Here is a 56384-nt window from a genome sequence, read left to right as displayed (position 1 = left end):
CGGTCTGCGACTATCGCCAGCCGGAACAGGTCCTTTATCACGAGGGGCTGATGCGGTTCAGCGACGCGAGCGAGGCGCTGGCGCCCGACGTCGTGTTTCCGGCGCTGGAGCGAACCGGCCTCGCATCGACGTTCGACTGGCTGATGGTGGCGCATGTCATCAGTGAACTGGAATTCGATCCGAAGGCGACGCTGGGCGTGAATATCTCGGCGACCTCCGCGCATCTCCATGGCTGGTGGGGGAGTGTGCTGGACGATCTCACGCGGCGCCCGGCGATCGCCGGGCGGCTGGTCGTGGAGATCACCGAAACCGAGCCGCTGACCCATATCGACGACACCGCAGCATTTGCGCGACGCCTGCGAGCCTGCGGCGCGGCGTTGGCACTCGACGACTTCGGATCGGGCTATACGTCGATCCGGAACCTCATGCAGTTGATGCCGGCCTTTGTGAAAACGGACGGTTCGTTCGTGAACAAGGTAAGCAGCGAGCACCTGCCCTGCTATGCGCTGCCGCACCTGATCGGCCTGATCAAGGCGTTGGGGGGCACCGTGATCGTCGAGGGGGTGGAGACCCCCGGCATGGCGGATCTGGCCTATGTTAGCGGCGGGGTTTGGCAGCAGGGTTATTACCATGGACGTCCGGGCCTGGTGCGCAGGGGCACCAGTTGTGCGTTGCCCCGGGCGCACTTCCAGGAAAAGGAAGAACCTTTCCGAAAATGGACGAATTAATCTCCATCAACTAATCTCTAAATATTGTACAAGTTATTGGTGAATATCGGCTTTTCAGGAACAGGGGATGCGGCCGCCGCGTTGGGGCGTCCCATGTTAGAAACTGCCAGCAGATTATTTCCCGCCCACGATCCCAGTGAGCCGGAATCCGCCGCGATGCTTCGCGATCATATCGCCGAGGCCGGTTTCCCTTGCGTCGGTGCCAAGGCCGCTATGGCACGCGGAACGCTCGAAATCCTGGGCGCGCGCAACATTGCCAGCGCCTGGGACGACCTGCGCATCCATGACTCGCTGCGCCGCTTCGCCCAGCGTTACCGGGCCGAGCCGCAACTCTTTCGCAGTCTGGCGGTCGTATTCGGGGGGCCGGACACGCTGGACGAACCCGCGTTCGAACGCGCGGTCTGGGCGCGGATCCAGTCGCTGTCCGACAAGGATGTGTGGCTGGGGCAGGATTGGGACAGCCGGGTCAGTACGGACCCGGACGATCCGCATTTCTCGCTGTCCTTTGGCGGCGAGGCGTTCTTCGTCGTCGGGCTCCATCCCAATGCCAGCCGACCCGCGCGCCGCTTTCCGCGCCCGGCGATGATCTTCAACCTGCACGACCAGTTCGAGATCCTGCGCGCGCAGGGCAAGTATGAGACGATGCGCGAGAAGATCCTGACCCGCGACGAAGCCCTGGCCGGTTCGCGCAACCCGATGCTGGCCCGCCACGGCGAGATGAGCGAGGCCCGGCAGTATAGCGGTCGGGTGGTCGAGGATGGCTGGCGCTGTCCCTTCCATTATGCGGGCGCGGGCAGCGAGGCCAAGCCGTGAGCGGGGAAACGATCGAGATCCCGCCCCGCAGCGGCGATGCGTTCCGCATGGCCAAGGGCGACAGCCTGACCGTGATCGACCCGCGCGGGCGGCAGGTGGCCGATCTGCTGGCATTCAACGCCGATGATCTGGACGAGGTGATATCTTCGGGCCGCACGCTAGATTATGCCGAGACGATCCGGCTGACCAAGGGGCACGAGCTCTATTCCAACCGCTCGCGGGTGATGCTGGATATCGTCGAGGATACGGTCGGGATGCACGATTTCCTGCTGACGCCGTGTTCGGTCGACACGTTCGACCATTTCTATCCCGATTTGCCGCGCCACCGGGGGTGCTTCGGCAACCTCGCGGCGGCGCTGGAGCCTTATGGGGTGACGCCGGACCGCATTCCCGTGGCGTTCAACTGCTTCATGAATGTGCCGGTCGACGCAAAGACCGGCAAGCTCGAGGTATTACCGCCGCTCAGCGGGCCGGGGGACCATATCCGCTTCGTGGCGCGGATGGACCTGGTGATCGGGCTGACCGCCTGTTCGGCGCCTGCGTCCAATGGGGGCAGCTTCAAGCCGATCGAGTATCGGGTGGAGCGGGCCCCGGACATTCCTCCCCTGTAAGGGGAGGTGGCAGCCCTAAGGGCTGACGGAGGGGTGTCACGGCCAGCGGTGACACCCCTCCACCACGGCTTCGCCGCGGTCCCCCTCCCCTTACAGGGGAGGAATAACAGTTTACCGCTTACACGTATCCGCCGCACCCGGATCGAGGTCCAGGCAGCGCCCGTCGACACCCGGCATCGGCAGCCCGATCGTCGCGGCCAGCGTCGGCGCGATATCGACCGTTTCCACCGACAGCGGCTGTTCGAACCCGGCCATGCCCTTGCGCCAGAACAGGATCGGCACGCGGCGGTCATAGTCCCAGGGCGAGCCATGCGTCTCGACATAGCCCGGAGCAGGCTCTTCGATCGTCGTCACGCGCGGCTTGAGCAGGATCAGCAGGTCGCCCGAGCGCGTCGGGTCATAGGAGGAGCGCGCCTTTTCCTTCAGCGTCCAGGTTTCCGGCGGCGTGGTGGGCCAGGGTGTCGCGGCGATCTCGTCGCGGGTCAGCGCGGCGGCAACCTGGGGCAGCGCCTCGTAGCGGCGCTTGGCCTCGGCCAGCACCTTCGCGCGGGTGGCGGCGGGCAGGGCGCTGTTGATATAGATGTCACCCTCGGCGCTCATCATGATCGGCGGATCGTTGGGCAGGCCCATGGCCTTGGCGATCGCGGCCGACATCGCCTTGGTCTTGGCCTCGGGCGCGATATGGCTTTCCATCGGCATGGCGCGGATCTGCTGGCGCTCGGTCATGTCGTGCGCGCCGTGGTCGGCGGTCAGCATGACCTCGTAATCGACACCCGTGGCGTCCAGCACGTCGAAGAACCCGGCCAGCGAGCGATCGAGCTCGGCCATCTGGATGCACATCTCTGCACCCTGGGTGCCCAGCGCATGGCCGATATAGTCGGTCGCCGACAGCCCGACCGACAGGATATCGGTCTGCGGCCCCTGGCCCAGCTTCATGTCCTGGACGAAGCCCGCCGCCATCGCCAGCACCGCCGCGTCGGACGCCGGAGAGACGCGAAACGCCTTCAGGTCGCCCGCCGCACGCTGGAACCGGCCGGTGCCCAGCGTCTGGCCGCCGACGGTGATCGGCCGGTCGAGCGACTTGCAGAAGCCGGGCAGCGGCATCGGCTCTTGCGGCCGGGCGATCAGGTCGGCCACGGCCTTGCGGGTGCGCTCCACGACCGGCGGCACGGGCCGTCCGGCATAGGAGACATAGGTCTTGCCATCCCACCACCAGAGTTCGTCGACCTTGTGGCCGCCCATCATCACGGCGGCGCGGTCCTTGCCCGCGACCGAGACGGTGCGGACGCGGGGATCGGCATTCTTCATCCGCTCACCCAGCGTCGGCACCTTCAGATGCTTGTCCGACACGGTGTAGCTGTTGTGATCCATGCCCGCGACGCTTTCGTCTTCCGAGCAATAGACGATCTTGTCCGCGCGCTTCACCGACTGGTCGACCCAGTTGTTGGCGATGATGCCGGTATGGGCGGGGCGATAACCGGTCAGGATGGTCGAGTGGCCGGGACACGTCTCGGTCGCGGCATGGCTCTGATAGCCGGAGGGAAAGACCGCGCCGGTCAGCAGGCGCGCCATGCCGCCGGTGAAGTGGTTGCGATATTGCTGGAACAGGTCGGCCGAGAACTGGTCGACAGAAATCGCCACGATCAGCTTGGGCGGCGTCGTGGGGAAGGGGGGCTGCGGCGTCCCCGGCAGGGTGGTCACGGGCGCTGGCGCGCTGCCGGGGGCGGGGCTGGCGGTCTGGGCATAAGCGGCGGGCGCGGTGAAGAGCGCGGCGGAGGCCAGGAGCGCGGCAGTCAGGGAGTTCATGGGCAACCTTGATGCAAAGCGGGGACAGGGGCGCTATGGAACGGCAAAGCGGTTTAGGGCAAGGTGTCGATGCGCGGTTGGTTTTACATCCTGATGACGGCGCTGTTCATGCTGGTGGCGACAAGCCCTGGCATGGCGGAGAGCGCACCCGCGCCCGGCGCGATCCATCTGGCCATGCGCCTGGTGGCGGAGAGCGAGAGCCCGGCGGCGGGCGGCAAGACGACGCTGGCCATCGTCGCGACGCCGGAGAAGGGCTGGCACGGATATTGGAAGAATGGCGGCGATGCGGGCCTGCCGACCGAGGCGCACTGGACGCTGCCCAAGGGGGTGAGCGCGGGCGCGCTTCGCTATCCCGTGCCGGGGCGGCTGAAGATCGCCGGGCTGATGAACTATGTCTATGAGCGGCCTTTCGCGCTGCTCGTCGATCTGGCCGTGCCCGCTGGCCTGGCCAAGGGCACGCCGCTGCCCGTCACGGTCAAGCTCGACTATCTGGTCTGCACCGACACGATCTGCGTGCCGGAGAGCCAGACGCTGTCGACGAAGCTGACGGTCGGCGTCGGCGCGATCGACCCCGCCACCCGGACCGAGTTCGACCGCTGGCGCGCGGCGCTTCCCAAGCCGCTGGGCGGCGAAGGCGTGATCGAGACGCAGGGCAAGAACGTGCGCATCGCCGTGCCGCTGCCCGCCTCGGTCGCGGTTGAGGACGCCTATTTCTTCCCGGATCGCAGCGGCATCATCGACCATGCGGCGGCGCAAGCGATGACCCGCAAGGGCGACCAGCTGATCCTGACCATGCCCGTCGCCGCCGTGGCGACGCCCGGTCCCGTATCGGGCGTGCTGTCGATCGGTGCGGGGCAGGGTCTGGCCTTTGCCGCCAAGCCCGGTGCGATTGCGGGCGCTGGCGGCGGGGCGGATACCGGCTTCGGCGCGGTGGCTTTGGCATTCCTGGGTGCGGTGCTGGGCGGGTTGCTGCTCAACATCATGCCCTGCGTCTTCCCGATCCTGAGCCTGAAGGCGCTGAGCCTGGCCAAGGGCGGCGGTGACGAACGGCACGCGCGGACCGAGGCGCTGGCCTATACGGCGGGCGTGGTGCTGGTGTGCGTGGGGCTGGGCGTCGTGCTGCTGGCGCTTCGGGCGGGCGGCCAGAGCGCGGGCTGGGCGTTCCAGCTTCAGGACCCGCGCGTGATCGGCGTGCTGTTGCTGCTGGTCGCGGGGATCGCCTTCAATCTGGCCGGGCTGTTCGAACTGCCGACGCCGGCCTTTGCGGGCCGCTCGGGCGCGATGGGATCGTTCGCGACCGGCGCGCTGGCGGCGTTCGTCGCCACACCCTGTTCGGGGCCGTTCATGGCGGGAGCGCTGGGCGCGGCGTTGGTGCTGCCTGCCGCCGCTGCGCTGGCGGTGTTCGCGGGGCTGGGCATCGGCATCGCCCTGCCGTTCATTGCCATCGGCTTCGTCCCGGCACTGCGGCGGCGACTGCCCAAGCCGGGCATGTGGATGGTGCGGCTGCGCCATATCCTGTCGGTGCCGATGTTCCTGACCGCGCTCGCGCTGGCGTGGATCCTGGGGCAGGAGGCGGGGGTGACCGGCATGACGCTGGGGCTGGCGGCGGCGCTGATCGCTTCGCTAGGCTTCTGGTGGACCGGCCTTCGCCAGCATGGCGGCAAGGGGCGCGCGGGCTGGCCCGCCATCGTCGCGCTGGTGCTGGCGGTCGGCATCGTCGTGACGGTCAAGCCCGCCGCCGCCGCCGCCAAGGCCACCGCCGACACCGCGTTCACCGAGGCCAAGCTGGACGACCTGCGCAGGCAGAACCGCCCGGTCTTCGCCTATTTTACCGCCGATTGGTGCCTGAGCTGCAAGGTGAACGAGGCCGCCGCGATCGAGCGCAACTCGGTCCGCGATGCGTTCCAGCGCAACAAGGTGGCGGTGCTGGTCGGAGACTGGACCGATGGCGATCCGGTATTGGGACGTTTTATCGAGCGGCATAACCGGGCGGGCGTGCCGCTCTACCTCTATTATGCGCCCGGCGCGAAGGAACCGCAGGTCCTGCCGCAGGTGCTGACCCCGTCGATGCTGGAGAGACTGGGGGCGTAAAATCCTCCCCGGCACGGGGAGGGGGACCAGCCGCAGGCTGGTGGAGAGGGCTCTCCACGAAACGAGGTGCTGGCGGCGATCCCCCTCCACCACCGCTTCGCGGCGGTCCCCCTCCCCGTGCCGGGGAGGAACAATATCTTCCCTTGCACGCCCCAATCATGCGGTGCAGCATGGAACCTAGACATATCGGGGAGCGTAACGACCGGATGGGGACTATCGCCGCGTTCGACGAAATCATGGGGGCCGTTGGCAAGGACACGCCACGGCCCGAACTTTCTGCCTTGCAGCGATGGCTTGATAACACCCCCGACAGCGAACTGCGCCGCCGTCAGCAGGCCGCGGAGGCGACCTTCCGCCAGTTGGGTATCACCTTTGCCGTCTATGGCGAGAGCGACGCGGCGGAGCGGATCATCCCCTTCGACATCGTGCCGCGCGTGTTCCTGCCCGACGAATGGGCACGCCTGTCCGAGGGGCTGGTGCAGCGGGTCGAGGCGATCAACGCCTTTCTCGACGATATCTATGGCGAGCGGAAGATCCTGCGCGACGGCATCCTGCCGCCCGACCTGATCTTCGGCAATCCACAGTTCCGCCCCGAAATCGCCGGGATGCGCCCGCCGCACGGCGTCTGGGCGCATATCTGCGGCATCGACCTGGTGCGTACCGGGCCGGACGATTTCTTCGTGCTGGAGGACAATGCCCGCACGCCCTCTGGCGTCAGCTACATGCTGGAGAACCGCGAGGCGATGCTGCGCCTGTGTCCCGAACTGTTTCGCCAGTTCCGGGTCGCCGCCGTCGACAGCTATCCCGACCGCCTGCTCGCCACGATGAAGTCGGTCGCACCGCACGGCGTGGCCGAGCCGACCTGCGTCGTGCTGACGCCCGGCCATTTCAACTCCGCCTATTACGAACACAGCTTCCTGGCCGATTCGATGGGGATCGAACTGGTCGAGGCGGCCGATCTGGTGGTCGACGACGATATTGTCTGGATGCGCACCATCGCGGGGCGGGTGAAGGTCGATGTCATCTATCGCCGGGTCGATGACGATTTCCTCGATCCGCTGGTCTTCCGCCCCGATTCGATGCTGGGCGTGCCCGGTCTGATCGCGGCCTATGCCGCCGGGAACGTCGCCATCCTCAATGCGCCGGGCAACGGCATCGCCGACGACAAGGCGATCTACAGCTACATGCCCGACATCGTCCGCTATTATTCGGGTGGCGAGCCCAAGCTGAAGAATGTCGAGACCTGGCGGTGCCGCGAGCCGGAGGCGTTGTCCTACGTCCTCGATCACCTCGACGAACTGGTGGTCAAGCTGGTCGACGGATCGGGCGGATACGGGATGCTGGTTGGCCCGACCGCAAGCAAGGCGGAGATCGAGCAGTTCCGCGCCGTGCTCCTCGCCGAGCCGCATCGTTATATCGCGCAACCGACGCTGGCGCTGTCGACCGTGCCGACACTGGTCGAACGCGGCGTCGCCCCGCGCCATGTCGATTTCCGCCCCTTCGTCCTGACCGGGCGTAACGGCGTCGAGGTCACGCCGGGCGGGCTGACCCGCGTCGCGCTTCGCGAAGGGTCGCTGGTCGTCAATTCCAGCCAGGGCGGCGGCACCAAGGACAGTTTCGTCCTGATGGCGCCCGAACCCGATCGCTGGGTGCAGGTGCAGGGCCAGCAGTCGCAGATCCAGACGCAGGGAGTGCACTGATGCTCTCGCGGACCGCATCCTCGCTCTACTGGCTGGGGCGTTATTTCGAACGGGCCGACTTCATCGCCCGCTTGGTCGAGGCGACCGTCCGGCTCGACGTGCTGTCGCCGCGCTCGGCGGGGCTGGCCGCTTGGGGCTCGGCGCTGGCCGTCACCGATACCGCCAGCGCCTTTGCCGAGGGCGGGCGTGAGTTGCGGCGGCGCGAGGTCGCGCGCTTCCTGACGGTCGAGGGCTGCCACCCCGGCTCGATCGTCCGCTGCGTCGATATGGCGCGGACCAACGCCCGCGCGGTGCGCACCGCGCTGACCCGTGAGGCGTGGAGCGCGATCAACCGCGCCTGGCTGAATTTCGAGGCCAAGCCCGCCGCCGATGATCCCACCGCCGTTCTGGGCCTGGTCGAGGCGGTGAAGAACGAGACGCGCGGGTTCGAGGGTGCGGTGCACCGGATGCTGCGCAACCAGACGACGTGGTTCATCCGGCTGGGCCAGGCGGTCGAGCGCGCGGACAACACCGCGCGGCTGCTCGACGTGAAATATCACATTCTGCTGCCGGCGGGCGAGCGGATCGGCGGCGTCGTCGATCGCGACCAGTGGACGACGATTCTCCAGACCGTCTCCGCCGTCACCGCCTATCGCTGGCTCTATTCGGACGGGCTGAAGCCCGCCAACGTCATCGACCTGCTGATCGCGCGCGCCGAATTGCCGCGCAGCCTGGCGGCGTCGGTCGAGGAAACGGTGGACGTGCTGGGGCAGCTTGCCCGGCGAACGGGGCAGCATGGGGAGGCGGATCGCATGGCAAGGTTGCGGGCAAACCGGATGACGAAGACTCGCTCGGGCGACGTCATCGCGGGCGGGCTTCACCAGTATCTCGAGGCCTTTATCCAGGAGAATGCCCTGCTGCACGCCGCGATCGGCCGTCAGTTCAAGTTCGCCTGATGCGCATCGCGATCGAGCACCAGATCGTCCACCGTCCGCGCGCCGGACGGCCGACGACGGTCCAGATGCTGCGTCTGACGCCGGAGAATTTCGACGATCAGACGGTGGCGCATTGGCAGATCGACGTCGACTGCGACGCCCGTTTTCGGCGGGGACATGACGGTTTCGGCAATGCCGTCACCATGTTGTACATCGAAGGCGCGCCCGAGGTGGTGACGATCACCGCGACCGGTGAGGTGTTGACCAGCGACGCGCACGGGCTGATCCACGGCGCGACGGAGACGCTTCCGCCCGCGCTGTTCCTGCGGGCGACGCCGGTCACCCCCGGCGACGATGCGATCGCGGCCTTTGCGGCCCAGGCGGCGGACGGCACGGAGGGGCCGCTGGCGGCGCTGCACGCGATGAATTTGGCGCTGCATCGGCGCTTCGCGATCGACCGCGACGCGGCGCCCACTGGCATCGACGCGGGACAGGCATTCGCCCTGGAGCGGGTGACGCCGTGCGACCTTGCGCATATCTTCTGCGTCGGGGCACGGTCGCTGGGCATTCCCGCGCGCTATGTCTCGGGCTTCGCTGCCCGAAACGGCGACGCGCGGGGGCAGGCGCATTGCTGGGCCGAAGCGCATGTCGAGGGGCTGGGGTGGATCGGTTTCGATCCATGCACCGGCCTCAGCCCGCAGGACACCCATGTGCGGATCGCGGTCGCGCTCGACGCGACCGGAGCGGCATCGCTGGCGGGCGAGCCCTGGGGACAGGCGGCGGGCAACGGTGTGTCATGATGTTCCCTCTCCTGTCATGGGAGGGGCATCACATTGACGCCCGGAGAGGCCAGCACTCCTCGGTAGCATTTGAAATTCATCGTCATCGCTTTCTTCCCTCGCCCCTCTTTGAGGGGAGCTGGGTGAGGGGTGGGCGCTCATTTTAACGAGCACGCGAGCCGCAGGCTCGCTCGACCCCTCACCCAAGCTGCGCTAGCCAGACAAGCTGGCAAGCTCCGCTAACCCTCTCCCCTTTCCAGGGGCGAGGGCAAGAAGGAGGCGAAGGAAGTCAATCTGTCGTAAGGCAGAAATGGCCAGCCCTATACCAACGCTTCGACCGGTGGCGGGGCGGTGGGGGCGGACTGTTCGTCGGCCATCAGCACCCAGCCACGCGGGCCGAGCGCCTCCAGCGGCTGATACCGCGTCTTGTACGTCATGCGCGGCGACCCCTTCACCCAATAGCCGAGATAGACATAGGGCAGGTCGCCTGCGCGGGCGCGCAGGATGTGGTCCATGATGATGAAGTTGCCCAGGCCTTGGCGGTTCGGGTCCTGGGTCTCGAAAAAGCTGTAGATCATCGACAGCCCGTCGCCCTGGCGATCGGTCAGGCAGCATCCGACCAGCCGCCCGCGCTCGCCGTTCGGGCCCGTCGGCTCGCGATATTCGACCAGCACCGACTGGACCGGCGACAGCTCGACCATGTCGGCATAGTCGCTTTCATCCATCGCGGTCATGCCGCCGCCGGGATGCCGTCTGCCCAGATAGCGGCGCAGCAGGTCGAACTGTTCGGCGGTCGCCCAGGGCTGGCAGGCGGTGATCTCCAGGTCGGCGTGACGGCGCAGCAGCTTGCGCTGGGTGGCGTTGGGGCGAAAGCCGCCCGCCACGACACGGACCGAGATGCACGCGCTGCACCCCGCGCAGGAGGGGCGATAGGCCACCCCCTGGCTGCGCCGAAAGCCGATTCGGCTCAGCGCCTCGTTCAACTCACCGGCATGGTCGCCGGTCAGCTCGGTGAACACCTTGCGCTCGTCACGCCCCGGCAGATAGGGGCAGGGCGCAGGGCTGGTGACGAAGAAGCGCGGGAAACGAAAAGGCGCGGTCACCGCCGGGCAGTTCCTTAAACTGGGTTGTTATCCGCATCATAGCGGCTTTCCGATGCGAAGCGACCGGCGCGTCCGAAACGATGGCGCGGCATCGTTCGGAAACGGGACGTCGGTCAGCCGATCGGGCGTCAGGCCAGCTCGACCTGGCTCGTCTCATAGCCCGCGGCGCGCAGCGCCTCGATCAGCCGGTGCAGGTGCAGCGCATCGCGCGTCTCGCACTCGATATCGGTGATCAGGCCCTTGGCGGGCAGGGTGGTGAAGACGCGCTGGTGATAGACTTCGATGATGTTCACCCGTTCGCGGTCGAAGATCCGCGCGACGTTGAACAAAGCGCCCGGCTGGTCCTGCAACCGGATGCGCAGGCGGGCCAAGCGACCCGAACGCGCCAGGTCGCGCAGCAGGACGTTGGCGAGCAGGCGGGTGTCGATATTGCCGCCGCACAGCACGATGCCCACCGTCTTGCCCCGGAACCGCTCGGGGTGCGAGGTCAGCGCGGCGAGCCCGGCCGCACCGGCCCCCTCGACCACCGTCTTTTCGATCTGGAGCAGGGCGCTGACCGCTTCCTCCAGATGGCGTTCGTCGACCAGCACGATCTCGCGCACCAGCTGCGCCACCATCTGCGACGTCAGGCCGCCCGGCACCTTGACCGCGATGCCTTCGGCCAGCGTATCGCCCGCGCAGGGCAGGTCGGTGCCGTTCAGCTTGTTGTACATGGACGGGAACAGTTCGGCCTGGACGCCGACCACGTCGACCGGGCGCGGCATCGCGGCCGCAACGGTCGCCATGCCCGAGATCAGCCCGCCGCCCCCGATCGGCACGATCAGCGTGTCGATGTCGGGCGCGTCCTCCAGCATCTCGAGCGCGACGGTGCCCTGGCCTGCGATCACCCGCGCATCGTCGAACGGATGGACGAAGGTATAGCCGCGCTCTGCCTCCAGCACCCGCGCATGGGCATAGGCGGCGTCGAAATTGTCGCCCTCCAGCACCACGGTCGCGCCGTGGCCCTCGGTCTGGACGATCTTCACGATCGGCGTGGTGCGCGGCATCACGATCGTCGCAGGGATGCCCAGCCGGTTGGCGTGATAGGCCAGCCCCTGCGCATGATTGCCCGCCGAGGCGGCGATCACGCCCTTCGACCGTGCCTCGTCTGACAGTTGGAGCAGCGTGTTGAGCGCACCGCGCTCCTTATAGGCCGCCGTGAACTGGAGATTTTCGAACTTGAGATAGACGGTCGCCCCGGTCAGCTTCGACAGTGTGCGACTGATCAGGGTGGGCGTGCGGATGATCCGGTCCGCGATGCGCGCATGGGCGGCGCGGACATCGTCGATGGTGACGATGGGCGTGACGGGCGGGTGGAGTTCCGATGCGGCCCCTGGGGCGGTACGACTAGCCATGGATCAGGCCGTAGCCGATCGCGAGCGAGAGGTGAACCGTCTCGGGCGGGGAAGTTGGGGTTTGGGGGGGCAGCGGGGGCATGGCCCGTGGCTGTCCCTCCCCCATCCCCTCCCGCCTGCGGGAGGGGCGTGCCTAGGGCTGACGACGCGCGCCGTCGCGGGCAGTGTCCGGGCGTCGCCACACGCTGCTCCCCTCCCGCAGGCGGGAGGGGCTGGGGGAGGGCAAGGGTGTCTCACTGAGACCGGTCTTCTCAAAGAAAACCCGACCACTGTTGCATCACAGCATCGCCGCAGTCCCGAAATCGTGCGCGGATGCAACAAGCACACAGGCCCTGCGTTGCTGGCCCTTTGGGGCCATGCTAGGGCGGCGCGATGATCACAGGGTTGCCACGGACGTCGCCGATGATCCTTTCCATCGCCGGCACGATCCCCCCCGTAACGAGCGTCCTGCCATGAGCGTGTCGCCGACCGGAATCGCCACCACCGCGAACGAGGATAGCCACCCCCATCCGCCGCAGGGCATGGCCCGGCTGGCGCTGGGTGCGATCGGTGTCGTGTTCGGCGATATCGGCACCAGCCCGCTCTATGCCTTTCGCGAAACCTTCGCGAACCCGCATCACCCGCTGCCGCTCGACAATGCGCATATCCTGGGCGTCATCAGCCTGATCTTCTGGTCGATGATGATCGTCGTGTCGGTCAAATATGTCGCGATCATCATGCGCGCCGACAACAAGGGCGAGGGTGGCAGCCTGGCGCTGCTGGCGCTGGTGTCGGGGCAGACCAAGACGCGGCGCTGGTCGCGCGGCATCGTCCTGCTCGGGGTGTTCGCCACCGCGCTATTCTATGGCGACAGCATGATCACGCCCGCCGTCACCGTGCTGAGCGCGGTCGAGGGTCTGGCGGTCGCCGCACCCGCCTTTGGCGGCTTTGTGCTGCCGATCGCGATCACCATCCTGATCGTGTTGTTCAAGATCCAGCGATCGGGGACCGAGCGGGTCGGCCTGTTCTTCGGGCCCGTCATGCTCGTCTATTTCACCGCCATCGCGGTGCTGGGCATCATGAGCTTCGTCCAGACGCCAGAGGTCTTGGTCGCGCTGTCGCCCCATTACGCGGTCCAGTTCTTCTTCATCGACCCGTTGCGTGGTTTCCTGGCGCTGGGCTCGGTGGTGCTGGCGGTTACGGGGGCCGAGGCGCTCTATGCCGACATGGGCCATTTCGGACGGCGGCCGATCGGCCTGTCCTGGCTGGTGTTCGTGCTGCCCGCGCTGATGCTCAACTATATGGGGCAGGGTGCCTTGCTGTTCCGAGAAGGTGCCGCAGCCCTGGAGAGCCCGTTCTACATGCTGGCGCCCGAGGGGTTGCAGTTGCCGCTCGTCATCCTGGCGACCGCCGCCGCGGTCATCGCCAGCCAGGCGGTCATCACCGGCGCCTTCTCGGTCACGCAACAGGCGATCCAGCTGGGCTTCATGCCGCGTCTGCGCATCGAGCATACGTCGGCCGCGACCGCCGGACAGATCTACATCCCGCTCATCAACTGGCTGTTGATGGTGATGGTGATCCTGCTCGTCCTGTTCTTCCGCTCGTCGTCCAACCTGACCTCGGCTTACGGCATCGCGGTGACGGGGGCGATGCTGATCGACACCTGCCTGCTGGGCGTCGCGCTGACCCGGTTGTGGAAGTGGCCGCTCTATGCCGCGCTGCCGCTGCTCGGTTTGTTCTTCCTGGTCGACGGTGCCTATTTCCTCGCCAACCTGACGAAGGTCCCGTCGGGCGGCTGGGTGCCGCTGTTGATCGGCTTCATCATCTTCACCTTCCTCACCACCTGGTCGACGGGGCGCAAGCTGATGATCGAGCGGTTGCGCGAAGGAACGATGCCGATTCACATCTTCATCGATTCGGCGGCGGGCGCGGCCAGCCGGGTGCCGGGCACCGCGATCTTCATGACCTCCTCGCCCGAGGGGGTGCCGCATGCGCTGCTCCACAACCTCAAGCACAACAAGGTGCTGCACGAGCGGATCATCCTGCTGACCGTGAAGATCGTCAGCCAGCCCTATTGGCCGGATGGCGACCGGGCCAAGCTGGACGATCTGGGGCACGGCTTCCACCGCCTAGTCCTGCGCTTCGGTTTCATGGAGGAGGCGGATGTTCCGGCGGCGCTCAAGCGCGTCGAGATGGTCGGCGGTGCGTTCAAGATGATGGACACCAGCTTCTTCCTGTCGCGCCAGACGCTGCTTCCGGCCGAGCATCCGGGCATGTCGATGTGGCGTGAAAAGCTGTTCTCGTGGATGCTGCGCAACGCCGAGAGCGCGATGGAATTCTTCCGTCTGCCGACCAATCGCGTGGTCGAGCTGGGCAGTCAGGTGGAAATCTGAGCCCGTCCATGCCTGGCTTGGGGCCTAGTTCGGGGCCCGGTTCGGTGCCCGCCCCGATCATCGTCACCGCGCTGTTTGGCCGCCCCGACCAGAGCTGGTTCGATGGCTTGCGTCGCCAGCATTTTCCCCCCGAGCGCAACGTGCTCGACGCGCATTGCACGCTGTTCCACCACCTGCCGCCCTCGGTCGAGGCCGAGTTGAAGCACCGGCTGAACGGCATGACGCGCGGGGTGCGGGCACCCGATGCGCGGGCGAGCGGGTTGATGTCGCTGGGCCGGGGCGTGGCGATCCGTATCGAATCGCCCGGCCTGGTGGCGATCCGTCACGAGCTGGTCGATGCCTTTGCCGGGATGCTCACGCCGCAGGATGCGGGCGGCTGGCGCGCGCATGTGACGATCCAGAACAAGGTGACGCCCTCCACCGCCAAGCTGCTCCTTCAGCAGATGGAGCGCGATTTCCGACCCCGGCCGGTCGAGCTGATCGGGCTCGGCGCGTGGTGGTATCGCGGCGGTCCCTGGGAATTGCTGTCGCGTCATTTGTTCGCTTGACGCCCGAAAACAGCCTGTCTATAGGCGCGCCTCCACCGGGTGGAACGCCAAACATGGCGAAGTAGCTCAGCTGGTTAGAGCGGCGGAATCATAATCCGTAGGTCGGGGGTTCAAGTCCCTCCTTCGCTACCACCCGGTGTATTTCCCCTTATTTCGACGACGATGCCGCAAGGCCTGCATCGTCCTGCATGGCGAAGCGGATCGGTCCGTTCGGGACCATCAGGACCGGCACCGGCTTGCCCGCCGTGACCAGCACCTGGTCCAGCGGCACGGCATCCTCGGGTGCGCCGGCGGCAAAGGCCTGGATCAGGCGGGCGCCTTGCTTGGGCAGCAGCGCGGGCGGAATGGCGCGTGGTCGCCCGCCAAGGCTTGCCAGCCAGGCGGGGCGGCCCTGGACGTAATGGCGGGCCGGGTGGACGACCTGAAGATCGACGCGGTCGGCGACGCGTCCCATGATCAGCGGCTTGCCGTATTCGAGGAAGACCGCCGGCTTGTCGTTCATCCGCGACTGGGCGGCGCGAAGGGCCGGGCGGGCATTGGCCGCAAGGTCAGTGAGTGTGGTCTGGTCGATCGTCAACGGGTCTATGCCAGACATCTGCCTCAGCCGCTGCGCCATCATCGCATATTCGGGCTTCGTGGCCCCGCCTTCCAGGACATGGCCGTGTCCGACATGGATCAGCAGCTTCGCGGCGGGGTGGGCGCGCAAATACGCCATGAGGTTGTCGGCCTGCGCCTGCTCGCGTTCGGGCACACCGCTCTCGGGTGTCCGCTGCGACGAGGTCTGTTCGTAACCGATCGGCCGATACCCCAGCTTCAGGGCGTTGCGCACATAGTTCGCGAAGACGGGATCGAGCGTGTACATGCCGGTCGAGCGGCGCACGACCCCGTCCTGCTCCAATCGTTCCGCCGGGGTGGGACCACCGGAGCTTTCGGGATTGTTGCCGAACGCCTCCGCTGCCAGCACGTCATAGCCGAGCGGCCGGAGCGCGCGAGCGACCTGCCAGGCAAAGGCGCGGTCGCGCGGGCTGTAATGCGCCTCGTTCAGGATGACGATTCGCGTGTTCTTCGCCCGCGCGACGATTTCGGCGAGGGCGTCGCGGGGCTCGGCGGCGGCGATGCGCGGTGCCCAGGTCGGTTCCGGCGTGTCGAACCGGGCGGCCCGGTCATAAAGTGCGGGGTCGACCTCGTTGGTCACGAAGGGTGTGAACTGCGACCAGTATTGAAAGAGGAATTCGTCCTTGATCGAACCATCGGCGGCGAAGGTGGCGGCGGTGAGCAGCGTGTTGGTGTCCCAATAGCGCCCGGCGCGCACCAGGGCGTCGGCCTTCTGCATGTCGCTGGTGAAGGGAATGCCTTGCGCGGTCGCACCGGCGGGACAGAGTAACAGCGCGGCGAGCCCCCACATGATGTTCCTGACCATCACCGTGCTTCCCCCATTGCTGTATCCGGGGCAGCTTATCAGCGACCGCGTCGGCGGCAAGGGTCGCCGTCAGGCGGCGGCAAAGCGCCCGTGCGGGTCGTGCGCGACCAGCATCGCATCGGCGCGGGCCAGGGCGATCAGCGTCAGGCCGTGGGCGCGGGCATGGTCGATTGCCAAGCTGGTCGGTGCCGATATCCCGACCAGCAGGCCGACGCCTGCAACCAGCGCCTTGTCGACCATCTCATAGCTGATCCGCGAGGTGACGAGGATGAAGTCGGCGTGGTCGGCGTCGATGTGGGCCAGCGCGCCGACCAGCTTGTCGAGCGCATTGTGCCGCCCGACATCCTCCGCCCCCGCCATCACGCCCCCCTGTGCATCGCAGGCGACTGCGGCATGGACGGCACCGGTCCGGGCATTGAGCGGCTGATGCCCGCGCAAGCCCGCCAGCGCGGCAAACAGGGTGGCGACGGAGACTTGCGGGGCAGGGGGGCGGGCCGTGACGGGGCGGGCGATCTGCTCCAGCCCGGACAGGCCGCACAGCCCGCAACTGGTGTCGCTGGTCCGGTGGCGGACCCGGTCCTGCATCCGTCCGCGCAAATGCCCGGCCAGGGTGACGCGGACGATCCAGCCTGCTTCGGCCGCAAAGGGCTCGATCGCCAATATGTCGGCGGGTTTGTCGATCAGCCGTTCGGTCAGCAGGAAACCGGTGGCGAAATCCTCCAGCCGCTCGGGCGTCATCATCATGACGGCATAGCCGAAGCCGTCGACTTCGATCGCCACGGGGCATTCGACCGCGACCTCGCGGTCGATCGCGGCGGCCGCGCCATCCGGTGTCAGGCGGAGCAGCCTCGGCGTTTGGGTGACGCTCAACCCATTCCTCCCCTGCAAGGGGAGGGGGACCATGCGGAACATGGTGGAGGGGTGTCACCGATTGCGAGAGCAGGCCCACCTCGCCAGCCGGGACACCCCTCCGTCAGGCCTGCGGCCTGCCACCTTCCCTTAAAGGGGAGGAAAAAGTCGAGCGCCACCCGCCTCACAGGGCGGCGAGGTCGGCGGGGGTGTTCACATTGGCCAGCGGCTCGGGCGAGGCGATCGGGATCGCACCGATCGCGCGGACCCAGCCGCGTACCGATCGGTCCCGGCCCAGCGACAGATGCGCCATCAGATGCGCGCCCAGTGCGGCAGGCCAAAGCCCCAGGACCGGCGCGTCGCGGCAATAGCTGGGCTCGCGTCGCAGGATCATCTCGACCAGACCATCGGGCAGGCGGGGCATGTCGCAGCCGATGGTCAGCACGCAGCGAAAGCCGTGGCTGGCCGCATAGTCGAGCGCTCCCGCAATGCCCCCCAACGGTCCAAGGCCGGGGGCGGGCATGTCGGGGACGCCGTCCTCGCCGCCAACCTGCACCACGCGCGCGCAATATGGGGCGATGGTCGCGCGGGCGTGCGCCACCAAGGTGCGGTCGCCGAGCATGGCGACCGCCTTGTTCGACCCGAAGCGCGACGACCGCCCTCCGGTCAGGACGGCACCCAATATGCTCATACGGGGATGCGTACCTTCACCGGCACCGACTTGCCCGCGGGCACATGGCTTTCCAGCGCATGATGCTCCAGCGGGATCAGATAGTTGAGCTCCGGATAATAGCCGCCGATACAGCCTTCGGGAATGTTGTATTCGACGACGCGCAGACCTTCGACCACGCGGCTTTCGCCATCGTCGGCATCGCCTTCCAGCGCGATGGTCTGGCCATCGCTCAGGCCCAGCCGGGCCATGTCGGCCTTGTTCATCATCGCGACCATCCGCGTGCCGCTGATCCCCCGGAAGCGATCGTCATAGCCATAGATGGTCGTGTTGAACTGGTCGTTCGAGCGCAGCGTGATCAGTCGCATCCGCCCTTCGGCGGGCGCGATGCCCGAGGCGTCCATGGCGCGGGGCACGTTGAACTCGGCCTTGCCGCTCTCCGTCTCCCATTTGCGGTGCGAGGCAGGGTTGCCCTTCCAGAATCCGCCGGGTTCGAACAGACGTTCGTTGAAGTTGGCGAACTTGTCCGGATAGACATTCTCGATCGCGCTGCGGACCAGGCCGTAATCGCCGACCCATTCGTCCCAGGGAACATTGGGGTTGGGCTCCAGCACCGCCTTGGCGATGCCCGCGACGATGGCCGGTTCGGAAAGCAGCGTGTCGGCAGCGGGCGTCGCCTTGCCGACCGAACCATAGATATGGCTGAACGAATCCTCCATCGACACCGCCTGGCGACCGCCGGTCTGCATATCGGTTTCCAGCCGGCCCAGGCAGGGGAGGATATAGCTTTCCTCGCCTGGCACCAGATGGCTCTTGTTGAGCTTAGTGGCGATATGGACGGCGATGGGCAGCTTGCTCCATGCCGCCTTCATCTTGGCATGTTCGGGCGTGGCGCGCAGGAAGTTGCCGCCCAGTTGCACGAAGCCCTGCGCGGTCCCGGCGATGATCTGGCGACAGGCCTCTACCGTGTCCCAGCCCTTTTCGGTCGGCGGCTCGAACTCGAACAGCTCCTTCAGCCGTTCGACGGGCGCGAGCTCGGTCTTCTCGGTGATGCCGACGGTGCGCTGGCCCTGCACGTTGCTGTGCCCGCGTACCGGACCGGGGCCCGCCCCCTCGCGCCCGATATTGCCGCGCAGCAGGAGCAGGTTGACGATCATGTACAGCGCATCGATGCCGTAGCGGTGCTGGGTGATGCCCATGCCGTACACCGCGATCACCCGCTCGGCGCGCATATAGACGCGGGCCGACTGCTCCAGCGCATCGCGGGTCAGGCCGCTATCGCGGATGATGTCGCTCCACGCCGCATTGCGGCAATAGTTCGCGAAATCCTCGAACCGGGTCGTGTGCTGCTCGATGAAGTGATGGTCGAGGATGCGGCTAGTGCCCTTGGCGATGGCACGGTCGTCCTCTTCGATCACCAGCTTGCAGATGCCGGTCAGCGCGGCGATGTCGCCGCCCGCCTTCACCTGGTGATACTGGGTCGAGATATCGGTCGAGCTGCCAGTGAGCATCTGCACCGGATTCTGCGGCGAGGCGAAGCGTTCCCAGCCGCGCTCGCGCAAGGGATTGAAGGTCACGATCTCGACCCCGCGCTTGGCGCAGGCCTGGAGATTGTGGAGCATCCGGGGGGCGTTGGTCGCGACATTCTGCCCGAAGGAGAAGATCGCGTCGCACTTGTCGTAATCCTCCATCTGGATCGTCGCGACGGGCGATCCGATGGCGGACTTCAGGCCGACCGAGGTCGTCTCGTGACACATGTTCGAGCTGTCGGGCAGGTTCTGTTGCCCCCACATCCGCGCGAACAGCGAATACATGAACGACGTCTCGAGCGAGGCGCGGCCCGAAGCGTAGAGCACGACCTTGGTCGGATCGCAGGTCTTCAGCTTCGCGCCGATCGCCGCAAATGCCTCGTTCCAGCTGACCGCGACATACTTGTCCGACGCGCGGTCATAGCGCATCGGATGGGTCAGGCGGCCCGCCTGTTCCAGGTCATGGTCGGGCCAGGTCTCCAGTTCGGAGACGGTATGCTTGGCGAAGAAATCCGGTGTGACGCGCAAGGAGCTGAGTTCCCATGCGGTCGCCTTGGCGCCGTTCTCGCAGAACTCGGCGATATGGGGCTTGGCCGGTTTGCCCCATGCACAGCTGACGCACATAACACCGCCAGGCTTGTTCTGCCGACGCAGCGTGTCGAACACCTCGGGACCCAGACCCTCCTTGGGCAGGACCTTCGCCATGCCCTTCATCGAGCCCCAGCCACCCGCAGGAGCGGTGTAATCGGTGATCTTCACATCGTCGTCGTCGCGCATCGGCCAAACCTCCACTTGCAACGAGGAACGAAGAAGTCCCCGAATGGCCGCATGAGAAGCGGTTCATTTTTATCGCCCATATGACTATCTAGGCGGCAAAATCGCTTCACAGGAACCGGACATGACCACCCACGCCACCCGTATGCTCATCCTCGGCTCAGGCCCGGCCGGGCTGTCCGCCGCAATCTATGGCGCACGCGCGGGGATGCAGCCGATCGTGGTGCAGGGCATCCAGCCCGGCGGCCAGCTGACCACCACCACGGACGTCGAGAATTATCCCGGCTTTGCGGACGTCATCCAGGGCCCCTGGCTGATGGAGCAGATGCAGAAACAGGCCGAGCATGTCGGCGCGCGGATGATGTGGGACACGATCACCCAGGTCGACCTGACCAACCGCCCGTTCCGCCTGATCGGCGACGGCGGCGACGTGTATGAGGGCGACGTGCTGGTCATCGCGACGGGCGCGCAGGCCAAGTGGCTGGGCCTGGACAGCGAGGAGGCGATGAAGGGCAAGGGCGTGTCGGCCTGTGCGACCTGCGACGGCTTCTTCTATCGCGGCAAGAAGGTCGCGGTGATCGGCGGCGGCAACACCGCGGTCGAGGAGGCCCTCTACCTGACCAACCATTCCGACGACGTGACGCTGATCCACCGCCGCGACTCCCTGCGCGCCGAGCGCATCCTGCAGGAGCGGCTGTTCGCGCATCCGAACGTGACGGTGCTGTGGAACAAGGAAGTGCGCGAATTCGTCGACGGCGGTGGCAATGCCGGGCTGGTGGCGCTCGACCTGCTCGATACGGTGACCGGCGAGCATAGCCGCCTGGACGTGGACGGCGGCTTCGTCGCGATCGGCCACCATCCGGCGACCGAGCTGTTCCGCGGCCATCTGGAGCTCGACTCCGACGGTTACATCGCGGTCGAGACGGGTTCGACCCGCACCAACGTGCCGGGCGTCTTCGCGTGCGGTGACGTGGCGGACAAGGTCTACCGCCAGGCGGTGACGGCGGCGGGTACGGGCTGCATGGCCGCACTCGACGCCGAACGGTTCCTTGCGGCGGCCGAGTTCGAGGATCTGGCCAAGGCGGCGGAGTAAAATCCTCCCCGGAACGGGGAGGGGGACCACCGCATAGCGGTGGTGGAGGGGGCGTGCCGCACGGGACGGCCTATGGGGAAGCCCCCCTCCGTCAGCCCTTCGGGCTGCCACCTCCCCGTGCCGGGGAGGATCTTGCAATCAACTCAACCGGTCGATCGCCTCCGGCGTCAATGACCCCGGAACGATCATCACCGGCACCGGCAGCGCGCCGGCATCGGTGCCGGAGAAATGGCTCACCAGCTTGCCCGGCGCACCGCTGGCGGCGGCGCCCAGAACCAGTGCGGCAATGTCCGGATTGTCCGCGATGATCTCGCGGATCACCTTGGGCGCGTCGCCCTCGCGCACCGTGATCGACGGGCGCAGGCCTGATTCGTCCAGGATCGTGCCCGCCGCACTGGCGAGCAGCGCCTCGGCCTGTTGCCGCGCCTCGTCCTCGATCGTCGCCTGCACGCCGCCGAACGCGATGAATTCCTGCGGCGGCAGCACGGTCAGGATTTCGATGCCGCCGCCCGTCTTCACCGCGCGTCTCGCAGCGAAGCGCAAGGCGATCCGCGATTCCGGACTGTCGTCGATCACGACCAGATAGATACGCATGATGGCCCCCCAATTTGTATCGAATGGATGCCGTTACATAGTATTTCATGCAAGGCCATGACTTGACCGAGCGCAATTCGGGCGCAAGAGACGGGCCGCTACGGAATTGGTTTGCCCCGAGAGGACCTCCATGTCGATCGAGATCAAGATGCCCGCGCTGTCGCCGACCATGGAGGAAGGCACGCTGGCCAAATGGCTGGTGAAGGAAGGGGACACGGTAAAGTCCGGCGATATCATGGCCGAGATCGAAACCGACAAGGCCACGATGGAATTCGAGGCGGTGGACGAAGGCGTGATCGCCAAGATCCTGGTCGCCGAAGGCTCCGACAACGTAAAGGTCGGCACCGTCATCGCGATCCTGGCCGAAGAGGGCGAGGATGCTTCGTCGGTCCAGGCTCCCACCAAGTCGGAAACCCCGGCCCCGGCCAACCCCATGCCGACCGACCCCGCCGATCCCAACAAGACGGGCAGCGAAGCCAAGCCCGTCGAGCGTACGGTCGAACAGGCCGAGGATCACGGCAAGCCCGCCGATTCGGGCAAGCAGGCCTCTAATGGCGGCCGCGCGATTGCCAGCCCGCTGGCGCGCCGCATCGCCTCGCAAAAGGGCCTGGACCTGTCGTCGGTGACCGGCTCGGGCCCGAACGGCCGCATCGTCAAGGTCGACGTCGAGAATGCGCAGCCCGGCCAGGCCAAGGTCGCCGCGCCTGCCGCGACCGCATCGGCTTCGGTGGAAACCGCCGCCGCGCCTGCCGCTGCTTCCAAGCCCGCCCAGGTGCCGGATATCCCGCACGAGGCGTCGAAGCTGTCGAACATGCGCAAGACGATCGCGCGTCGCCTGACCGAATCGAAGCAGCAGGTTCCGCACATCTACCTGACGGTGGATATCCGCCTCGACGCGCTGCTGAAGCTGCGTGGCGAGCTGAACGCCGGTCTGGAATCGCGTGGCGTGAAGCTGTCGGTAAACGACATGCTGATCAAGGCGCTGGGCGTCGCGCTGATGGCGGTGCCGAAGTGCAACGTCATGTTCACGCCGGACCAGCTGATCAGCTTCAAGCGTGCCGATATCTCGGTCGCGGTGTCGACGCCTGCGGGCCTGATCACCCCGATCGTGTCGGAGGCCGATACGCGCTCGCTGTCGTCCATCTCGACCACGATGAAGGACCTGGCGACCCGCGCCCGCGACAACAAGCTGCAGCCGCATGAATTCCAGGGCGGCACCGCCTCGATCTCGAACATGGGCATGTTCGGCATCAAGCAGTTCGAGGCGGTCATCAACCCGCCGCAGGGCATGATCCTGGCGATCGGCGCGGGCGAGAAGCGCCCCTATATCGTCGACGACCAGCTGGGCGTGGCCACCGTCATGTCGGCGACCGGCAGTTTCGACCACCGCGCCATCGACGGGGCCGACGGCGCCGAGCTGATGAAGGTGTTCAAGGAACTGGTCGAGCGTCCGCTGGCGATGCTGGCCTGACAAGCTGAGGGGCGGGGGCCATGCGGGTTCGGACCGAGCTGTTCTATATCGGCCTGGGGCTGGTGGCGGCGCTCGTCATGACCTGGGCCGCCGCCTGGGCCTATCCCCTCGCGCGCACTGAAATCTGGTGGTGCGGCGCGGGGGCCGCGATCGCGACGGTGGCGATGGGCCTCGGCCCGCTACACCGCGCGCGTATCGCCGACCGCATGGCACGGAGGCATTCGGAACAATGAGCACGCTTCCCGATCTGGACCCCACGATCCGCGTCACCGCCATGCCGGGGGACGCCAATCCTTATGGCGATATCTTCGGCGGCTGGCTGATGGGCCAGATGGACCTGGCGGCAGGCTCGGTGGCGTCGCGCCATTCGGGCGGCCGCGCGGTCACGATCGCGGCGGAGGGGATGAAGTTCCACGCCCCCGTGCTCGTGGGTGACGAGGTGTCGGTCTATGCGACCCTGGTCCATGTCGGCAACACGTCGATGACGATCGAGGTCGAGGCCTGGCGCCGCGCCCGCCACATGGAAGACGCGACCAAGGTGACGCAGGCGCGCTTCGTGTTCGTCGCGACCGACAAGGATCGCAAGCCGCGCACCGTTCCGCCGATGGCTCCGGCACAAGACTAATCGACATTCTCCGGGGGCTGGCCCCCGCGCACCGTCAAGGCGCGTGTTCAGAAGGAAGAGCAAAGTGGCTGACACTTACGACCTTATCGTCCTCGGCTCGGGTCCCGGCGGCTATGTCGCGGCGATCCGCGCGAGCCAGCTTGGCCTGAAGGTCGCGATCGTCGAGCGCGAGCGGCTGGGCGGTATCTGCCTCAACTGGGGCTGTATCCCGACCAAGGCGCTGCTGCGCTCGGCCGAGGTCTATCATTACATGACCCACGCCGCGCAATACGGCCTGTCGGTCGAGAAGCCCTCGTTCAGCCTCGACAAGGTGGTCGATCGCAGCCGCAAGGTGGCGGGCCAGCTCAATGCGGGCGTCAAGGGCCTGATGAAGAAGAACAAGGTCGCCGTCCATGAGGGCGTCGGCACGATCACCGGAAAGGGCAAGCTGTCGGTCGTCCAGGGCGACAAGACCACCGAGCTGACGGCCAAGCACATCATCGTCGCGACCGGCGCGCGCGCCCGCGACCTGCCTTTTGCCAAGGCGGACGGCGAGCGTATCTGGACCTATCGCCATGCGATGGTGCCGCCCGCCATGCCGACCAAGCTGCTGGTCATCGGCTCGGGCGCGATCGGCGTCGAGTTCGCGAGCTTCTACAACGACATGGGCGCGGAAGTGACCATCGTCGAGATGCTCGACCGGATCATGCCGGTCGAGGACGCCGAAGTCAGCGAGTTCATGACCAAGCAGCTGACCAAGTTCGGCATGACCATCAAGACCAAGACCGGCCTTGAGAAGCTGGAGGCGACCGCATCGGGCGTGAAGGCCGCGATGAAGGGCCCCGACGGCAAGGTCGAGACGGCCGAGTTCAGCCATGCGATCGTCGCCATCGGCATCGTCCCCAACACCGAGAATATCGGTCTGGACAAGCTGGGCATCGAAACCGATCGCGGCCACATCAAGACCGACGGCTATGGCCGCACGAACGTCGACGGCATCTGGGCGATCGGCGACGTGACCGGCGCGCCCTGGCTGGCGCACAAGGCGAGCCATGAGGGCGTGATCGCGGCAGAGGCCATCGCACAGGCGCTGGGCAACAAGGATGTCCACCCGCATGCGATGGACAAGGGCAACATCCCGGGCTGCACCTATTCGCGTCCGCAGGTCGCCAGCGTCGGCCTGACCGAGGCCAAGGCCAAGGAAGCGGGCTACGAGGTGAAGGTCGGCAAGTTCCCCTTCATCGGCAATGGCAAGGCGATCGCGCTGGGCGAGGCGGAAGGCTTCGTGAAGACGGTGTTCGATGCCAAGACCGGCGAACTGCTGGGCGCGCACATGGTCGGCGCGGAAGTGACCGAGATGATCCAGGGCTATGTCGTCGCCCGCCAGCTGGAGACGACCGAGGCCGAGCTGATGGAAACGGTGTTCGCGCACCCGACCATCTCGGAATCGATGCACGAGTCGGTGCTGGCCGCCTATGGGCGCGCGCTGCACATCTGATTTTTTCGACCGGATGATGGGAAGGGGCTCGCGGATGCGGGCCCCTTTTTTCGTTGGGGGAGCCCCTTGGCCTTCGACGTCGCTCAGGCTGAACGAAGTGAGGGAATGGTGCCACCTCCGAACATCCGTTCAGCCTGAGCGAAGTCGAAGGCCACGCCTCACCCCTTGCCTAACAGCGTCGCGATCACCGTCCCGCTGTCCCGCAGCTCGGCGAAATCCGCCGCCAGCAACCCCATCGTCACGTTGAAGATGGTCTGTGCGTCGAGGCCGGCAGAGGGCAGATCGAACCCGATGACCGCGTCGGTCACCAAGGTCACCCGAAACCCCAGATCGCACGCCGACCGTACCGTCGAGTTGACGCAGAACCCCGCCACGGCACCAACTACGACCAGATGCGCGATGCCTCGCCCCCGCAGATGCGCCGCCAGTTCGGTGCTGGGAAAGGCAGAAGAGGTCGTCTTTACAAACACCGCTTCGCCGGGCCTGTCCACCGCGCAGGCCATTGGTGCATGACCGGGAGCGTCGATATGCATGGGCGAGACGGGATCGGTATCTTCATGACGGACGTGGATCACCGGGTGGCCCGCATCACGGAAGGCGGTTGCCAGCACTTGAATCGCGATGGGGGCATCCGAATTGACGCACTGGCGACCCGTGTCGATCCGATGCTGCATCTCCATCTGCATGTCGATGATGACAAGTGCCGTGCCGTCGCCCATGATTTCCCCCGTCTTATTCATTCTGATTAGGCGTTGCTCGAGGCCTTGGCCATATCCGGGCAGGGCGAGGGGGGGAATGAGTGACATCCATGCCCGCATCATCGCATCGGCGGCCAAGGCCGCGCTCGCATCGATCGGTTTCCGGCGGCAGGGGCGCTCACGTCTGTGGCTGGCGGATCGGGGATGGTGGGTGAACGTCGTTGAGTTCACTCCCGGCCGCTGGTCGCGCTCGGTATCGCTGGCGAACGCGGCGCATTGGAACTGGACGGGTACGGATTTCTTGAGTTTCGATGTGGCGGTACCGTCGCCCCATCATGCCGATTTCGAATCGGAGCAGATGTTTCATGAGGCCTGCACGCGCATCGCCGATGCCGCGCGACGGGCCGCGCTGGCGTTGGACGCCCGCTTTCCCGATTTCCAGGCCGCCGCAGATTTCGTGATCGCGGAGGCGCAAAGTTCGCCCGACAGGATGGGGCCGAGTTGGTGGGGCTATAAGGCCGCGATCGCTGCAGCGTTGACGGGGCGGCCAGAACAGGCGGCATGGTTCTTCGATCGGTTGACCGATCCACGGGTCACCGTGCGGGCCCGGAACTTGCGGCCGTTGCTCGCTCAGCCCGAGGCATTCCGCCAAGCGATCCAGGCGTTTGTCGGACAGGAGCGCCAGAGGCTGATGCTACCGCCGCTCGATACATCTCCCTTTTAAGGACGCTCGTGCGGGGCAGGGCAGCGCATTCCGCTTGCGAAACGGATCGCTTTGGCGGCATCGCTTGCTGGCCCATGACCCGAGCCCATAGCCACCGCCTGCGCATCATCGTCGCCACGCTGGTCCTGTTCGGGCTGAGCCTGATCATCTTCGCGCCCGGCTATGTCGAGTATGACAGTGTCGGCCAATATGCGCAGGTCCTGAGCGGCGACTATGACGACTGGCATCCGCCGATCATGGCGCGGCTTTGGTCGCTGTTCGCCGGGCATGGGGCCGGGCCGATGCTGGCGGTGCAGCTTGGCGGCTGGTGGCTGGGGCTGGGCGGCATCGCGGCGGGGATCGTCGACCAGCGGCCACGCGCGGCGTTGCTGGTGCTGGCGATCGGGCTGGTGCCGCCCTGGCTGGGCTGGCAGGTCGCGATCCTGAAGGATGCGCAGATGACCGGCGCGACGCTGGCGGCGGTCGGGATCGTCGGCTGGTGGCGGTTGCGGGGGGAAAGGGTGCCCCCGGCCGCGTGGTGCGTCGCCGCGTTGCTGCTGACCTATGCCGCGCTGGTCCGGGCCAATGCGATCTTTGCCGTCGCACCGCTCGTCGCCCTGCTGGTCGCGACACGATGGTCGGTTCGGATCGCGATCACCGTCGCGCTGACGCTCGTCACGCTCGCGCTGTCGCCGATCGTCAATCACCGCCTGCTGGGTGCGCGCGACAGCGGTGTGGCGCGCACCCAGGCGCTCTACGATCTGGCGGGCATCGCGACGCGGGTGCCCTATGATCCCCGGCTGGGCTTTTCCCCGGCCGAGGTGGCGGAGATGCGGGAGCGGCACTGCGTCAAGCCATTCTTCTGGGATGCGCTGGGCGAGCCGAACCTCTGCGGCACGTCGCTGAAACGGTTCGAGACGATGGCCCCCGGCACACTCTATGCGCGGCTGGCCCCGGCCATCCTGCATCATCCGGTCGCCTATGCCGAACAGCGATTGGCGCATGTCAACTCGACCTGGCGGCTCTGGGTGCCGTCGCGCTGGCCCAATGCCGTGCCGCCGCAGAGCAGCGAACCCAATGACCTGCATCTCGGCCAGCCGGGCCGCGTCGCGCTGGCGTGGCAGCGTATGGCCGGGCCATGGGTCGACATGCCCGTCATGTGGCCGATCGTCTGGCTGATCCTGGCGGCGGGCGGCCTGGCGGTCACGCGCGGACGCGGGCTGGCGGGCGCGCTGTTCGGCTCGGTGCTGGGGCTCGAGGCGAGCTTCCTGGTCATCAGCGTGGCGTCCGATTTCCGATATCACCTCTGGCCCGTCATGGCCTGCGCGCTGGGGCTGGTGCTGGCCAAGCCATGGACGGGCGAGCGGTGGATCGTGCGGGCAGCGGGGGGCGTGCTGCTGTTGGCGGTGATCCTGGGCGGGGTCGCGCGAGTGACCTTGCCGGTGCCGCCGCAAAGCTATGAGGCGATGCTCGGTTGAACCTGAAATCGTGCGGCCGGCGTTGATGGCCCGGAAAGGAGCCGTCCATGGCCGAGGATTACGATCAGATTTACACCGATTTCCAGGAGGCCGTGAACATGGCCCCCGCCACGCTGGAAAAGTTTCTGGACACCGACGAGTCGAAGGATGTCGGCCAGAAAAAGGGCGGCTTGGACGAGAGCGTTGGGCATGAGTCTGGCCGCAAGATCGTCGCGATCAAGCGCAAGAAGAAGGCGGACCTGACCGAGGACGACTATGCGCATATGAAGAAGGTCGTCGGCTATGTGCACCGCCATCTGAAGCAGGGCGGGCCGGACAAGGATGTCGAACACTCGCCGTGGCGCTATTCGTTGATGAACTGGGGGCATGATCCGTTGAAGGATTGAGGGGCGGGCGGGGGCTGCTCCGTTCCGTCTGGAGCGACGTCGGAGGTCATGAATGTTTGGCCGCCTCGCTACACTTCACCACCCCGGCCTCCGCCGGGGTGGCAAATAGCGGATGAGGACGGTCCGTGGCGTCTGGTGTCGCCTGGGCGGAGTGGAGACTGGCGGCAATGAAAAAGGGCCCGGTCTTTCGACCGAGCCCCTTCCTCATTCAAATTCGAAAGATCAGGCCGCGACGTCGTACGGCTTGATCTCACCCGCCAGGTACAGGTTGCGGGCCTTCGCGCGGCTCAGCTTGCCCGAGCTGGTGCGCGGAAGGGTACGCGGCGGGATCAGTTCGATCACGCAGTTCATGCCCGTCACCGCACGCACGCGCTCGCGGATCTCGTCGCGCAGGCGGGCACGTTCCTCGTCATCCGAGCTGCGGCACTGGACCAGCACGGCGGGGGTTTCCTCGCCGCCCGGCGTGGTGATCGCGAAGGCGGCAATGTCGCCCGCCTTGAAGCCCGGCAGCTGCTCGACCGCCCATTCAATGTCCTGCGGCCAGTGATTGCGGCCGTTGACGATGATCATGTCCTTGGCGCGGCCGACGATGTAGATATAGCCCTTCGACATGTAGCCCATGTCGCCGGTGTCGAGCCAGCCATCCACCAGGCAGGCATCGGTCGCGGCTTGGTCGCGGAAATAGCCGACCATGACCGACGGGCCCTTGCACCACACCTTGCCGATCGCTCCGTCGGGGAGCGGCGTGCCGTCCTCTTCGCGGATCTCGATCACCATGTCGCGCGCGGGCTTGCCGCAGTTGACGATGGCGCGGAAACGCTGCGGCCGGTCGGTGCCCTGCGCGCCGCCCGACAGCTGGGTTTCCTCGACCAGCTCGACGCGGATGCCTTCGCCCGGCGGCATGATCGACACCGCCAGCGTCGCCTCGGCCAAGCCATAGGATGGAAGGAAGGCGGTGGCCGGGAAGCCCGCATCGGCAAAGGCGTCGACGAAGCTCTGCATCACGTCGGGGCGGATCATGTCCGCGCCATTGCCCGCGATGCGCCAGCGTGACAGGTCGAAGCGGTCCGACGCCTTGGTCTGCGACGAGATGCGACGCGCGCAGATGTCATAACCGAAGGTCGGCGAATAGCTGACCGAAGTACCCGCATTGCGGCTGATCATGTCCAGCCACGCCAGCGGCCGGCGCGCGAAATCCTCGGTCTTTAGATAGTCGGTCGACACTTGGTTGGCGACCGGCGACAGGAAGCAGCCGACCAGGCCCATGTCGTGATACCAGGGCAGCCACGAGACGCAGCGGTCGCTTTCCTGGATCTTCATGCCATGGCTGTGCGCGGCCAGGTTGTTCAGCAGCGCATGGTGGGTGATCGCCACGCCATGCGGGAAACGGGTCGAGCCGCTGGAATATTGCAGATAGGCGATCGCTTCGGGATCGGCCTGCGGCAGTTCCACTTCGGGTGCCTCGCGCGTTGCGAAGCTGGCCCAGTCGATCCCCTCGACGCCCGCGGCCTCGGCGGCGGCACCCGCCATCTGGGCCAGCTCGGGCGGGTAGATCAGCATCTTGGGGTCGCAGCTGGCCAACTGGACGCGAAGCTGCTCGATATAGCTGTCACGCCCGCCGAACGAGGTCGGCAGCGGCAACGGCACCGGCCAGGCGCCCGCATAGACGACGCCGAAGAACAGCGCGGCGAATTCGGGAACGGTTTCGGCGACCAGCGCGATCCGCTCCTCGGGCTTTACGCCGCTGGCGATCAGGCGGCGGGCGCAGACCAGCGCATCCTCGCGCAGTTCGGAAAAGGGATAGGGGCGCGACAGGGTGCCGCGTGCGTCGTGGAAGTTCAGCCCGCGCGAGCCCGACGCGGCATAGTCCAGCGCTTCGCCCAGCGTATCGAAGTCGGCGAAGCGGCGCGGCAGCGCATCTTCGGTCGGCGTCGCGATGATGGCGCGCGCGTCGTCCTGATGGTGCTCGATCGTCATGGCCTTGCCTTCGTTCCTTATGCTTTTGCGCGCCCGCGGATGTTCGAGCGGGTGCGTGATCGTTTTATGCCGCAGGTACCGGCTTCCCGCGTTCTAATTCCGGTGTCAGTGTGGCACAAACAAGGCGTGTCCGCCGATCGTCGCCCGCCCAAGCCCCTTGACCCCAAATTGCTCGACAATCTCGCGCTGCGTTATGTCGAACGCTTCGCGACGACCGAGGGAAAGCTGGTCGATTACCTGACCCGCAAGCTGCGCGAAAGGGGCTGGGCGGCGGATATCGCACCCGATGCGCAGGGATTGGCCGCGCGGATGGTCGAACTCGGCTATATCGACGATCGCGCCTATGCCGAGGCCAAGGCCGCGTCGCTGGCCAGGCGCGGGTTGGGCGCGCGACGGGTCGCACAGGCGCTACATGCCGCGAGGGTGGGGGCAGAGGATCACGAGGCGATCGCTCCCCAGATGGCCGAGGCGGCGCGCGGGGCCGCACTCGCCTTTGCGCGGCGTAAGCGAATCGGGCCCTATGCCACCGGGGAAGCGGATCGAGCGCTACGCGAAAAGCAGCTCGGCGCGATGTTGCGGGCGGGGCATGGCATGGACCTGTCGCGTCGGATCGTGGCGGCGGCACCCGGCGATATGCTCGACGACGAGGATTTCTGAGCCATTTGCGGCATCTTTTGGCGCCCGAAGGCCCCTTTTGCTGCGTCCGTCCCATCGCGAAGCATCAAAAATGAACGCCGTCGCATTGCGAGTGCGAACAATGATGCTAGCAATAGGGCCAAGGGTGCGATGATGCTGGATGAAACGCCAAGTACAGGGGGCGGCATCGACGGCGAAACGGCGGATAGCGCCGTGGGGCTGGCGGGGGTCGTAAAATGGTTCGACGTGACGCGGGGCTTCGGCTTCGTGGTCGCGGACGATCCGTCATACGGGGACGTGCTGGTGCACTTCACCGTATTGCAGGCGCATGGGCGACGCAGCCTGCCCGAGGGGGCACGGGTCACGCTGACCGCGATGCGCAGCGGGCGCGGTTACCAGGCGCGCGAGGTGATCGCGATCGACCTGACCCATGCCGTGCCCGAACAGCCGCGCCGCCCGCGATCACCCGACCGGGTCGATCCGGTCGCGCTGGTCGATGCGGCGGGTACGCCCGAATCGGTATCGGTCAAATGGTTCAACCGGCTGAAGGGCTATGGCTTCCTGCTGCGCGATCGCGACGGGGCGGATATCTTCGTGCATATGGAAACCCTGCGGCGCGGCGGTATCCTGGAGGTGGAGCCGGGCCAGCCGCTGGCCGCCCGGATCGTCGACGGGCCCAAGGGGCCGTTGGCGGTGATCGTGACGGAGCAGGGCGCATCATGACGAAGACGGGCTGGGGGATCGCCGCGACGGCGCTCGCACTGGCGGCCACCGGACTGTCCGGCTGCTCGGGCGGCGGGGCCACGACGGAGCAGGCGAGCAAGACCGCAGCCGAAACCGTGCCGGTGACCATCACCACCGCGCAGGGCAAACATGTCTTCAAGGTAGAGCGGGCGCGCACCGCTGCGGAGCAGGAACAGGGGCTGATGTACCGCACCGACCTGACGCCCGATGGCGGCATGCTGTTCGCGCCCTATCCCCCCGAAGGCGGTGGCGCGCGCGAGGCGAGTTTCTGGATGAAGAACACCCCGACTTCGCTCGACATCCTGTTCCTGCGCGCCGACGGTACGATCGCGCGCATCGCCGAGAACACCGCGCCCTTCAGCCAGACTCCGATCCCCTCCGACGAACCGGTCGCCGCCGTGCTGGAACTGGTCGGCGGGCGTTCGGCGGAGTTGGGCATCTCGGAAGGCGATTCGGTTTCCTGGCCGAAATGATGCCGTCGGGGGGGGGGGAGTGGGAATAGCCCTCTAATCCCCGGCAAGTGACAGCCAATGCGATCTGAACCAAGCTTCTCCCCTCCCGCATGCGGGAGGGGATGGGGGAGGGTGGTGTCTCATAGAGACCACCGCTTGCGGCATCACCCCCATATCGCCACGCCCACACGAACGCGGTTGAAGGCTGGCGAGAGCCGGGCTACACGGCGCGGCATGGGCATCAACCTCAATCCCTTCACCTGGTGGAACGGCGCCACCATCGGCACCTGGTTCGGTCTGCGCGGCAAGGCGCAGGTGGGCGAGGACGCACATGGCAACGTCTATTATGAGGGCGGTGTCGACACCGCCGGTCGCGCGCGTCGCTGGGTGATCTACAACGGCTCGAACGATGCCAGCCGGGTTCCGGCGGAGTGGTTCAGCTGGCTGCATCATCAGGTCGATGACGTGCCCGACCGCTCGCTGCCGCCGCGCCGTGCGTGGCAGAAGCCCGCCATTCCCAACATGACCGGCACGGCCATGGCCTATCGTCCGTCGGGCGCGCTGGAAAAGGGTGGCCAGCGTCAGGCCGCGACCGGCGATTATGAAGCCTGGACGCCGGAGGGGTGAAGGCCGCACGCTGGCTGGCCGGGGTGACGCTGGCCGCAGCGCTCGGTGTCGGTGGCTGGTTCGGCTATCACGCGCTGAGCGACAAGGGCGGCCAGGACACGGCCGAATCGGCGGTCAGCCAGATCCTGCCCGATCGTCCCGGCGCGGCGTCGGGTATCGAATCGGTCGATGGTGCCCAAGCGGCGCTGCCCAGCGGGGGTACGCCGATGGCCGAGCGGGTCGCGGTGATCGGCCTGCTCAACAAGCGCAACGGCGTATCGCGTGACCTGACGCTGAAACCCGGCCAGGCGATCCGCGTCGGCGATGTCGTCGTGCGTCTGCGCGCCTGCGAAAAGACCGCCTCCTGGGAGGCCGAGCAGTTGACCGGTGCCTTCGTGCAGATGGACGTGCGCGGCGCGGATCAGCATTGGAAGCGCGTATTCTCGGGCTGGCTGTACAAGGAGCGTCCGGCACTCAACGTCGTGCTGCACCCGGTCTATGACGTCTGGGCCAAGAGCTGCACGATGTCCTGGCCGGAAACCGGGCCGGAGACGGTCCCCGCGTCCGTTCCCGGCCCCGCGCCCAAGCGGTCGAGCGCGGCGAAGTCGCCGGGTGCCGAGGCTCCTGCCGCCGACGTCCCCGGCGCGACCACGCCCGCCAATGCGTCGGACAACAGCGCGACATAGGCCTCGCGCCCGATTTCAATCGCCCCCATGGTCGAGAGATGCGGCGTCTGGAACTGGCAGTCGAGCAGGGTGTAGCCGCCGACGCGCAGCCGGGCGGCAAGCCAGGTCAGCGCCACCTTCGATGCGTCGGTCCGGCGGCTGACCATCGATTCGCCGAAAAAGGCGCGGCCCAGCGCCAGGCCGTACAGGCCGCCGACCAGTTCATCCCCGTCCCAGCACTCGACCGAATGGGCAAAACCCATGTCGAACAGGTCGATGAACACCCGCTCGATCGCATAGTTGATCCAGGTCTCCGGCCGATCCGGAACACTTTCCGCACAGAGCCGGATGATCGATTCGAACGCGGTGTCGGCGGTCACGCGGAACCGGTCGCGGGCCACGGTCTTGCGCAGCGAGCGCGACAGGTGAAGCCCGTCGAGCGGCAGGATCGCACGCTTGCGCGGCTCGACCCAATAGACATGGTCGGTGTCGCGCGTATCGGCCATCGGAAAGACGCCGACGGCATAGGCCCCGAGCACCAGATGCGGGGTCAGCCGTTCGACGGCACCGGGCTCGTCGCGCCGGCTCATCCCCCGGCCAGGCGCCGCTCGACGGCGCGCCACAACTCGGCATAGGCGTTCGCGGCGCTGCTGCGCGGCGCGAAGGCGCCGACAGGCGCGCGATGCTCGCCCATCGTCTCGACCAGGCTGGCCATCGGGATGACTGGCCAGTTGGGATTGGCGGCCAGCGCCTCGGCATGGAGGCGGCGGCGGCGATCGACCATGACGTGCACCGGCAACAGGGGAACGCGGCCCCGGACATGGCCATCCACCACCTCCAGCGCGCGGGTGGCGAGCGCGGAGGGGACCACCGGCACCACGACCAGGTCGACGGCGCGCAACACCTGCTCGGTCGTTTCGGTCAGGCCCGGCGGACAGTCGAGGATTACGGTGTCATAATCGTCCAGCCCTTCGATCAGCTTGCCTAACCGCTTCTTCTTGTCGAGTTCGTGGAACAGATGGTCGAGCCCGCGCAGCGAATCGTCCGCGCCGACCAGCGACAAACGAGGGATGGCGGTCGGGCGGATCAGCCGGTCGACCGCGATATCGCGCGAGAACATCGCGTGGGCGCGGTCACCGGGGGCGGGGCCGCCCAGCAGCCAGGTGGAGGCGGCCTGGGGGTCGAGGTCCCAGAGCAGCGTGCGACGCGCGCACAGGCTGGCGGCGCACCAGGCCAGGTTGACCGCCATGCTGGTCTTTCCCACGCCGCCCTTCAGGCTGTAGATCGCGATTGCGGCCACGACGCCGTTCAACCTCCCTGTTCGCCCCTGCGGAACATCGCGCTCCACGAAAAAGGCCGACGGGAGATATCCCCGCCGGCCGGTTTTCGATCAAGTCCTTATCGTGCGTCAACCGGTGGCCCGGCCGCGATAAGGCGAATCTGACGCTACGAAATCAGATGTGACAGACCTGCGCGGCCTTGGTCGGCGTGGTCAGGGTGATCGACTTCTCGTTGCCGGTCATCTTCCAGCCGCCCTCGGCGGTCAGGGGCTCGCCGGCGGCCGGGGCCTTCAGCACGACGGGCGTGTCGCCTTCCTTCAGGCGGACATTGGCCTGCTTGTCACCCTGGAAGAAGGTGACGAGGGCCAGGCTGTTGTCCTTGCAACGGAAGCTCTTCTCCGCCTTGATGGCGGGCGGCAGCTCGACCGGTGCGCGGTTGGCGAGGACGTTGGCCATGGGATCGGGGTTGATGTCGACAACCTCGGGCTGGCTGGGCTTGGAATTGCAGGCTGCCAGGGCGAGCAGCGGTGCGGCGATCAGGACTGGGAGGAGGCTCTTCATAGCGGTTGAGTGCTTCGCAAATGCAGCAACCCGGCGTCAAGCATGACCTGCACGTCACGGCGTCCATGTCCAACATTTACGCGACGGATTGACGTGCAGAGGGTAGCGCTATCGCGTGGGGTGTTGCCCGCGCTTGCCGCCCCCCAAGCAAGGCTTTGCTTGCCCGAAAGCGGGGCAGGGGCCATCTAGCGGGCATGGAAGTGATCTCCGACACGCTGGCCCTGATCGGCAACACCCCGCTCGTTCGCCTGAAGGGGCCGAGCGAGGCCACGGGCTGCGACATTTACGGCAAGTGCGAATTTGCCAATCCCGGCGCGAGCGTCAAGGATCGCGCCGCCCTGTTCATCGTCGAGGATGCCGAGGCGCGGGGGCTGCTGCGCCCCGGCGGCACGATCGTCGAGGGGACGGCGGGCAATACGGGCATCGGTCTGGCGCTGGTCGCCAATGCCAAGGGTTATCGCACGATCATCGTCATGCCCGAGACGCAGAGCCGGGAGAAGATGGACACGCTGCGCGCGCTGGGGGCCGAACTGGTCCTGGTGCCCGCCGCGCCCTATTCCAGCCCCTGCCATTTCGTCCACACCTCGCGCCGGATCGCCGAGGAAACCGAGAATGCCATCTGGGCCAACCAGTTCGACAATATCGCCAACCGGCGTGCGCATATCGTCGGTACGGCGGAAGAGATCTGGAACCAGATGGGTGGTCGGATCGACGGCTTCACCTGCGCGGCCGGGACCGGCGGCACGCTGGCCGGGGTCGGCCTGGGTCTGAAGGCGCACGACGAATCGGTGACGATCGCGCTCAGCGATCCGCACGGCGCGGCGCTGTACGACTATTACGCGCATGGCGAGCTGAAGTCGGAAGGGTCTTCGGTCGCCGAGGGAATCGGTCAGGGGCGGATCACCGCCAACCTTGAAGGTGCGCCGATCGATACCCAATTCCGTCTCTCGGACGCCGAGGGTTGGTACTGGGTCCAGCGTTTGTTGAGCGAGGAGGGCCTGTGCCTGGGCCTGTCTTCGGGCATCAACGTCGCGGGCGCGGTGGCGCTGGCAAAGGCTTTGGGGCCCGACAAACGTATCGCAACCATTTTGTGCGATACCGGGTTTCGCTACCTCTCCACGCTCCACAATCCGGAGTGGCGGGCCGAGAAGGGGCTATAGGCGCGACGTTGCCCTGCGCCAGAGGTCGACAGGACGCCGTGCGCAGGATAGTAACGCTTCATCCCATGAAATCGCCCGACCATCATCATATCATGCAGCGTGTCAAAGTCGGCATGATCGGCCTTGCCGCGGTGATCCTGTTGATCGGCATCGCCAGCACGATTCTGGGATCGCTCAACCGAGACGAACCGCCCGCAGCTGCGGCTGCCGCGGCGCAGGCCAATATGGTCGCGGACATGACTGCGACCAACACCGCCACCCCGTCGGTCAGCGAACCACTGGCCGAATTGGGCGTTGCGCCCGCCCCGGTGAACAGCCAGGCCCCTGCCGCACCTGCGCGCTGAGTATAGGCGAAGTGGGCAGGAAACGCCGGCCGGGGCGGTTTTCTTGTCAGACATGGCAAGACTGCGGAACCAAGTCCGAAACGGCCTTTTTGCTTAATAAAAATTAAGTTTGCTCTGATCGCTTTTGCCGTCGTTCGTGCCAGGGAAATCCGGGGACGGGCGATCGGGCATGGCGGATTTCCGACATTTTCAAGGACTCCGGCGCGTGCGCATTCCCGAGATGCGGCCAGTGGTTCGTCGCATAACTGCCGATTCTGGGGACGTTTCCCCGATCATCCCCAAAAATCCCGTTGCCTCCCGGTTCCACTGTCGGTAAACCAAATCCAACAGAGGGGCAGGCTCACTGTTGACCAGGAATGGTCGGAATGCGGCGATGGTCGGATTCCGAGACGGTGAGGCCTTGCGCGCCATGTGCGAGGTTGGCGTGTCCGATAGGGGTTTGTATCAGGGAAGTGGCATTGGCCTTGTCGACGACAAGGGTCGCGTTGCCATTCCCAATGCGCTCCGATCCACGCTGGCTCAAAATGCGCCGCGCCCCGACGGAAAAGATGGCGGGACCATCATCATCGCTGTCCATGAAACCGAGCGCTGCCTGATCGCGTATGACCCGGGTTATGTTGCCGTGCTGAAACAGGAACTGGACGCGCGGACCGAGATGTCGCGTGGGCCGGACGGCCGTATCGACTATAATATCAAGCGCGATCTGGCGAATGGCGAGGCCGTGCCTTTCGACGGGTCGGGCCGTTTTATCATGCCGGGCTTCCCGCGCTTTCACGCGGGGATCGCGGGGCACGCCTTTTTCTGGGGCACGTTCGACTATATCGAAATCTGGGATCCCAAGACGCTGGTCGACACCCCCGGCCTGCCCGCAAAGATGATCTCGGCGGCGCGTTTCCACTGCCAGGAAAAGGGCATCGCCTTGTGAGTGCTGCCCCGAACGACGCCCCGCACATTCCCGTCCTGCTTGACGAAGTCCTCGACGCGCTCGCCATCGCCCCCGGTGAGACGCATGTCGACGGCACGTTCGGCGCGGGTGGCTATACCCGCGCCATGCTGGGCCGGGGCGCGAAAGTCATCGCCTTCGACCGCGATCCCGACGCGATCGCCAATGGCCAGCCGCTGGTCGCCGCCGAGCCGGGGCTGACCTTGGTCCACCGCGAGTTTTCCGGCCTTGATCAGGAACTCGACGCCCGTGTCGACGGCGTGGTGTTGGACATCGGGGTGTCCTCGATGCAGCTCGACCAGGCGGAGCGCGGCTTTTCCTTCCAGGGTGACGGTCCGCTCGACATGCGCATGGCGCAGGCGGGCGAGTCGGCGGCCGATTTCCTGAACACCGCCGACGAAGCCGCGATCGCCGACGTCCTCTATCACTATGGCGAGGAGCCGCGCTCGCGCCGCGTCGCGCAGGCGATCGTCGCCGCGCGGCCGTTGACCCGTACCGGCGAACTGGCCGCCGTGGTTCGCCGGGCGCTTGGCTACCGTCCGCACGACAAGAAGGATCCGGCGACGCGGACCTTCCAGGCGATCCGCATCCATGTGAACCGCGAACTGGACGAACTGGCCGAAGGGCTGGCCGCGGCCGAGCGTGCGTTGAAGCCGGGCGGTCGCCTGGTCGTGGTCACGTTTCACAGTCTGGAAGATCGCATGGTCAAGCGCTTCTTCCGCGAGCGCGCCGGGCAGATGCCGGGCGGGTCGCGCCATATGCCCGAACAGGCGGCGGCGCGGGCAGCCAGCTTTGCCCAGGTCGGCAAGGCGGTGCGCGCGGGCGAGGCGGAGCTGGCCCGCAATCCGCGCGCGCGTTCGGCGACGCTGCGTTTTGCGACGCGTACGGAATCCCCCGCCTGGTCGGTGGGACAGTCTGTGGCAGGGGGACGGGACGGGGCGCCGGGGGGCGAGTTGAGTCAGGAGTTTGGCGTATGACGGCGGCGTATCGGTTCAAGGGGATAGGGTGGTTCGGGAGCTGCGTGGCAGTGGTCCTGGGCTTCTACCTTGTGTCCTTGCAGGTGGCGGCGGAGCGAAAGAAGCTCGACGACGTCAACGCCCGCATCGCCACCGCCCAGCGTGACATTCGCGCGCTGGAGACCGAGTTCGACACCCGCGCCAACCTGGTGCAGCTGGAGAAGTGGAACGGCGACACGCTGGCCCTGACTGCGCCGATCGCCGGGCAGTTCGTGGGTGACGAGGCGCAGCTGGCCTCGCTCGACGTCACGCATGGCCCCGCCGCCGGGACCGTGCAGACCGCCGCGCTGCTGGTGCCGTCGCAGCCCGCTCCGGTCGCTCCCCCCGCCGCCGAAGCCGTCGCCCTCGCCGCCGCCACGACCCCTTCGCCCAAGCCCAACGCACCCGCCCCCGTCGTGCGTCTGGCCAAGGTCGACCTGCCCAAGCCGCAGGTCGTGAAGGCCGTCTCCGAGCATGTCGTCGCCTCCAAGGCGGCCAAGCCCGCCCCGATCGCCACCGTGCGCACCGCCGCCGCCGTGGCGAAGGTCCGGCCGCAGGCGGTGGCGATGCTCGACCGCCAGCTATTGTCCGACACGACGCTGGGCGACATTCTGAAAGGCGCCAAGACCGAATCGCGGCGGCGGCGTTGAGCGTTCTGGTCGCGCGTCCCGTCGGAACGCAGCGTACCGCCGGCCAGCGCCACGCGCTGGTCGCGACGACGCATATGCGTCTGATGATGCTGATGATGCTGTTCGGCGCGGCGGTGCTCGTCGTGATCGGGCGGCTGATGCTGCTGGCGGTGTTCGCCGGACCCGCCGATGCGGCGACGCGGACCGCCACGCTGGCGGCGCGCGGCGATATCGTCGACCGCAACGGCGCGCCGCTGGCCCGCACGATCGACAGCTGGACGATCGCGGTCCATCCGAAGAAGCTGATCGGCGACCCGATGGAGGTCGCCGCGCGCCTGGCCGCGCTGATGCCCGATCGCGGTGACCAGGCCTGGTTCTACAACCAGCTGACCCGCAAGGCGAATTTCGTCTACCTGCAACGCCGCGCCAGTCCCACGCTGGTCGAGCAGGTCAATGCCATCGGCGAGCCCGGCCTGGTCTTCGACCGCGAGACGCAGCGCCTGTACCCGCAATCGGCGCTCGCCGCCCACGCGCTCGGCTTCCTGTCGACCGATGGGCACGGGATGAGCGGCATGGAGCGCGTGCTCGACGAGCGGCTGCTCAACCCGGCGCAGGCGGGCAAGCCCGTCGCGCTGTCGATCGACACCCGCGCGCAGGCCGCGCTGGAGAGCGAACTCGGCCGGGCGATGAACACCTTCTCGGCGCGGGGCGGCGGTGGCATCATCCTGGACGTGCACACCGGCGAGGTGATCGCGATGGTCTCGCTGCCCACCTTCAACCCGAACCGGGTCGGCATGGCGGGCACCGAGGAACTGCGCAACATCACCACGCAGAGCGTGTTCGAGCTGGGGTCGACCTTCAAGCCGATCACCATGGCGGTGGCGATGGAGAACGGCGTCGTCACCTCGATGGCGCGGCGCTTCGATGCGACCCATCCGCTGAAGGTCGGCGGCTATACCATCCATGATGAACAGGGCGACCCCAAGCGCTGGCTGAACATGGCCGAGACGCTGATCTATTCGTCCAACATCGCGACCGCGCGCATCGCCGACGAGATCGGGCCGCAGCGGATGCAGACGATGTTCAAGAAGCTGGGCTTCGATACCAAGCCGGATATCGAGCTGCGGGAAAAGGGCCGTCCGCTGCTGCCGACCTATTGGGCGCGCACGACGACGATGACCACCGCCTATGGCCACGGCATCGCGGTGACGCCGCTGCATCTGGCCTCGGCCTATGCCACTTTGGTCAATGGCGGCATCTGGCGGCCCGCGACGCTGATGAAGGTCGAGCCGGGTCATGGTGCCGCAGGCCGCCGCGTGATCAGCGAGGCGACCAGTGCGCGGATGCGCCAGATGTTGCGCCTGATCGTGATGCGCGGCACGGGACGCAAGGGCGATGCGCCCGGCTACCGTGTGGGGGGCAAGACGGGCACCGCCGAGGCGGCGGTCGCGGGCGGCTATGATCGGTCGCGCAACGTGGCTACCTTTGCGGCGGCGTTCCCGATGGATGCGCCGCGCTATGTGGTGCTGGCGATGCTCGACTCGCCGAAGGGGACGAAGGAGACCGGAGGGTGGAAGACCGCAGCCTGGAACGCGGCCCCGGTGGTGGGACGGACGATCACGCGGGTCGGCGCGATGCTGGGCGTCGTGCCCGACGCCAACAAGGACGTGGACGTATCGGACATCCTGCCGACCCTGTGGCAGGATCCCAAGGCGCCGCCGGTGGATGGACGATAAGGGGCGCGGCATGAAGCTGAACCAACTGGACCATGATATCACGGGCGAGGGCGGCGACGCCCTCGTCTCCGGTTTCGCGATCGACCATCGAAAGGTCGCGCCGGGCACCATCTTCGGCGCGTTCCAGGGCGCGCGGGTGAATGGCGAGGACTTCATCGCCGATGCGGTGCGCAGCGGTGCGGTGGCGGTCGTCGCCCGGCCAGAGGTGCGCGTCGAGGGCGCGGTCCACATCGCCTCGGACGAGCCGCGCGCGGTATTCGCCCGGCTGGCGGCGGCGTTCTTCGCGCCGTTCCCGGCCACCGCCGTGGCGGTGACGGGCACCAACGGCAAGACCTCGACCATCGAGATGACGCGCCAGCTCTGGCGCATGGCGGGGCATCACGCGGCCTCGATCGGCACGCTGGGCGTCACCACCGCCGACGAGCGGACCTATACCGGCCTGACCACGCCCGACGTCGTGACCTTCCTGTCGAACGTCGCCGGGCTGGCGCGCGAGGGCGTCACCCATCTGGCGTTCGAGGCGTCGAGCCATGGCCTGACTCAGTATCGGACCGAGGGACTGGAGGTATCGGCGGCGGCGTTCACCAACCTGTCGCGCGATCACCTCGACTATCATGGCGACATGGGCGCGTATCTGGCGGCCAAGATGCGACTGTTCTCCGAAGTGCTGTCGCCCGAGGGGACGGCGGTCGTCTGGGCCGACGATGTGCATAGCGGCCGGGTGATCGACCTGGCGCGGGCGCGCGGCAACAAGCTGGTGACGGTCGGCACGCGCGGCTCGACGCTGAAGCTGGTCGAGCGGCATCCGACCCTGCTGGGCCAGGGCCTGGTGATCGAGGACGAACACGGCGTCACCCACAAGGTGCAGTTGCCGCTGATCGGCGCCTATCAGGCGGCCAATGCGCTGGTGTCGACCGGGCTGGTGCTGGCGACCGGCGGCGATATCACGACGACGCTGTCCAATCTGGCCCGGTTGCAGCCGGTGCGCGGGCGACTCGAGCGCGCCGCCATCGCGCGGAGCGGCGCGCCGGTCTATGTGGACTATGCCCATACCCCCGACGCGATCGAGGCGGCGATCTCCGCGCTCAAGCCCCATGCGGGCGGGCGGCTGATCGTGGTGCTGGGCGCGGGCGGCGACCGCGATCCGGGCAAGCGCGAGGCGATGGGACAGGTCGCCTCGATGCAGGCCGACCGGGTGATCGTGACCGACGACAACCCCCGCACCGAAGACCCCGCCGCGATCCGTGCGCAGGTGATGCGCGGTGCGACCGGCGCGATCGAGATCGGCGACCGCCGCGCGGCCATCGCGGCCGCCATCGCCGAGGCGGGCGAGCAGGATATCGTCCTGATCGCGGGCAAGGGGCATGAACAGGGCCAGATCGTCGGCGACCTCGTCCTGCCCTTCGACGATGTGACCGTGGCGCGGGAGTGTGCGGCATGACCGTCCAGCATCCGACCAAGACACCGCAGCCACCCCATGCCGACGCCGCCCAGCCCGAGGCGGCGCCGCGTGTCCGCCCCAAGCTGTCGCTCCATTACGGGGCCAAGCCGGGGGGTGAGCGCAAATGACCCTGTGGACCGCCGCAGAGATCGCCGCCGCGACCGGTGGCACTACGTCCGCCGACTTCACCGTCTCGGGTGTCGCCTTCAACAGCCGTGAGGTCGGTCCCGGCGATCTGTTCGTCGCGATGCTGGGCGAGGCGACCGATGGCCATCGCTTCCTCGACCAGGCGTTCGCACAAGGGGCGGCAGGCGCGCTGGTCAGTAATGCGACCGGGCATCCCCATGTCCGTGTGACCGACAGCTTCCGCGCGCTGGAAGACCTGGCCCGTGCCAGCAGGGCGCGCACCGATGCGACGATCATCGGCGTCACCGGTTCGGTCGGCAAGACCAGCGCGAAGGAAGCGCTTTTTGCCGCGCTCGAACGCGGTTGGCGGGGGCGGGTGCATCGCTCGGTCAAGAGCTACAACAACCATACCGGCGTGCCGCTCAGCCTTGCGCGGATGCGGCAGGGCATTCGTGCGGGCGTGTTCGAGATGGGGATGAACCATGCGGGGGAGCTGTCCGCGCTGACTGCGATGGTGCGCCCGCATATCGCGATCGTCACCGCCATCGCGCCCGCCCATACAGAGTTTTTCCCCGACGAGTCCGCCATCGCCGACGCCAAGGGAGAGATCTTCCAGGGGCTTCAGCCCGGCGGCACCGCGATCATTCCCTATGACAGCCCGCATCGTGACCGCCTGATCGCCGCGGCCAGGCCCTATGCCGACCGGATCGTGACCTTCGGCTTCGATCCCGCCGCCGATGTCCGCGCGGTCGAGGCGATCCGCAGCGCGAACGGCGGCAGCTTCGTCACCGCCAGGCTGGGCGACAAGGAACTGAACTTCACTCTGTCGCAGCCGGGCAGGCATTGGGTGTCCAATGCACTGGCCGTACTGGCGGCGGTCGATGCGGCGGGTGGGGACCTCGGGCTGGCCGGGCTGGCCCTGGCCGAGCTGGGTGGGCTTGCCGGGCGCGGTGCGCGCTTCCGTACGGCCAATGGCGCGCTGATCATCGACGAAAGCTACAACGCCAATCCCGCCTCGATGCGCGCCACGCTGGCGGTGCTGGCCGAAGAGCCGGGCCGCCATGTCGCGGTGCTGGGCGAGATGCGCGAACTGGGCGAGGACTCCGCCGACTATCACGCCGGTCTTGCCGAGCCGATCGTGGCGGCACGCGTCGAACGGGCGTTGCTGGTCGGCGAATCGATGGCGCCTTTGGCCGCCGTGCTTGAGGGGCGGGTCGATTTCGTTCATGTGGCGGACGCGAAGGCCGCGCGCGAGGCGCTGGCCGCTATCATCGCACCCGATGACGTGGTGCTGATAAAGGGGTCGAACGGGGTCGGGCTGTCGCGTGTCGTGGCGGCCCTGCGCGGCGACATCCCAACGGGCGGGGCGTGAGTTAGATGCTGTACTGGATCGCGGAGCATCTCGGGTTTCCGGGGCTTCTCAACCTCATCCGTTACCAGTCGTTCCGGACCGGCGCGACGGTGGCGACCGCCTTGCTGATCGGCCTGATCATCGGGCCGCGCTTCATCGGCTGGCTGCGCGTCCGTCAGGGCAAGGGGCAGCCGATCCGCGCCGACGGGCCGCAGACCCACCTCGCCAAGCGCGGCACGCCGACCATGGGCGGGCTGATGATCCTGACCAGCATGACGCTGTCCATCCTGATCTGGATGAACGTCTTCAATCCGTTCGTCTGGGCGTGCCTGTTCGTCACGCTGGGTTTCGGCGCGATCGGTTTCCTCGACGATTACGACAAGGTGCGAAAGGCCTCGACGGCGGGCGTGTCGGGCAAGACCCGGCTGTTGCTGGAGTTCGCCATTGCGGGCATCGCGGCGTGGATCATCATGGGGCAGAACGGGCCGCACCTGTACCTGCCCTTCACCTCGCGCATGTATATCGACCTCGGCTATTTCTACCCGCTGTTCGCCGCCTTCACGATCGTGGCGTTCGGCAATGCGGTGAACCTGACCGACGGGCTCGATGGCCTCGCGACCATGCCGGTCATCATCGCCAGCGTCGCGTTCATGGTGATCGTGTATCTGGCGGGCAACGTGAAGTTCGCTGATTATCTGGGCATCCCGCATGTGCCGGGTGCGGGCGAGCTGGCGATCTTCTGCGGCGCGGTGGTGGGGGCGGGCCTTGCCTTCCTGTGGTTCAACGCGCCCCCGGCGGCGGTGTTCATGGGCGACACCGGCAGCCTGGCGCTGGGCGGCGCGCTCGGCACCATCGCGGTGGTTGCGCATCACGAGATCGTGCTGGGCATTATCGGCGGCCTGTTCGTGGTCGAGGCGATGTCGGTGATCATTCAGGTGTTCTTCTACAAGCGGACCGGCAAGCGGGTGTTCCGCATGGCGCCGATCCACCATCATTTTGAACAGCTCGGCTGGTCGGAACCGACCGTGGTGATCCGCTTCTGGATCATCGCCTTCGTGCTGGCGCTGGCGGGCCTGTCGACGTTGAAGCTGCGATGATCGTCGCGCGCGACTGGGCGGGGAAACGTTACGCGGTGCTGGGGCTCGCACGCTCCGGCGCCGCGACCGTTTCGGCGCTGCTGGCGGGCGGGGCGAGCGTGGTGGCGTGGGACAGCGATCCCGCCAAGCGTGAGGCCTTTGTCGCGCATGACCGGCTGAGCATCGCGCCGCTGGGCGACCTGTCCGGTTTCGATGCGCTGGTCGTGTCGCCGGGCGTGCCGCTGAACACCCATCCGCTGGCCGCGGCCGCTCGGGAAGCGGGCGTGCCGGTGATCGGCGACATCGAACTCTTCGCGCAAGGACGCAAGGACCTGCCGCCGCACAAGGTCGTCGGCATTACCGGCACCAACGGCAAGTCGACCACGACCGCACTGGTCCACCACATACTGAAGACGGCGGGCGTGCCGACCCTGATGGGCGGCAATATCGGCTTGCCGATCCTGGGGCAGGAGCCTCTGCCCGAAGGTGGCGTCTATGTGCTGGAACTGTCCAGCTATCAGATCGACCTGACGCAGAGCCTGGACTGCGACGTCGCGGTGTTGCTCAACATCACGCCCGATCATCTCGACCGCTATGACGGGTTTGCGGGTTACATTGACAGCAAGCTGCGGCTTTTCGCCATGCAGACGCATGACCATGAAGGCGTACTCGCGGCCGATGATGAGAGCCTGCACAGCCGTCTTCTAGATATATCCGATGGACCGGGCAGTTGGACGAAGCGGGTGTGCGGCGTGCCGCTGGATTGGCCGGAACAGGCGAACTGGCCAGCCTTGCAGGGGCCGCACAACGCAGAGAATGTCTTTGCGGCTCGCGCCGTTGCGCTCGCACTGGGCATTCATGCTGATATCGTTGAAACGGCACTCCGCACCTATGCCAGCCTGCCGCACCGGATGCAGCATGTCGTGACCCGGAACGGCGTGGCCTTCGTCAATGATAGCAAGGCGACCAATCCCGAATCCACCGCCCCCGCACTCGCGGCGTTCCCGCGCGTCCACTGGATCGTCGGCGGCAAGCGCAAGGGCGACGACCTCGACGCCTGCGCCGCGCATCTGCATCATGTCGTCGCAGCCTACACCATCGGCGAGGCAGCACAGACCTTCTTCGACCTGTTGAAGGACAAGGTGCCCGTGGTCGAGCAATCCGGCACGCTGGAGGCGGCGGTCGCCCATGCGGCGGCGGCGGCGCAACCTGGCGACACGGTGCTGCTGTCCCCGGCCTGTGCCAGCTTCGACCAGTTCCGCGATTATGAAGCGCGCGGGGATGCTTTCCGCGCCGCCGTGGAGGCCTTGGCGTGAAGGAACGCACGGCCAAGACCGCCCCGCGTCCCGGCCTGATCGGGTCGATGAAGGGACGTGGCGGGCGTGGCGATCGCTCGCCGCTGGGCACCTGGTTCTGGGATATCGACCGGGTGCTGCTGCTGCTCACCCTGTTCCTGATCGCGATCGGCCTGATCGCGGTTGCCGCCGCCAGCCCGGCGACCGCGATGCGCTATTCGGGCGAGCATCGGAAGTTCACCCCGCTCTATTATTTCTGGCGACAGGTGATGTGGGTCGGCGTCTCGCTGCCCGTGCTGTTCACCGTCTCGATGCTGCCGGTGGTGACCGCGCGGCGCATGGCGGTGCTGGGAACCGGCGTGCTGATCGCCATCCTGGCGGTCACGCCCTTTATCGGGGTGGAGATCAACGGCGCGCGGCGCTGGATCGGCTTCGGCTTTGCCCAGTTCCAACCGTCCGAATTTCTGAAGCCGACGTTCGTCGTCACCACCGCCTGGCTGCTGTCGCTGAAGGCCAAGGAGCGCGATCTGCCTGCGACGCTGATCACCATGGGGCTGACTGGGCTGGTCGCCGGGCTGCTGATGCTGCAGCCCGATTTCGGCCAGACGATCGTGTTTTGCGTGATCTGGGCCGCGCTGCTGATGATATCGGGCACGTCGATGCGCGTCCTGCTGGGGCTGGCGGCGATGGTGCCGGTCGGGCTGACGGCGGCTTATATGTTCTACGGCGTGGCGCGCAGCCGCATCAACGCGTTCCTGTTTCCCGATGTCGATGGCGAGGGCGCGGCGGACCATTTCCAGGTCAACGCCGCGCACAACACGCTGACCGCGGGCGGATGGACCGGCACCGGGCCGGGTGGCGGTTCGGCCAAGTTCGGCCTGCCCGAGGCGCACACCGACTATATCTTTTCGGTGATCGGCGAGGAGTTCGGCCTGATCGCCTGTTCGATCATCGCGCTCGTCTTCCTGGCGATCGTGGTGCGCGTGTTCGTGAAGCTGCTTGACGAGCAGGACGAGTTCAAGCTCTACGCAGCCTCCGGGCTGGCGGTGCAGTTCGGCGCGCAGGCGCTGATTTCGATGGCGGTGAATACGGGGCTGGCCCCGTCCAAGGGCATGACCCTGCCGTTCATCAGCTATGGCGGCTCGTCGATGATCGCGCTGTCGATCGGGATGGGGTTGTTGCTGGCGTTCACGCGGCGCAACCCGTTCCTGACGCGCAGCCCCTATGTAGTCAGGTGGAGCGGGCAATGAGCCGACACTTCGTCCTCGCCGCCGGGGGTACCGGCGGCCATATGGTTCCCGCCGCCGCGCTGGCGGCCGAGCTGACCCGGCGCGGCCACCGCGTGGCGCTGGTGTCCGACGCGCGCGGCGTGCGCTTCCCGGGGCTGTTCGAGGATATCCAGACGCACGTCCTGCCCGCCGGGCGCTTTGCGGGCGGGCCGGTCGGCTGGGCCAAGGCGCTGCGCGAGATGTGGCGCGGCCGGGCGATGGCGCGCGAGCTCTACAAGACCTTCCGCCCGGCGGCGGTGATCGGCTTTGGCGGCTATCCGGCGATGCCCTCGCTGCTGGCCGCGTTTGCGGAAGGCATCCCGACCGCGATCCACGAGCAGAACGCCGTGCTGGGCCGGGTCAACCGGCTGGTGGCGGGCAAGGTCGATGCGATCGCGCTGTCTTATGAGGATACGCAGCGGCTGAGCGCCAAGCATGGCGCCAAGACCCGGCTGGTCGGCAACCCGGTGCGCGATCAGGTGCTGGCGCTTCGTTCGCGCCCCTATCCGCTGCTGGAAGAGGACGGCATCTTCCGTGTCCTGGTGACCGGCGGCAGCCAGGGGGCGAGCATTCTGTCCAAGGTGGTGCCCGACGGCCTCGCCATGCTGCCCGTCACCTTCCGGCGGCGGTTGCAGGTGACGCATCAGGCGCGGATCGAGAATATCGAGGCGGTGCGGGCCAAATATGCCGAGCATGAGATTCCCGCCGAACTCGCCACCTATCTGCCCGACCTGCCCGAGCAATTGGCCTGGGCGCATCTGGTGATCGCGCGGGCGGGGGCCTCCACTCTGGCCGAGCTGACGGTGGCAGGTCGCCCGGCGATCCTGGTCCCGCTGCCCTCCGCCACCGACGATCACCAGACCGCGAACGCGCGCGAGATGACCAAGGCGGGCGGCGCACGGACGATCGCGCAAAGCGACTTCACCGCCATCGAACTGGCCAAGCAGATGCAGAAGCTGGGCCTGGACCCGGCGGCGCTGGAAAATGCGGCGGGCCGCGCACGCGGCTGCGGTCGGCCCGAAGCGGCGCGGGATCTGGCCGATCTGGTCGAGAGCCTGGACAGCCCACGCATGGTGCTGCCGGTCGGCAAGTCACAACATACTCAGAATTTGGCGGGAGCAGGCGCATGAAGGGCGTCGCGACGGATATCGGCACGATCCACTTCGTCGGGATCGGCGGCATCGGCATGTCGGGCATTGCCGAGGTAATGAAGAATCTCGGCTACCGGGTACAAGGCTCGGACGTGGCCGAGGGTTATGTGGTGCAGGGGCTGCGCGCCAAGGGTATTCCCGTCGCCATCGGGCATGCGGCGGACAATCTGGGCGAGGCGGCGGTGGTCGTCACCTCGACCGCAATCACCCGGTCCAATCCCGAAGTCGAAGCCGCGCTGGAGCGCCGTATCCCCGTGGTGCGCCGGGCGGAGATGCTGGCCGAGCTGATGCGGTTGAAGTCCACCGTCGCGGTGGCGGGCACGCATGGCAAGACCACGACGACCTCGATGGTCGCCGCTTTGCTGGATGCGGGCGGGGTCGATCCGACCGTCATCAATGGCGGCATCATCAACAGCTATGGCTCGAACGCGCGGCTGGGTGCCTCCGACTGGATGGTGGTCGAGGCGGACGAAAGCGACGGCAGCTTCCTGCGGCTCGACGGCACGATCGCGGTCGTGACCAATATCGATCCCGAGCATCTCGACCATTACGGTTCGTTCGACCGGGTGAAGGACGCGTTCGTCGAGTTCGTCGAGAATGTGCCCTTCTATGGCGCGGCCTTGCTCTGCCTCGACCATCCGGAGGTGCAGAACATCCTGCCGCGGGTGCGCGACCGGCGCGTCGTGACCTATGGCTTTTCGGCGCAGGCCGATGTGCGCGGCGTCAACGTCACGCCGATCCCCGGCGGCAACCGGTTCGAGGCGATCATCCGCCACCGCGACGGCTCCAGCCGCTCGATCGAGGGGATCGAACTGCCCATGCCCGGCCGCCACAATGTCCAGAACGCGCTGGCCGCGATCGGCGTCGCGCTGGAGCTGGGTATCGACGATGCGACGATCCAGCAGGGTTTCAGCCAGTTCGGCGGGGTCAAGCGGCGTTTCACGAAGGTCGGCGAGATCGCGGTGGACGGCGGCGTCGCGACCGTGATCGACGATTATGGTCATCACCCGGTCGAGATCCGCGCGGTGCTGGCCGCCGCGCGTGAAGGCGCGCGCGGCCGCGTGATCGCGGTGGTGCAGCCGCACCGCTTCACCCGGCTCGGCAATCTGATGGAGGACTTCCAGACCGCCTTCAACGACGCCGACCGCGTGCTGGTGACGCCGGTCTTCGCGGCGGGCGAGGCGCCGATCGAGGGGGTCGATGCCGATGCGCTGGTCGAGGGGCTGAAGCGGCGCGGGCATCGCTCGACCGCGACCGTCGCGGATGCCGATGCGCTGGCCCAGGAACTGGCGGGCTCGATCCGGGCGGACGACATGATCGTCTGCTTGGGCGCGGGCGACATCACGAAATGGGCGGCGGGCCTGGCAAGCGCCATCGAGGCGCGCCGATGACCCTGCCCGACACCGCCGGCCGACTGACTCCGGGCGCGCCGCTGGCGCCGCTCGTGTGGTTCAAGGCGGGCGGACCGGCCGAATATCTGCTGGAGCCGAAGAGTGTCGACGACCTGTCGGCGTTCATGGGCGCGCTCGATGGCCAGGTGCCGGTGATGGCGCTGGGGCTCGGCTCCAACCTGATCGTTCGCGACGGCGGGGTGCAAGGCGTGGTCGTGCGGCTGGGCAAGCCCTTCGCCTATGCGCGGGCAGGGGAGGGGCACCTGATCACCTGTGGCGGTGGTGCGTCGGGTATCCTCGTCTCGTCCAACGCGCGCGATGCGGGCATTGGCGGGTTGGAGTTCCTGCGCTCGATCCCCGGCACGGTCGGCGGCTTCGTGCGGATGAACGGCGGGGCCTATGGCCGCGAGGTGGCCGATGTGCTGGTGTCCGCCACGATCGTCCGGCGCGACGGCATGGTCGAGACGCTGGGCGTCGCCGATCTGGAATACACCTATCGCCACTCCAACCTGACCGACGGCACTATCGTCGTAGAAGCGACCTTCCGGGGCCACGCCGCCGAGCCAGCCGCGATCCAGGCCGAGATGGACCGCATCGCCGCCGCGCGCGAGGCGTCGCAGCCGCTACGCTCGAAGACCGGCGGCTCGACCTTCAAGAATCCCGAAGGCCACAAGGCCTGGGCGCTGGTCGATGCGGCGGGTTGTCGCGGGATGACGCGGGGCGATGCGCAGGTGTCGGAGAAGCATTGCAACTTCCTGCTCAACCTGGGCAACGCGACGGCGGCGGAGATCGAGGCGCTGGGCGAGGAGGTCCGCGCCAAAGTAAAGGCCCAGTCGGGCATTTGCCTCGAATGGGAAATTCAACGAGTGGGAATCGCGAAGTGACCAATCCAATCCATGTCGCGGTTCTGATGGGCGGCTGGTCGGCGGAGCGGCCGGTGTCGCTGATGTCTGGCGCGGGTGTCGCCGACGCGCTGGAACGGGGCGGCCACCGTGTCACCCGGATCGACATGGGCCGCGATGTCGCGGCGAAACTGGTCGAGGCCAAGCCCGACCTCGTCTTCAACGCGCTGCATGGTTCGCCCGGCGAGGACGGGACGGTGCAGGGCATGCTCGAACTGATGGGCATTCCCTATACCCATTCGGGGCTCGCCACCTCGGTCATCGCGATCGACAAGGTTCTGACCAAGCAGGCCCTGGTGCCGCACGGCATCCCGATGCCCGGCGGCCGGATCGTCAAGACGGCGGATCTGTTCGCCGGTGATCCGCTGCCGCGTCCCTATGTGCTGAAGCCGGTCAACGAAGGCTCGTCTGTCGGCGTCGCGATCGTCACGGACACCAGCAACCATGGCAGCCCGATCGGCCGCGATGTGGCGGGTCCCTGGGCCGAGTTCGAGGAATTGCTGGCCGAACCCTATATCCGGGGTCGCGAGCTGACCACCGCCGTCCTGGGCGGCCGCGCGCTGGGCGTGACCGAGCTGAAGCCCAAGAATGGCTGGTATGATTTCGACGCCAAATATACCGACGGCCTGACCGAGCATGTCTGCCCCGCGCAGATCCCCGATGTGATCGCGGAGGCGTGCAAGTCGCTGGCGCTGGAGGCACACCGTATCCTGGGCTGTCGCGGTGCCTCGCGCTCCGATTTCCGCTGGGACGATGAGCGCGGCGTCGACGGTCTGTTCCTGCTGGAAATCAACACCCAGCCGGGCATGACCCCGCTCAGCCTGGTGCCCGAACAGGGTCGCCATGTCGGCATGGACTATGACACGCTGGTGCAGGCGATTGTCGACGAGGCGTTGGACTGGTATCGCGACAATCCGATCCCGCGGGACCGCACGGGATGAGCCGCACGATCAAGCGCGGCACCTCGGTCCGCCGCCCGGTGCCGCGCCGCCGCCAGCCGGTGAAGCGCGTCACGCTGATGCAACGGCTGCTGGCCAAGGTGCCGGTCGGCGAGGACACGATCCGGAAGGCTGTCACCTGGACGATCCTGGGCGGGGCCGGGGCGGCCGCGCTGGCGGTCGCGACCTGGGTCGGCGTGCCCGGCATGATCGGCACCGCGATCGCCGAACAGGCGGGCCATGCCGGTTTTCGCGTCCAGCAGATCGAGGTGACGGGCCTGAAGCGCATGGACCGGATGACCGTCTATGCCGTCGCGCTCGACCAGCAGAGCCGGGCGATGCCGCTCGTCAATCTGGAGGATGTCCGCGCCAAGCTGCTCCGCTATGGCTGGATCAAGGACGCGCATGTTTCGCGCCGCCTGCCCGACACGCTGCTCGTCGATATCGACGAGCGGAGCCCGGCGGCGGTCTGGCAGGACAATGGCCAGCTGACCCTCATCGACGCGGGCGGTGTGCTGCTCGAGCCGGTGCGGGCCGAGGCGATGCCCGACCTGCCGTTGATCATCGGGCCGGGTGCCAACCTTCAGGAGCCTGCCTATCAGGCGCTGCTGTCCGCCGCACCGGCGCTGAAGCCGCGGGTGAAGGCGGCGACCTGGATCGGCAATCGCCGCTGGGACTTGACCTTTGACAGCGGCGAGACGCTGGCGCTTCCGGAGGAAGGAGCCGGGGCGGCGCTGATGAAGTTTGCCGCGATGGACGGTTCGCGGCCGCTGCTCGGGCGCGGCTGGCTGCGCTTCGACATGCGCGACCCTGCAAAGCTGGTTGCGCGTAGGCCCGGTTTGAATCAGAATCACGCGCTGGCCGAACCGGCGCAGGCCGGGGGATCGGCCACAGGAGCCACCGGTCCGGAGGGCAACGCCACCGAGGCGTCCGGCACCGGGGAATCACAGGGGTAGGACCATGGCGAAAATTGCGCCCGAAGGCTTGATTACCGCCCTGGACATCGGGTCGTCCAAGGTATCCGCGCTGATCGCGCGCAAGGGCGATGGCGGCGAGCTGATCGTGCTGGGCACCGGCCAGCGCGAGAGCCGGGGCGTCAAGCGCGGTTATATCGCCGACATGGGTGCGACCGAGGCGGCGGTGCGCGAGGCGGTCGAGCAGGCTGAGCGGATCGCGGGGCTGAATATCGAGAATGTCTGGGTCGGCTTTTCGGCCGGGGGCCTGGTGTCCGACGTCGCCGAGGTCGAGTTCGAACTGGGCGGCCACCGGGTCGAACAGGGCGATATCGACGCGCTGCTGGCGGCGGGACGCAACTCGATCGATCCGCAGGGGCGCATGGTGCTGCACGCGCAGCCCGCGCTCTATACGCTCGACGGGCTGACCGGCGTGAAGAAACCGCTGGGGCTGCATGCCGACCGGTTGGGCGTGCATATCCATGTCGTCGCCGCCGACGGCTCGCCGGTCCGCAACCTGGACCTGTGCGTCCGCTCGGCGCATCTGGAGGTCAAGTCGATCATCGCCGCGCCGGTCGCGACGGGCCTGGCCTGTCTGTCAGACGAGGAGCGCGAACTGGGCGTCGCCTTGGTCGAGATGGGGGCGGGGATCACCAACGTCTCGCTGTTCGCAGGGGGGATGCTGGTCGGGCTGTGCTCGCTGCCGATGGGGGCGGCGGACATTACCGACGACGTGGCCTCGGCCTTCGGCACGAGGCGGCAGATGGCCGAGCGGATGAAGTGTTTCCATGGCTCGGCCAATGCCTCGCCGCGCGACAATCACGACATGCTGCAGGTCACGCCCATCTCCGCCGAGGACGGCGGCGACACGATGCAGATCACCAAGGCGCAACTGATCGGCGTGATCCGCCAGCGGCTGGAGCATCAGATGGGCGAGATCCGCAAGGCGCTCCAGCTTCTGAAATTCGAGGGGCCGGTGGGCCGCCAGGTCGTGCTGACCGGCGGTGGGGCGGAGTTGAAGGGCATTGCCGATTATGCGCAGCAGGCGCTGGGCCGGTCGGTGCGGATCGGGCGGCCGCGCGGCCTGACCGGCCTGCCCGATGCGCATGGCGGCCCCGCTTTCGCGACGCTGGCGGGACTGGCATTCTATGCGGCGACCGACCCGATCGACCTGCGCAGCATCCCGGCGGTGAACCAGACGGTGCACCGACCGAGCGGCATGGGCCTGTTCCGGCGACTGATTCAGGCGGCCAAGGCAAATTATTAAGCAAATCTGTCCGATCTCAGGCAGATTTGGGTTGGCACCGGGCCGGTCACTGGTGCACTAACACTTATTCAGGGGCCCGGTCTTAGCGTATCGACCGGGAACGGTGGAGTAATATTGGGATGAGCATCGAATTCATCGCACCCGAGGTCGACGAACTGACGCCGCGCATCGCGGTGATCGGTGTCGGCGGTGCCGGCGGCAACGCGATCGCGAACATGATGCGCGCCGAGGTACAGGGCGTGGATTTCCTCGTCGCCAATACCGACGCGCAGGCATTGAAGCAGTCGATCGCGCCGCGGCGTATCCAGCTGGGTGCGAAGATCACGCAAGGTCTGGGTGCGGGAAGCCGCCCCGAGATCGGTCGTGCGGCGGCCGAAGAGACGATCGAGGACCTGTCGCGTCTGCTCGAGGGCAGCCACATGTGCTTCATCGCGGCGGGCATGGGCGGCGGCACCGGCACCGGTGCGGCCCCGGTCATCGCCAAGGCGGCGCGCGACATGGGCATCCTGACGGTCGGCGTCGTGACCAAGCCCTTCGCCTTTGAGGGCAATCGTCGCGCCAAGTCGGCGGACGGCGGCATCGAAGAGCTGCAGAAATATGTCGATACCCTTATCGTCATCCCCAACCAGAATCTGTTCCTGATCGCCAACGCCAACACCACCTTCAAGGAAGCGTTCGCGATGGCGGACGAGGTGCTGCAGCAGGGTGTGCGCGGCATCACCGACCTGATGGTGATGCCGGGCCTCATCAACCTCGACTTCGCCGACGTCCGCTCGGTGATGCAGGAGATGGGCAAGGCGATGATGGGCACCGGTGAGGCCACCGGCGACAATCGCGCGATCGAGGCGGCGCAGAAGGCGATCGCCAACCCGCTGCTCGACGGCGTGTCGATGCAGGGGGCTAAGGGCGTCATCATCTCGATCACCGGCGGCGACGACATGCGCCTGCTCGAGGTCGACGAGGCGGCGAACCATATCCGCGAACTGGTCGATCCCGACGCCAACATCATCTGGGGCTCGGCGTTTAACCCCGAGCTGGAAGGCCGCATCCGCGTGTCGGTCGTGGCGACCGGCATCGATGCCGACGTCAAGGTCGCGCCGTCGCCGACCGAGGCGCAGCGTGGCGGCTTCAGCATGGGTGGCATGGCGCGCAAGTCCGACGACACGCCGAGCTATCGCCCCAGCGAACCGGCCGCTCCCGCTCCGCAAGCCAGCGCGGCGCCCGCCGCCCCGGCCCAGCCTTCTGCTTCGGCCGCCCCGGTGACGGCACCGGTCGCGCCGGTCAGCCCGAGCGTCAACGCGACCATCACCACCCCGATCGCCAAGCCCGCGCCTGCGCCCGCCCCGGCGGCGCCGGTTGTCGAGGACGAGCTGGTGCTGGGCGCCGACACGATGGTCCCCGCCGCTCCAGCCCAGCCTGCGGCCGCCGCCGCTCCGGCCGAGCCCGCGCCCGGCAGCGAGGAAGCGCGTCGCCGCTGGCTCGCCCCCGGCAGCGAAGCCGGTGAGGTTCCGGCACAGCCAGCACCCCGCGTGAAGCTGGGGGGTACGCTGTTCGAGCGTATGTCCAACGCCGCACGCGGCGCGCCCCGCGATGACGCAGGGCAGGGCGGTTCGGACTCGTCGCTGGATATTCCGCGTTTCCTGCATCGTCAGAACAACCAGTAATTCCTGGCCCGGTTTTCCGGGTTGGCAAGAGATGAAGGGCCCGCGCGATGGAATCGCGCGGGCCCTTTTTTGTGCCGGTGGCGAATGAGCCTAGCATTACAGTTGCGCTCTTGATGATGTTCTGAATCAATGGGTCACCATGACAAGGAGGTCGTGGTGACGGGAGCATCGATCGAGGCGACGCTGGAGCTTTGGGCATCGTCGCTG

Annotated in this window: 54 protein-coding genes, 1 tRNA gene and 1 pseudogene (1 of these 56 running past the window's edge); 42 read left to right on the top strand and 14 right to left on the bottom strand. The window is 67.1% G+C overall.

Going from position 1 to position 56384, the window contains the following annotated elements; all coding sequences use genetic code 11:
- The 3 genes from U1703_RS05960 to U1703_RS05950 all read left to right on the top strand — a co-directional run.
- Positions 1–728 carry the 3' portion of an EAL domain-containing protein gene (locus U1703_RS05960; RefSeq protein ID WP_332784976.1) on the top strand. 226 nt of this gene lie to the left of the window's left edge, so 728 of the gene's 954 nt are visible here — the last part of the coding sequence; its start codon lies beyond the left edge, outside the window; its stop codon occupies positions 726–728.
- Positions 729–884: 156 nt separating this feature from the next.
- Complete coding sequence (gntA, locus tag U1703_RS05955) at positions 885–1541, top strand: guanitoxin biosynthesis heme-dependent pre-guanitoxin N-hydroxylase GntA (protein WP_332784975.1); 657 nt, start codon at positions 885–887, stop codon at positions 1539–1541.
- Positions 1538–2152, top strand: coding sequence for a DUF1989 domain-containing protein (locus U1703_RS05950; protein WP_332784974.1), 615 nt, complete (start codon positions 1538–1540; stop codon positions 2150–2152). Before gntA ends, U1703_RS05950 begins: the two co-directional genes overlap by 4 nt.
- A gap of 111 nt (positions 2153–2263) precedes the next feature.
- Here the strand turns inward: U1703_RS05950 and U1703_RS05945 are convergent, their stop codons facing one another.
- Positions 2264–3958, bottom strand: a complete 1695-nt coding sequence (locus U1703_RS05945; protein ID WP_332784973.1) for an alkaline phosphatase family protein — start codon at positions 3956–3958, stop codon at positions 2264–2266.
- A 69-nt stretch (positions 3959–4027) separates the two neighbouring features.
- On the opposite strand from U1703_RS05945, the gene U1703_RS05940 reads away from it, so the two are divergent.
- The 4 genes from U1703_RS05940 (at position 4028) to U1703_RS05925 (ending at position 9463) form a co-directional block, all read left to right on the top strand.
- Positions 4028–6049: a protein-disulfide reductase DsbD family protein gene (locus U1703_RS05940; RefSeq protein WP_332784972.1), complete on the top strand. Its 2022-nt coding sequence runs from the start codon at positions 4028–4030 to the stop codon at positions 6047–6049.
- Between the two features lie 206 nt (positions 6050–6255).
- Complete coding sequence (locus U1703_RS05935) at positions 6256–7749, top strand: circularly permuted type 2 ATP-grasp protein (RefSeq protein WP_332784971.1); 1494 nt, start codon at positions 6256–6258, stop codon at positions 7747–7749.
- Complete coding sequence (locus U1703_RS05930) at positions 7749–8684, top strand: alpha-E domain-containing protein (RefSeq protein WP_320451876.1); 936 nt, start codon at positions 7749–7751, stop codon at positions 8682–8684. The genes U1703_RS05935 and U1703_RS05930 overlap by 1 nt, the downstream gene beginning before the upstream one ends.
- A complete protein-coding gene (locus tag U1703_RS05925) occupies positions 8684–9463 on the top strand; it encodes a transglutaminase family protein (protein WP_332784970.1) in 780 nt (259 codons plus the stop codon). Before U1703_RS05930 ends, U1703_RS05925 begins: the two co-directional genes overlap by 1 nt.
- 299 nt (positions 9464–9762) lie before the next feature.
- Here U1703_RS05925 and U1703_RS05920 read toward each other — a convergent pair whose 3' ends face one another.
- Together U1703_RS05920 and U1703_RS05915 are read right to left on the bottom strand one after the other, a co-directional pair.
- A complete protein-coding gene (locus U1703_RS05920; RefSeq protein ID WP_332784969.1) occupies positions 9763–10545 on the bottom strand; it encodes an arginyltransferase in 783 nt (260 codons plus the stop codon).
- Positions 10546–10673: 128 nt separating this feature from the next.
- Positions 10674–11939: a threonine ammonia-lyase gene (locus U1703_RS05915; protein ID WP_332784968.1), complete on the bottom strand. Its 1266-nt coding sequence runs from the start codon at positions 11937–11939 to the stop codon at positions 10674–10676.
- A 521-nt stretch (positions 11940–12460) separates the two neighbouring features.
- On the opposite strand from U1703_RS05915, the gene U1703_RS05910 reads away from it, so the two are divergent.
- From U1703_RS05910 to U1703_RS05900, 3 genes are all read left to right on the top strand, one after another.
- On the top strand, positions 12461–14311 hold the full coding sequence (locus U1703_RS05910) for a potassium transporter Kup (protein WP_443025770.1): 1851 nt from the start codon (positions 12461–12463) through the stop codon (positions 14309–14311).
- Between the two features lie 8 nt (positions 14312–14319).
- Positions 14320–14859: a 2'-5' RNA ligase family protein gene (locus U1703_RS05905; RefSeq protein ID WP_332784966.1), complete on the top strand. Its 540-nt coding sequence runs from the start codon at positions 14320–14322 to the stop codon at positions 14857–14859.
- Between the two features lie 55 nt (positions 14860–14914).
- A tRNA-Met gene (locus U1703_RS05900) sits at positions 14915–14991 on the top strand.
- A gap of 16 nt (positions 14992–15007) precedes the next feature.
- On the opposite strand, the gene U1703_RS05895 is transcribed toward U1703_RS05900, so the two are convergent.
- The 4 genes from U1703_RS05895 to U1703_RS05880 form a co-directional block, all read right to left on the bottom strand.
- Complete coding sequence (locus U1703_RS05895) at positions 15008–16264, bottom strand: hypothetical protein (RefSeq protein WP_332784965.1); 1257 nt, start codon at positions 16262–16264, stop codon at positions 15008–15010.
- An 84-nt stretch (positions 16265–16348) separates the two neighbouring features.
- On the bottom strand, positions 16349–17149 hold the full coding sequence (gene fdhD / locus U1703_RS05890) for a formate dehydrogenase accessory sulfurtransferase FdhD (protein WP_332784964.1): 801 nt from the start codon (positions 17147–17149) through the stop codon (positions 16349–16351).
- Between the two features lie 163 nt (positions 17150–17312).
- Positions 17313–17819: a molybdenum cofactor guanylyltransferase gene (gene mobA / locus U1703_RS05885; RefSeq protein ID WP_332784963.1), complete on the bottom strand. Its 507-nt coding sequence runs from the start codon at positions 17817–17819 to the stop codon at positions 17313–17315.
- Positions 17816–20104, bottom strand: a complete 2289-nt coding sequence (locus U1703_RS05880) for an FdhF/YdeP family oxidoreductase (RefSeq protein ID WP_332784962.1) — start codon at positions 20102–20104, stop codon at positions 17816–17818. Before U1703_RS05880 ends, mobA begins: the two co-directional genes overlap by 4 nt.
- A 121-nt stretch (positions 20105–20225) precedes the next feature.
- On the opposite strand from U1703_RS05880, the gene trxB reads away from it, so the two are divergent.
- Positions 20226–21194, top strand: a complete 969-nt coding sequence (gene trxB / locus U1703_RS05875; protein ID WP_320451885.1) for a thioredoxin-disulfide reductase — start codon at positions 20226–20228, stop codon at positions 21192–21194.
- 138 nt (positions 21195–21332) lie between these two features.
- Here the strand turns inward: trxB and U1703_RS05870 are convergent, their stop codons facing one another.
- Positions 21333–21788 (bottom strand): universal stress protein, encoded by a 456-nt coding sequence (locus tag U1703_RS05870; protein WP_332784961.1) that lies wholly within the window; start codon positions 21786–21788, stop codon positions 21333–21335.
- 130 nt (positions 21789–21918) lie between these two features.
- Between U1703_RS05870 and U1703_RS05865 the strand changes: the two genes are divergently transcribed.
- The 4 genes from U1703_RS05865 to lpdA all read left to right on the top strand — a co-directional run bounded on the left by U1703_RS05865 (position 21919) and on the right by lpdA (position 25361).
- Complete coding sequence (locus U1703_RS05865) at positions 21919–23259, top strand: pyruvate dehydrogenase complex dihydrolipoamide acetyltransferase (RefSeq protein WP_332784960.1); 1341 nt, start codon at positions 21919–21921, stop codon at positions 23257–23259.
- 20 nt (positions 23260–23279) lie between these two features.
- A complete protein-coding gene (locus U1703_RS05860; RefSeq protein ID WP_320451888.1) occupies positions 23280–23492 on the top strand; it encodes a hypothetical protein in 213 nt (70 codons plus the stop codon).
- On the top strand, positions 23489–23884 hold the full coding sequence (locus tag U1703_RS05855; protein WP_332784959.1) for an acyl-CoA thioesterase: 396 nt from the start codon (positions 23489–23491) through the stop codon (positions 23882–23884). Before U1703_RS05860 ends, U1703_RS05855 begins: the two co-directional genes overlap by 4 nt.
- A 64-nt stretch (positions 23885–23948) precedes the next feature.
- Positions 23949–25361, top strand: coding sequence for a dihydrolipoyl dehydrogenase (lpdA, locus tag U1703_RS05850; protein WP_332784958.1), 1413 nt, complete (start codon positions 23949–23951; stop codon positions 25359–25361).
- A 158-nt stretch (positions 25362–25519) separates the two neighbouring features.
- Here lpdA and U1703_RS05845 read toward each other — a convergent pair whose 3' ends face one another.
- The gene (locus tag U1703_RS05845) at positions 25520–26197 is read right to left on the bottom strand and encodes an isochorismatase family protein (protein WP_332784957.1); all 678 of its coding nucleotides are present in this window, start codon (positions 26195–26197) and stop codon (positions 25520–25522) included.
- Between the two features lie 73 nt (positions 26198–26270).
- Here U1703_RS05845 and U1703_RS05840 point away from each other — a divergent pair, with 73 nt between their 5' ends.
- From U1703_RS05840 to U1703_RS05830, 3 genes are all read left to right on the top strand, one after another.
- Complete coding sequence (locus U1703_RS05840; protein ID WP_332784956.1) at positions 26271–26783, top strand: hypothetical protein; 513 nt, start codon at positions 26271–26273, stop codon at positions 26781–26783.
- 74 nt (positions 26784–26857) lie between these two features.
- On the top strand, positions 26858–28240 hold the full coding sequence (locus U1703_RS05835) for a hypothetical protein (RefSeq protein ID WP_332784955.1): 1383 nt from the start codon (positions 26858–26860) through the stop codon (positions 28238–28240).
- Between the two features lie 47 nt (positions 28241–28287).
- Positions 28288–28626, top strand: coding sequence for a DUF3140 domain-containing protein (locus U1703_RS05830; protein ID WP_332784954.1), 339 nt, complete (start codon positions 28288–28290; stop codon positions 28624–28626).
- 222 nt (positions 28627–28848) lie between these two features.
- Here the strand turns inward: U1703_RS05830 and U1703_RS05825 are convergent, their stop codons facing one another.
- Positions 28849–30603 (bottom strand): fatty acyl-AMP ligase, encoded by a 1755-nt coding sequence (locus U1703_RS05825; RefSeq protein ID WP_332784953.1) that lies wholly within the window; start codon positions 30601–30603, stop codon positions 28849–28851.
- 126 nt (positions 30604–30729) lie between these two features.
- On the opposite strand from U1703_RS05825, the gene U1703_RS05820 reads away from it, so the two are divergent.
- The 5 genes and pseudogenes from U1703_RS05820 to U1703_RS05800 all read left to right on the top strand — a co-directional run.
- Positions 30730–31260 (top strand): regulatory protein RecX, encoded by a 531-nt coding sequence (locus tag U1703_RS05820; RefSeq protein WP_332784952.1) that lies wholly within the window; start codon positions 30730–30732, stop codon positions 31258–31260.
- 132 nt (positions 31261–31392) lie between these two features.
- Positions 31393–31962 carry a cold-shock protein gene (locus U1703_RS05815; RefSeq protein WP_332785136.1) on the top strand — a complete coding sequence of 190 codons (570 nt, stop codon included), beginning with the start codon at positions 31393–31395 and terminating at the stop codon, positions 31960–31962.
- Positions 31959–32456: a DUF192 domain-containing protein gene (locus U1703_RS05810; protein ID WP_332784951.1), complete on the top strand. Its 498-nt coding sequence runs from the start codon at positions 31959–31961 to the stop codon at positions 32454–32456. The genes U1703_RS05815 and U1703_RS05810 overlap by 4 nt, the downstream gene beginning before the upstream one ends.
- A 213-nt stretch (positions 32457–32669) precedes the next feature.
- Entirely contained in the window at positions 32670–33062 is a 393-nt protein-coding gene (locus tag U1703_RS05805) for an NADH:ubiquinone oxidoreductase subunit NDUFA12 (RefSeq protein ID WP_320451899.1), read from the top strand.
- A gap of 206 nt (positions 33063–33268) precedes the next feature.
- A pseudogene (locus U1703_RS05800) lies at positions 33269–33502 on the top strand (DUF2155 domain-containing protein); the annotation flags it as partial.
- A 35-nt stretch (positions 33503–33537) separates the two neighbouring features.
- Here U1703_RS05800 and aat read toward each other — a convergent pair.
- The 3 genes from aat to U1703_RS05785 all read right to left on the bottom strand — a co-directional run bounded on the left by aat (position 33538) and on the right by U1703_RS05785 (position 35547).
- Positions 33538–34296: a leucyl/phenylalanyl-tRNA--protein transferase gene (gene aat / locus U1703_RS05795; protein ID WP_332784950.1), complete on the bottom strand. Its 759-nt coding sequence runs from the start codon at positions 34294–34296 to the stop codon at positions 33538–33540.
- Positions 34293–35006, bottom strand: coding sequence for a ParA family protein (locus U1703_RS05790; protein ID WP_332784949.1), 714 nt, complete (start codon positions 35004–35006; stop codon positions 34293–34295). The genes aat and U1703_RS05790 overlap by 4 nt, the downstream gene beginning before the upstream one ends.
- Before the next feature lie 154 nt (positions 35007–35160).
- Entirely contained in the window at positions 35161–35547 is a 387-nt protein-coding gene (locus tag U1703_RS05785; RefSeq protein WP_320451902.1) for a hypothetical protein, read from the bottom strand.
- Between the two features lie 194 nt (positions 35548–35741).
- Between U1703_RS05785 and U1703_RS05780 the strand changes: the two genes are divergently transcribed.
- Positions 35742–36707 carry a cysteine synthase A gene (locus U1703_RS05780; protein ID WP_320451903.1) on the top strand — a complete coding sequence of 322 codons (966 nt, stop codon included), beginning with the start codon at positions 35742–35744 and terminating at the stop codon, positions 36705–36707.
- A 92-nt stretch (positions 36708–36799) separates the two neighbouring features.
- On the top strand, positions 36800–37051 hold the full coding sequence (locus U1703_RS05775) for a hypothetical protein (RefSeq protein WP_332784948.1): 252 nt from the start codon (positions 36800–36802) through the stop codon (positions 37049–37051).
- Between the two features lie 340 nt (positions 37052–37391).
- On the opposite strand, the gene U1703_RS05770 is transcribed toward U1703_RS05775, so the two are convergent.
- Positions 37392–37628: a hypothetical protein gene (locus tag U1703_RS05770; protein ID WP_332784947.1), complete on the bottom strand. Its 237-nt coding sequence runs from the start codon at positions 37626–37628 to the stop codon at positions 37392–37394.
- 45 nt (positions 37629–37673) lie between these two features.
- Here U1703_RS05770 and U1703_RS05765 point away from each other — a divergent pair, with 45 nt between their 5' ends.
- The 17 genes from U1703_RS05765 to ftsZ all read left to right on the top strand — a co-directional run bounded on the left by U1703_RS05765 (position 37674) and on the right by ftsZ (position 56177).
- Positions 37674–37976, top strand: coding sequence for an MraZ C-terminal domain-containing protein (locus U1703_RS05765; RefSeq protein ID WP_320451906.1), 303 nt, complete (start codon positions 37674–37676; stop codon positions 37974–37976).
- Positions 37973–38971 carry a 16S rRNA (cytosine(1402)-N(4))-methyltransferase RsmH gene (gene rsmH, locus U1703_RS05760; protein WP_332784946.1) on the top strand — a complete coding sequence of 333 codons (999 nt, stop codon included), beginning with the start codon at positions 37973–37975 and terminating at the stop codon, positions 38969–38971. The genes U1703_RS05765 and rsmH overlap by 4 nt, the downstream gene beginning before the upstream one ends.
- Positions 38972–39015: 44 nt before the next feature.
- On the top strand, positions 39016–39639 hold the full coding sequence (locus U1703_RS05755; RefSeq protein ID WP_332784945.1) for a hypothetical protein: 624 nt from the start codon (positions 39016–39018) through the stop codon (positions 39637–39639).
- Positions 39636–41354 (top strand): peptidoglycan D,D-transpeptidase FtsI family protein, encoded by a 1719-nt coding sequence (locus U1703_RS05750; RefSeq protein ID WP_320451909.1) that lies wholly within the window; start codon positions 39636–39638, stop codon positions 41352–41354. Before U1703_RS05755 ends, U1703_RS05750 begins: the two co-directional genes overlap by 4 nt.
- A 10-nt stretch (positions 41355–41364) precedes the next feature.
- Entirely contained in the window at positions 41365–42795 is a 1431-nt protein-coding gene (locus U1703_RS05745; RefSeq protein ID WP_332784944.1) for a UDP-N-acetylmuramoyl-L-alanyl-D-glutamate--2,6-diaminopimelate ligase, read from the top strand.
- Positions 42792–42923 carry a hypothetical protein gene (locus tag U1703_RS05740; RefSeq protein WP_332784943.1) on the top strand — a complete coding sequence of 44 codons (132 nt, stop codon included), beginning with the start codon at positions 42792–42794 and terminating at the stop codon, positions 42921–42923. Before U1703_RS05745 ends, U1703_RS05740 begins: the two co-directional genes overlap by 4 nt.
- A complete protein-coding gene (locus tag U1703_RS05735) occupies positions 42920–44293 on the top strand; it encodes a UDP-N-acetylmuramoyl-tripeptide--D-alanyl-D-alanine ligase (protein ID WP_332784942.1) in 1374 nt (457 codons plus the stop codon). Before U1703_RS05740 ends, U1703_RS05735 begins: the two co-directional genes overlap by 4 nt.
- 5 nt (positions 44294–44298) lie before the next feature.
- The gene (gene mraY, locus U1703_RS05730; protein ID WP_320451913.1) at positions 44299–45369 is read left to right on the top strand and encodes a phospho-N-acetylmuramoyl-pentapeptide-transferase; all 1071 of its coding nucleotides are present in this window, start codon (positions 44299–44301) and stop codon (positions 45367–45369) included.
- Positions 45366–46664 carry a UDP-N-acetylmuramoyl-L-alanine--D-glutamate ligase gene (gene murD, locus U1703_RS05725; RefSeq protein WP_332784941.1) on the top strand — a complete coding sequence of 433 codons (1299 nt, stop codon included), beginning with the start codon at positions 45366–45368 and terminating at the stop codon, positions 46662–46664. The genes mraY and murD overlap by 4 nt, the downstream gene beginning before the upstream one ends.
- Before the next feature lie 47 nt (positions 46665–46711).
- Positions 46712–47893: an FtsW/RodA/SpoVE family cell cycle protein gene (locus U1703_RS05720; protein WP_332785135.1), complete on the top strand. Its 1182-nt coding sequence runs from the start codon at positions 46712–46714 to the stop codon at positions 47891–47893.
- Positions 47890–49041 carry an undecaprenyldiphospho-muramoylpentapeptide beta-N-acetylglucosaminyltransferase gene (murG, locus tag U1703_RS05715; RefSeq protein WP_332784940.1) on the top strand — a complete coding sequence of 384 codons (1152 nt, stop codon included), beginning with the start codon at positions 47890–47892 and terminating at the stop codon, positions 49039–49041. The genes U1703_RS05720 and murG overlap by 4 nt, the downstream gene beginning before the upstream one ends.
- Positions 49038–50453 carry a UDP-N-acetylmuramate--L-alanine ligase gene (murC, locus tag U1703_RS05710; RefSeq protein ID WP_332784939.1) on the top strand — a complete coding sequence of 472 codons (1416 nt, stop codon included), beginning with the start codon at positions 49038–49040 and terminating at the stop codon, positions 50451–50453. Before murG ends, murC begins: the two co-directional genes overlap by 4 nt.
- On the top strand, positions 50450–51337 hold the full coding sequence (gene murB, locus U1703_RS05705; RefSeq protein ID WP_332784938.1) for a UDP-N-acetylmuramate dehydrogenase: 888 nt from the start codon (positions 50450–50452) through the stop codon (positions 51335–51337). The genes murC and murB overlap by 4 nt, the downstream gene beginning before the upstream one ends.
- Positions 51304–52296 (top strand): D-alanine--D-alanine ligase, encoded by a 993-nt coding sequence (locus U1703_RS05700; RefSeq protein ID WP_443025765.1) that lies wholly within the window; start codon positions 51304–51306, stop codon positions 52294–52296. The genes murB and U1703_RS05700 overlap by 34 nt, the downstream gene beginning before the upstream one ends.
- Positions 52293–53249 carry a cell division protein FtsQ/DivIB gene (locus U1703_RS05695; protein ID WP_332784936.1) on the top strand — a complete coding sequence of 319 codons (957 nt, stop codon included), beginning with the start codon at positions 52293–52295 and terminating at the stop codon, positions 53247–53249. Before U1703_RS05700 ends, U1703_RS05695 begins: the two co-directional genes overlap by 4 nt.
- A 4-nt stretch (positions 53250–53253) precedes the next feature.
- Positions 53254–54513 carry a cell division protein FtsA gene (gene ftsA, locus U1703_RS05690; protein WP_332784935.1) on the top strand — a complete coding sequence of 420 codons (1260 nt, stop codon included), beginning with the start codon at positions 53254–53256 and terminating at the stop codon, positions 54511–54513.
- 119 nt (positions 54514–54632) lie between these two features.
- On the top strand, positions 54633–56177 hold the full coding sequence (ftsZ, locus tag U1703_RS05685; protein WP_332784934.1) for a cell division protein FtsZ: 1545 nt from the start codon (positions 54633–54635) through the stop codon (positions 56175–56177).
- Positions 56178–56384 lie beyond the last annotated feature (207 nt).

Source organism: Sphingomonas flavida (assembly GCF_036663655.1).
In the GTDB taxonomy this organism is placed as follows: Bacteria; Pseudomonadota; Alphaproteobacteria; order Sphingomonadales; family Sphingomonadaceae; genus Sphingomonas.
Note: the sequence above shows the minus strand (reverse complement) of the source record. Positions and strands in the feature narration are given on the sequence as shown.

Excerpts from the sequence above, each read along its gene's own strand:
- trxB (WP_320451885.1), top strand. The coding sequence starts at position 20,226 with ATGACCACCCACGCCACCCGTATGCTCATCCTCGGCTCAGGCCCGGCC.
- murG (WP_332784940.1), top strand. The coding sequence starts at position 47,890 with ATGAGCCGACACTTCGTCCTCGCCGCCGGGGGTACCGGCGGCCATATG.
- U1703_RS05930 (WP_320451876.1), top strand. The coding sequence starts at position 7,749 with ATGCTCTCGCGGACCGCATCCTCGCTCTACTGGCTGGGGCGTTATTTC.
- U1703_RS05810 (WP_332784951.1), top strand. The coding sequence starts at position 31,959 with ATGACGAAGACGGGCTGGGGGATCGCCGCGACGGCGCTCGCACTGGCG.
- U1703_RS05740 (WP_332784943.1), top strand. The coding sequence starts at position 42,792 with ATGACCGTCCAGCATCCGACCAAGACACCGCAGCCACCCCATGCCGAC.
- U1703_RS05910 (WP_443025770.1), top strand. The coding sequence starts at position 12,461 with ATGGCCCGGCTGGCGCTGGGTGCGATCGGTGTCGTGTTCGGCGATATC.
- U1703_RS05745 (WP_332784944.1), top strand. The coding sequence starts at position 41,365 with ATGAAGCTGAACCAACTGGACCATGATATCACGGGCGAGGGCGGCGAC.
- U1703_RS05815 (WP_332785136.1), top strand. The coding sequence starts at position 31,393 with ATGCTGGATGAAACGCCAAGTACAGGGGGCGGCATCGACGGCGAAACG.
- U1703_RS05895 (WP_332784965.1), bottom strand. The coding sequence starts at position 16,264 with ATGTGGGGGCTCGCCGCGCTGTTACTCTGTCCCGCCGGTGCGACCGCG.
- U1703_RS05700 (WP_443025765.1), top strand. The coding sequence starts at position 51,304 with ATGGGAAATTCAACGAGTGGGAATCGCGAAGTGACCAATCCAATCCAT.
- U1703_RS05935 (WP_332784971.1), top strand. The coding sequence starts at position 6,256 with ATGGGGACTATCGCCGCGTTCGACGAAATCATGGGGGCCGTTGGCAAG.
- U1703_RS05780 (WP_320451903.1), top strand. The coding sequence starts at position 35,742 with ATGGAAGTGATCTCCGACACGCTGGCCCTGATCGGCAACACCCCGCTC.
- U1703_RS05940 (WP_332784972.1), top strand. The coding sequence starts at position 4,028 with ATGCGCGGTTGGTTTTACATCCTGATGACGGCGCTGTTCATGCTGGTG.
- mobA (WP_332784963.1), bottom strand. The coding sequence starts at position 17,819 with ATGAGCATATTGGGTGCCGTCCTGACCGGAGGGCGGTCGTCGCGCTTC.
- aat (WP_332784950.1), bottom strand. The coding sequence starts at position 34,296 with ATGAGCCGGCGCGACGAGCCCGGTGCCGTCGAACGGCTGACCCCGCAT.
- U1703_RS05925 (WP_332784970.1), top strand. The coding sequence starts at position 8,684 with ATGCGCATCGCGATCGAGCACCAGATCGTCCACCGTCCGCGCGCCGGA.
- U1703_RS05825 (WP_332784953.1), bottom strand. The coding sequence starts at position 30,603 with ATGACGATCGAGCACCATCAGGACGACGCGCGCGCCATCATCGCGACG.
- U1703_RS05865 (WP_332784960.1), top strand. The coding sequence starts at position 21,919 with ATGTCGATCGAGATCAAGATGCCCGCGCTGTCGCCGACCATGGAGGAA.
- U1703_RS05945 (WP_332784973.1), bottom strand. The coding sequence starts at position 3,958 with ATGAACTCCCTGACTGCCGCGCTCCTGGCCTCCGCCGCGCTCTTCACC.
- U1703_RS05785 (WP_320451902.1), bottom strand. The coding sequence starts at position 35,547 with ATGAAGAGCCTCCTCCCAGTCCTGATCGCCGCACCGCTGCTCGCCCTG.
- ftsZ (WP_332784934.1), top strand. The coding sequence starts at position 54,633 with ATGAGCATCGAATTCATCGCACCCGAGGTCGACGAACTGACGCCGCGC.
- U1703_RS05880 (WP_332784962.1), bottom strand. The coding sequence starts at position 20,104 with ATGCGCGACGACGACGATGTGAAGATCACCGATTACACCGCTCCTGCG.
- U1703_RS05915 (WP_332784968.1), bottom strand. The coding sequence starts at position 11,939 with ATGGCTAGTCGTACCGCCCCAGGGGCCGCATCGGAACTCCACCCGCCC.
- U1703_RS05855 (WP_332784959.1), top strand. The coding sequence starts at position 23,489 with ATGAGCACGCTTCCCGATCTGGACCCCACGATCCGCGTCACCGCCATG.
- U1703_RS05830 (WP_332784954.1), top strand. The coding sequence starts at position 28,288 with ATGGCCGAGGATTACGATCAGATTTACACCGATTTCCAGGAGGCCGTG.
- U1703_RS05770 (WP_332784947.1), bottom strand. The coding sequence starts at position 37,628 with ATGGACAGCGATGATGATGGTCCCGCCATCTTTTCCGTCGGGGCGCGG.
- U1703_RS05720 (WP_332785135.1), top strand. The coding sequence starts at position 46,712 with ATGAAGGGACGTGGCGGGCGTGGCGATCGCTCGCCGCTGGGCACCTGG.
- ftsA (WP_332784935.1), top strand. The coding sequence starts at position 53,254 with ATGGCGAAAATTGCGCCCGAAGGCTTGATTACCGCCCTGGACATCGGG.
- murC (WP_332784939.1), top strand. The coding sequence starts at position 49,038 with ATGAAGGGCGTCGCGACGGATATCGGCACGATCCACTTCGTCGGGATC.
- gntA (WP_332784975.1), top strand. The coding sequence starts at position 885 with ATGCTTCGCGATCATATCGCCGAGGCCGGTTTCCCTTGCGTCGGTGCC.
- U1703_RS05805 (WP_320451899.1), top strand. The coding sequence starts at position 32,670 with ATGGGCATCAACCTCAATCCCTTCACCTGGTGGAACGGCGCCACCATC.
- U1703_RS05735 (WP_332784942.1), top strand. The coding sequence starts at position 42,920 with ATGACCCTGTGGACCGCCGCAGAGATCGCCGCCGCGACCGGTGGCACT.
- U1703_RS05775 (WP_332784948.1), top strand. The coding sequence starts at position 36,800 with ATGCAGCGTGTCAAAGTCGGCATGATCGGCCTTGCCGCGGTGATCCTG.
- murB (WP_332784938.1), top strand. The coding sequence starts at position 50,450 with ATGACCCTGCCCGACACCGCCGGCCGACTGACTCCGGGCGCGCCGCTG.
- U1703_RS05870 (WP_332784961.1), bottom strand. The coding sequence starts at position 21,788 with ATGCGTATCTATCTGGTCGTGATCGACGACAGTCCGGAATCGCGGATC.
- U1703_RS05695 (WP_332784936.1), top strand. The coding sequence starts at position 52,293 with ATGAGCCGCACGATCAAGCGCGGCACCTCGGTCCGCCGCCCGGTGCCG.
- U1703_RS05905 (WP_332784966.1), top strand. The coding sequence starts at position 14,320 with ATGCCTGGCTTGGGGCCTAGTTCGGGGCCCGGTTCGGTGCCCGCCCCG.
- murD (WP_332784941.1), top strand. The coding sequence starts at position 45,366 with ATGATCGTCGCGCGCGACTGGGCGGGGAAACGTTACGCGGTGCTGGGG.
- U1703_RS05835 (WP_332784955.1), top strand. The coding sequence starts at position 26,858 with ATGACCCGAGCCCATAGCCACCGCCTGCGCATCATCGTCGCCACGCTG.
- mraY (WP_320451913.1), top strand. The coding sequence starts at position 44,299 with ATGCTGTACTGGATCGCGGAGCATCTCGGGTTTCCGGGGCTTCTCAAC.
- U1703_RS05860 (WP_320451888.1), top strand. The coding sequence starts at position 23,280 with ATGCGGGTTCGGACCGAGCTGTTCTATATCGGCCTGGGGCTGGTGGCG.